Annotated in this window: 39 protein-coding genes (2 of these 39 cut by a window edge); 23 read left to right on the top strand and 16 right to left on the bottom strand. The window is 66.8% G+C overall.

Annotation, left to right across the window (positions count from 1 at the left end):
- Positions 1–957 carry the 5' portion of a GMC family oxidoreductase gene (locus JF515_RS12505; RefSeq protein ID WP_203104770.1) on the bottom strand. The gene continues 636 nt to the left of window position 1, outside the view, so only the first 957 of its 1,593 coding nucleotides appear in the window; the start codon lies at positions 955–957; its stop codon lies off the left edge, out of view.
- A 415-nt stretch (positions 958–1,372) separates the two neighbouring features.
- On the opposite strand from JF515_RS12505, the gene JF515_RS12500 reads away from it, so the two are divergent.
- The 13 genes from JF515_RS12500 (at position 1,373) to JF515_RS12440 (ending at position 24,134) form a co-directional block, all read left to right on the top strand.
- Positions 1,373–1,933, top strand: coding sequence for an HNH endonuclease (locus JF515_RS12500; protein WP_203104769.1), 561 nt, complete (start codon positions 1,373–1,375; stop codon positions 1,931–1,933).
- Between the two features lie 128 nt (positions 1,934–2,061).
- Positions 2,062–4,830 (top strand): bifunctional glycoside hydrolase 114/ polysaccharide deacetylase family protein, encoded by a 2,769-nt coding sequence (locus JF515_RS12495; protein WP_238401045.1) that lies wholly within the window; start codon positions 2,062–2,064, stop codon positions 4,828–4,830.
- Positions 4,793–5,689, top strand: a complete 897-nt coding sequence (locus JF515_RS12490) for a tetratricopeptide repeat protein (RefSeq protein WP_203104768.1) — start codon at positions 4,793–4,795, stop codon at positions 5,687–5,689. Before JF515_RS12495 ends, JF515_RS12490 begins: the two co-directional genes overlap by 38 nt.
- Positions 5,686–8,469 (top strand): tetratricopeptide repeat protein, encoded by a 2,784-nt coding sequence (locus JF515_RS12485; RefSeq protein ID WP_203104767.1) that lies wholly within the window; start codon positions 5,686–5,688, stop codon positions 8,467–8,469. The genes JF515_RS12490 and JF515_RS12485 overlap by 4 nt, the downstream gene beginning before the upstream one ends.
- Positions 8,470–8,489: 20 nt before the next feature.
- Positions 8,490–9,008, top strand: coding sequence for a hypothetical protein (locus JF515_RS12480; protein WP_203104766.1), 519 nt, complete (start codon positions 8,490–8,492; stop codon positions 9,006–9,008).
- Entirely contained in the window at positions 9,008–10,348 is a 1,341-nt protein-coding gene (locus JF515_RS12475; protein ID WP_203104765.1) for a PelD GGDEF domain-containing protein, read from the top strand. Before JF515_RS12480 ends, JF515_RS12475 begins: the two co-directional genes overlap by 1 nt.
- Positions 10,341–11,333: a tetratricopeptide repeat protein gene (locus JF515_RS12470; protein WP_203104764.1), complete on the top strand. Its 993-nt coding sequence runs from the start codon at positions 10,341–10,343 to the stop codon at positions 11,331–11,333. The genes JF515_RS12475 and JF515_RS12470 overlap by 8 nt, the downstream gene beginning before the upstream one ends.
- The gene (gene pelF / locus JF515_RS12465; protein ID WP_203104763.1) at positions 11,330–12,877 is read left to right on the top strand and encodes a GT4 family glycosyltransferase PelF; all 1,548 of its coding nucleotides are present in this window, start codon (positions 11,330–11,332) and stop codon (positions 12,875–12,877) included. Before JF515_RS12470 ends, pelF begins: the two co-directional genes overlap by 4 nt.
- Positions 12,877–14,247, top strand: a complete 1,371-nt coding sequence (pelG, locus tag JF515_RS12460) for an exopolysaccharide Pel transporter PelG (RefSeq protein ID WP_203104762.1) — start codon at positions 12,877–12,879, stop codon at positions 14,245–14,247. The genes pelF and pelG overlap by 1 nt, the downstream gene beginning before the upstream one ends.
- Before the next feature lie 390 nt (positions 14,248–14,637).
- Complete coding sequence (locus JF515_RS12455) at positions 14,638–20,235, top strand: alpha-2-macroglobulin family protein (protein ID WP_203104761.1); 5,598 nt, start codon at positions 14,638–14,640, stop codon at positions 20,233–20,235.
- A 10-nt stretch (positions 20,236–20,245) separates the two neighbouring features.
- Complete coding sequence (pbpC, locus tag JF515_RS12450) at positions 20,246–22,570, top strand: penicillin-binding protein 1C (RefSeq protein ID WP_338015215.1); 2,325 nt, start codon at positions 20,246–20,248, stop codon at positions 22,568–22,570.
- 172 nt (positions 22,571–22,742) lie between these two features.
- On the top strand, positions 22,743–23,264 hold the full coding sequence (locus JF515_RS12445) for a lipocalin family protein (protein WP_203104760.1): 522 nt from the start codon (positions 22,743–22,745) through the stop codon (positions 23,262–23,264).
- Positions 23,265–23,492: 228 nt separating this feature from the next.
- A complete protein-coding gene (locus JF515_RS12440) occupies positions 23,493–24,134 on the top strand; it encodes an SDR family oxidoreductase (RefSeq protein ID WP_203104759.1) in 642 nt (213 codons plus the stop codon).
- 117 nt (positions 24,135–24,251) lie between these two features.
- On the opposite strand, the gene JF515_RS12435 is transcribed toward JF515_RS12440, so the two are convergent.
- Positions 24,252–25,868 (bottom strand): BCCT family transporter, encoded by a 1,617-nt coding sequence (locus JF515_RS12435; RefSeq protein WP_203104758.1) that lies wholly within the window; start codon positions 25,866–25,868, stop codon positions 24,252–24,254.
- A gap of 209 nt (positions 25,869–26,077) precedes the next feature.
- Between JF515_RS12435 and JF515_RS12430 the strand changes: the two genes are divergently transcribed.
- Entirely contained in the window at positions 26,078–27,994 is a 1,917-nt protein-coding gene (locus tag JF515_RS12430) for an extracellular catalytic domain type 1 short-chain-length polyhydroxyalkanoate depolymerase (protein ID WP_203104757.1), read from the top strand.
- Positions 27,995–28,326: 332 nt separating this feature from the next.
- Positions 28,327–29,013 carry a TetR/AcrR family transcriptional regulator gene (locus tag JF515_RS12425; RefSeq protein WP_238401044.1) on the top strand — a complete coding sequence of 229 codons (687 nt, stop codon included), beginning with the start codon at positions 28,327–28,329 and terminating at the stop codon, positions 29,011–29,013.
- 98 nt (positions 29,014–29,111) lie between these two features.
- On the opposite strand, the gene JF515_RS12420 is transcribed toward JF515_RS12425, so the two are convergent.
- On the bottom strand, positions 29,112–30,455 hold the full coding sequence (locus JF515_RS12420) for a succinylglutamate desuccinylase/aspartoacylase family protein (protein WP_338015214.1): 1,344 nt from the start codon (positions 30,453–30,455) through the stop codon (positions 29,112–29,114).
- Positions 30,456–30,494: 39 nt separating this feature from the next.
- Positions 30,495–32,408, bottom strand: a complete 1,914-nt coding sequence (locus tag JF515_RS12415) for an ATP-binding cassette domain-containing protein (RefSeq protein ID WP_203104989.1) — start codon at positions 32,406–32,408, stop codon at positions 30,495–30,497.
- Between the two features lie 173 nt (positions 32,409–32,581).
- On the opposite strand from JF515_RS12415, the gene JF515_RS12410 reads away from it, so the two are divergent.
- The 4 genes from JF515_RS12410 (at position 32,582) to JF515_RS12395 (ending at position 37,595) form a co-directional block, all read left to right on the top strand.
- Positions 32,582–34,519 (top strand): purple acid phosphatase family protein, encoded by a 1,938-nt coding sequence (locus tag JF515_RS12410; protein ID WP_203104755.1) that lies wholly within the window; start codon positions 32,582–32,584, stop codon positions 34,517–34,519.
- 126 nt (positions 34,520–34,645) lie between these two features.
- A complete protein-coding gene (locus JF515_RS12405; protein WP_203104754.1) occupies positions 34,646–35,665 on the top strand; it encodes a phospholipase in 1,020 nt (339 codons plus the stop codon).
- Between the two features lie 8 nt (positions 35,666–35,673).
- Complete coding sequence (locus tag JF515_RS12400) at positions 35,674–37,005, top strand: peptidyl-prolyl cis-trans isomerase (protein WP_203104753.1); 1,332 nt, start codon at positions 35,674–35,676, stop codon at positions 37,003–37,005.
- Positions 37,002–37,595, top strand: coding sequence for a hypothetical protein (locus JF515_RS12395; protein ID WP_203104752.1), 594 nt, complete (start codon positions 37,002–37,004; stop codon positions 37,593–37,595). Before JF515_RS12400 ends, JF515_RS12395 begins: the two co-directional genes overlap by 4 nt.
- Before the next feature lie 113 nt (positions 37,596–37,708).
- Here JF515_RS12395 and mscK read toward each other — a convergent pair whose 3' ends face one another.
- From mscK to JF515_RS12345, 10 genes are all read right to left on the bottom strand, one after another.
- Complete coding sequence (mscK, locus tag JF515_RS12390) at positions 37,709–41,116, bottom strand: mechanosensitive channel MscK (RefSeq protein WP_338015213.1); 3,408 nt, start codon at positions 41,114–41,116, stop codon at positions 37,709–37,711.
- Between the two features lie 77 nt (positions 41,117–41,193).
- Positions 41,194–42,111 carry a PA2778 family cysteine peptidase gene (locus JF515_RS12385; protein ID WP_203104751.1) on the bottom strand — a complete coding sequence of 306 codons (918 nt, stop codon included), beginning with the start codon at positions 42,109–42,111 and terminating at the stop codon, positions 41,194–41,196.
- Positions 42,111–42,500 (bottom strand): PA2779 family protein, encoded by a 390-nt coding sequence (locus tag JF515_RS12380; RefSeq protein WP_203104750.1) that lies wholly within the window; start codon positions 42,498–42,500, stop codon positions 42,111–42,113. Before JF515_RS12380 ends, JF515_RS12385 begins: the two co-directional genes overlap by 1 nt.
- 33 nt (positions 42,501–42,533) lie before the next feature.
- Positions 42,534–44,741, bottom strand: a complete 2,208-nt coding sequence (selD, locus tag JF515_RS12375; RefSeq protein ID WP_203104749.1) for a selenide, water dikinase SelD — start codon at positions 44,739–44,741, stop codon at positions 42,534–42,536.
- 90 nt (positions 44,742–44,831) lie between these two features.
- The gene (locus JF515_RS12370) at positions 44,832–46,334 is read right to left on the bottom strand and encodes a PhnE/PtxC family ABC transporter permease (RefSeq protein ID WP_203104748.1); all 1,503 of its coding nucleotides are present in this window, start codon (positions 46,332–46,334) and stop codon (positions 44,832–44,834) included.
- A complete protein-coding gene (locus JF515_RS19620) occupies positions 46,331–46,993 on the bottom strand; it encodes an ATP-binding cassette domain-containing protein (RefSeq protein WP_338015212.1) in 663 nt (220 codons plus the stop codon). The genes JF515_RS12370 and JF515_RS19620 overlap by 4 nt, the downstream gene beginning before the upstream one ends.
- A 2-nt stretch (positions 46,994–46,995) precedes the next feature.
- Positions 46,996–47,898 (bottom strand): putative selenate ABC transporter substrate-binding protein, encoded by a 903-nt coding sequence (locus tag JF515_RS12360; protein WP_203104747.1) that lies wholly within the window; start codon positions 47,896–47,898, stop codon positions 46,996–46,998.
- Positions 47,899–48,019: 121 nt separating this feature from the next.
- Positions 48,020–49,105: a tRNA 2-selenouridine(34) synthase MnmH gene (gene mnmH / locus JF515_RS12355; protein ID WP_203104746.1), complete on the bottom strand. Its 1,086-nt coding sequence runs from the start codon at positions 49,103–49,105 to the stop codon at positions 48,020–48,022.
- Positions 49,106–49,163: 58 nt separating this feature from the next.
- Positions 49,164–50,039: a MaoC family dehydratase gene (locus tag JF515_RS12350; protein ID WP_203104745.1), complete on the bottom strand. Its 876-nt coding sequence runs from the start codon at positions 50,037–50,039 to the stop codon at positions 49,164–49,166.
- Positions 50,040–50,169: 130 nt separating this feature from the next.
- Positions 50,170–50,823: a TetR family transcriptional regulator gene (locus JF515_RS12345; RefSeq protein ID WP_203104744.1), complete on the bottom strand. Its 654-nt coding sequence runs from the start codon at positions 50,821–50,823 to the stop codon at positions 50,170–50,172.
- A 180-nt stretch (positions 50,824–51,003) separates the two neighbouring features.
- On the opposite strand from JF515_RS12345, the gene JF515_RS12340 reads away from it, so the two are divergent.
- The 3 genes from JF515_RS12340 (at position 51,004) to JF515_RS12330 (ending at position 54,330) form a co-directional block, all read left to right on the top strand.
- The gene (locus tag JF515_RS12340) at positions 51,004–52,089 is read left to right on the top strand and encodes a flavin reductase family protein (protein ID WP_203104743.1); all 1,086 of its coding nucleotides are present in this window, start codon (positions 51,004–51,006) and stop codon (positions 52,087–52,089) included.
- 18 nt (positions 52,090–52,107) lie between these two features.
- Entirely contained in the window at positions 52,108–53,229 is a 1,122-nt protein-coding gene (locus tag JF515_RS12335) for a fatty acid desaturase family protein (protein WP_203104742.1), read from the top strand.
- A gap of 72 nt (positions 53,230–53,301) precedes the next feature.
- Positions 53,302–54,330 (top strand): AraC family transcriptional regulator, encoded by a 1,029-nt coding sequence (locus JF515_RS12330; protein WP_203104741.1) that lies wholly within the window; start codon positions 53,302–53,304, stop codon positions 54,328–54,330.
- 3 nt (positions 54,331–54,333) lie between these two features.
- On the opposite strand, the gene JF515_RS12325 is transcribed toward JF515_RS12330, so the two are convergent.
- Both JF515_RS12325 and JF515_RS12320 read right to left on the bottom strand, forming a co-directional pair.
- Positions 54,334–54,888 (bottom strand): FxsA family protein, encoded by a 555-nt coding sequence (locus tag JF515_RS12325; protein ID WP_203104740.1) that lies wholly within the window; start codon positions 54,886–54,888, stop codon positions 54,334–54,336.
- A gap of 205 nt (positions 54,889–55,093) precedes the next feature.
- Positions 55,094–56,512, bottom strand: a complete 1,419-nt coding sequence (locus JF515_RS12320; RefSeq protein ID WP_203104739.1) for a 3-oxoacyl-ACP reductase — start codon at positions 56,510–56,512, stop codon at positions 55,094–55,096.
- Between the two features lie 191 nt (positions 56,513–56,703).
- On the opposite strand from JF515_RS12320, the gene JF515_RS12315 reads away from it, so the two are divergent.
- On the top strand, positions 56,704–57,671 hold the 5' portion of the coding sequence (locus JF515_RS12315; RefSeq protein WP_203104738.1) for an acetyl-CoA C-acetyltransferase. 319 nt of this gene lie beyond the right edge of the window; 968 of the gene's 1,287 nt are visible here — the first part of the coding sequence; its start codon is at positions 56,704–56,706; the stop codon falls past the right edge of the window.

Below are 57,671 nucleotides of genomic sequence, written 5' to 3'. Positions count from 1 at the left end.
CTTGGCGCCGGTGAACGGCAGCTCCCAGGAGCCCAGCGACAGGGTGTCGTGGCGGCGGTTGCGGTGCACCACCAGTACGTCCGGATGATCCTGCAGGTTCTCGCCCACGCCGGGCAGGTCATGGACCAGCGGGATGCCGTGTCGGGCCAGTTCGTCCCGCGGGCCGACGCCGGACAGCTTGAGCAATTGCGGTGAATTGATGGCGCCGCCGCAGACGATCACCTGGCCGCCCTCGATGGTCTGTTCTTTCCCCTTGCGCTCCAGGCGTACGCCGGTGGCCCGCTTGCCGTCGAACTCCACCCGGTGCACCAGGGCCTCGGTGAGCACGGTCAGGTTGTCGCGAGCCATGGCCGGGTGCAGGTAGCCCCGCGCCACGCCCCAGCGTTCGCCGTCCTTCTGATTGACCTTGTACAGCGCCACCCCTTCCTGGACGTCGTTGTTGAAGTCATCGGTGGCCGGATGCCCGGCCTGAATGCCCGCCTGCACGAAGGCCTCGCTGACCGGGTGGCGGAAGCGCAACTCGGCGATGTTCAGGTTGCCCTGGTCGCCGTGGAATTCATTGGCGCCGGGTTCGTAGCGCTCCGAGCGCTTGAACACCGGCAGCACGTCCTGGTAGCTCCAGCCCGGATTGCCCAGCTCCTGCCAGTGGTCGTAGTCCCACGGGTGGCCACGGGTGTAGCACATGGCATTGACCGCCGACGAGCCGCCCAGGGTCTTGCCCCTGGGAATATAGATCTGGCGGTTGTTGAGCGCTTTTTGTGGCACCGTGTAATAGCGCCAGTTGCGGGCGTTGGAGCGCATCAGCCAGATGATGCCGGCGGGAATGCGCACGAACAGATTATCGTCGTCCGGACCGGCCTCGATCAGGCACACCTTGTTGTTGGGATTTTCCGATAGGCGATTGGCCAGAACGCAGCCGGCGGAGCCGGCGCCCACGATCACATAGTCGAACGGCATGGCGCCCCCTGGAGAATAAAAGTGTCATTGAACAATGGCAGTATAACGGCGCCATCACAGCGATGTGATTGACCTTTTGTATCCGCGCCCCGGCCAATGCGTCGCCGGTAACGATGCGGCGCGGTTGCGGATTCGACGCCGTGCTGTTTATGATTTGTGCAATTCTGCTTTCTGATTAGCCGGTCGCGGTCGGTTAACCAGAGACCAGGGCAGGCCGCGCCGGACCGGAGCCGAACCCGGAGCCAGGGCGCGCCGCCGCGAAGCGCGGTCGAGTCGCCAAGAGCGGATCCCGCCTTCCCGTTCGCCCGCCACCGTATCGTCGTTATCCAGGGTGCCGCCCGCCGCGTGCGGACGCCGCCGTCAGGAAACTCCCGCCAGCGCGGGTTTGAAGTCGTCGGACGGGCGAGGTCGTCGAATGAGTGAACGAATACTGCGGTTGGACAAAGCCGGCACGCCGGTGGAGTGGCTTGATTGGCAGGCCGCGGCGGTGCTGTACGCCCGAGGGCTGGTGACCTGGACCCTGGGCGACGTGATCTATCAGCTGCGGGGCGGCGTCAGCCGCCTCACCGGCGACCGCTCCCGCTTGATGCTGCACTCCATCATCGCCTGTGACGGTCTCGCCAGTCCGCGCCGTCGCACCCGGCCGCCGCTCACCAACCGCGCCCTGTTTCGCCGCGATCAGCACCTTTGCCTGTACTGTGGCAAGCACTTCCCGGAAGCCCGTCTGACCCGCGATCACATCCGCCCCACCTCCCGGGGCGGTCGCGATAACTGGCTTAACGTGGTGGCCGCCTGCCGGCGTTGCAATCAGCACAAGGGCAACCGCCTGCCCGAGGAAATCGGCATGGAGCTGCTGGCGCTGCCCTATGTCCCGAACATGGCCGAGTATCTGGCGCTGATTAACAGCCACCGTATTCGTGGCGATCAGATGGAGTTCCTGCGCGGCCAGTTCGGCAAGGACAGTCGTCTGCTGTGAATAAAGCGTGAATTGTAAAAAAGAGGCGGATAACACATGGTTTCAGATAATTAGCACTTACTTGACGGCATCCTTCATGCTGTATTGCTATCCTGAGTCTTTGCATAACAAAAAGGATAGCCGACGCCTTGACCCGACTGTTCCTCTCCTTGCTGCTGCTTGCCCTGGCCGGGCTGACACGGGCCGATCCGCCGTCCGCGGCGTTCTATTACGGGCCCGATATTCCCTGGCGTGAACTGGCCCTGTTCGATCTGACCGTGATCGAGCCGGCCCAGGCCAAGGCGCCGCCGGCGGACCAGGTGGGTCGGGTATATGCCTATGTAAGCCTGGGCGAGGTGCTGCCCTCCCGGGATTACGCCGCTGGCATTCGCCCGGAGTGGGTGCTGGGCGACAATCCGGACTGGCAAACCCGGGTGCTGGATTTGTCCAAGCCGGCATTGCGCCGGTACCTGATTGAGCAGGTGGTGGCGCCGTTGTGGCGCCGTGGCTACCGACGTTTCTTCTTCGATACCCTGGACAGTTACCGCCTGGGCGTGGAAAGCGAGGCGGCCCTGGCCGAGCAACGTCAGGGACTGGAAACCCTGATCCAGAGCATCGCCGCCACCTTCCCCGGCGCCCGCTTCATTCTCAATCGCGGCTTCGAGCTGCTACCGGCGGTGCACGCGCACGTGGACGCGGTGGCGGCGGAATCCCTGTACCAGCGCTGGCGTCCGGATCTGCGCCGTTACCAGGCGGTCTCCGAGGAGGACCGCCAATGGCTGCTGGACCGGTTCGCCGAGGTGCGTCAGCGCTATCAATTACCCACCATCGCCATCGATTACGCGCCGCCGGAAGACCGTGACGGCGCCCGGGAACTGGCGCGGCGTATCGCTGGCCACGATGTGATTCCCTGGGTCAGCAACCCGGCGCTGGACATGCTCGGCGTGGGCCGTCGCGAGGTGATGCCCCGGCGGGTCCTGATGCTGCATGGCACGCCACCGGGCGGCCCCTGGGAGCAATCCGAGCTGGTGCGCTACGCACTGATGCCAGTGCAGCACCTGGGGCTGGTGCCGGACATTCGCTATCAGGGCGGGGTGATGCCGGCGGGCACCCTGCGCGGTCGCTACGCGGGCATCATTACCTGGCTCAATGAGCCGGAACAGGTAAGCCCGCGGTTAGGTGCCTGGCTGGCTCGGCAGGCCGAGGCCGGAGTGCCGGTGGTGATGCTGGGCCGGCTGCCGGTGGCCGCCGGCGAGCGTGCCGCCGGGGTGTTCGGGCTTCAGCCCCGTCCGCAGCCGGCGGCGCCACCCCGGGTGGCGCGCCAGGCGCCGGAAATGGGGTTCGAGGCACCGCTGCCCGGCCTGTTGCAGGTGGCCGACGCGGTGGCGCTGGATCAGGGGCGCGGCCAGCCCTGGCTGACTCTGTCAGCCGGTGACCAGGAATACACGGTGGCGGCGGTCACCGACTGGGGCGGCTTTGCCCTGAATCCGTTCGTGGTCAGTTCGTTGCTGCCCACCGTGCAAAGCGACGAAACCGCCGAGCGCTGGTTGCTTCAACCCCTCGTTTTTCTGCGTCAGGCGCTCAAGCTGCCGCCCATGCCGATCCCGGATGTGACCACCGAGAATGGCCGTCGGCTGCTGTTCGCGCACATGGACGGCGACGGCTTTCCCAGCCTGGCGGAGGTTCGCGGCTACCGCAATCAGGCCGCCGGCGAGGTGCTGCTACAGGAAATTCTCAAACGCTACCGGGTACCCACCACCCTCTCCGTGATCGAGGGCGAGGTGGCGGAAACCGGCCTCTACGCGGACCGTGCCGAGGAACTGGAGGACATCGCCCAGCGTATGTTTCTGCTCGATCACGTGGAAGCCGCCACCCATACCTATTCGCACCCGTTCTACTGGCGCGAGTCCCTGCGTCACCCCGATCAGGCCGCCAGCGCGGACGGCACCGCCCTGCGCCTGCCGATCGCCGACTACCGGCTGGATCTGGAACGGGAACTGGTGGGGTCGGCGGATTACATGAGGCGGCGCCTGCTGCCACCGGACAAGCCGGTGAAAATGGTGCTGTGGAGCGGTGACACCGTGGCCACGGAAGCGGCCCTGAAGATCGCCCGTGAGAACGGCCTGCTGAACATGAACGGCAGCGACACGGTGATTACCGAGAGTGCTCCCAGCTGGACCCTGATCAAAGGCATCGGTTTGCCCAAGGGCGATGAATACCAGGTGTTCGCCCCCAACCAGAACGAAAACCTCTATACCGGTCGTTGGCAGGGGCCCTTTTATGGTTATGAGCGGGTGATCGAAACCTTCCGGCTTACCGGCGAACCGATCCGTTTCAAGCCCATCGACATCTATTACCATACCTACATCGCCAGCAAGAACGCCTCCCTGACGTCCCTGAAAAAAGTCTACGACTGGGCCTTGGCCCAGCCGGTGAATCCGGTGTTCGCGTCCGAATACGTGGCCAAGGTGCTGGATTTCAACCGCATGGTGGTGGCCCGGGAAGGGGACAGCTGGTTGGTGCGCGGCGAGGGCGATCTGCGCACCCTGCGCCTGCCGGACGGCGTGGCGCCGCCGGCACTGGCCGATAGCCAGGGCGTGGCCGGCTACCGGGACCAGGCTCCCGGCCCCTATGTGCACCTGGCGGACGGGCAGGCCCGTTGGCGGCCGGGGCCGGACCACGCCCCGGGACTATGGGAGGCCAACGGTCGCCTGACCGGCTTCCTGCGCTTTGACGATGGTCTGACGTTCTCCCTGCGCGCTCATGTGCCGCTCACCTTTACCCTGATCCAGCCGGCGGGTTGCCGGCTGCGCCACCAGGGGCGCACCCTGAACCCGGTGGCCCGGGATGGCACGCATTACCGTTACAGGAGTGACCGGCGTGAGCTCGAAGAGCTACGGCTTCAGTGTGGCCCATGACCGCTGGCGGGTGATCGGTCCGCTGGAGTTGTTGGTATTGGCGCTCCTGGTGGTGCTGGTGTGCTGGCTGGTGTTTCCCCGCGATTTGTCCAGCATCCTGCGTAACGCGCGCATGGACGCGGTCACCTTGTCCTACGCGCGCACCTGGCTGCAGGCGCGACCGGACGATTATGAGCTGCGCCTGCTAATGGCCCGCGACCTGATCGAGCTGGGGCTGTTCGAGCAGGCCGAGGAACAACTGGACTACGTGGCCGGGCAATCCAATCAGCGCGAGCTGCTCAATTTGCAGGCTTGGTTGCGCGCGCGCCTGCCGTTCGTGGCGCTGATGGCGCTGCCCGCGGAGGAGCGCGCCGACAGCCCGATCTCGGTGGAGGCCGGTTTCGCCCTGCGCCGCGTCGATCCGACCGACCTGGGCGATGACGAGGTACGGCGCTACGCGGACATGGCCCTTCTGTTGGGCAATCTGGACGCGGCGGTGCGAGCCTACCATTTGCTGGCCGAGCGTCAGCCGTCGCCTTCCACCTGGTATCGCCAGGCGGCCACCGATCTGCTCGCCCATGGCCGCTACCGGGCCGCCGCCAATGAGTACCTGCTGGCGATGGAGAGCCAGACCGATCCGGCGCTACGCCGGGCCGATTTTCTACAGGCCCTGGCCACCTTGCAGGCCGGCGGGCTGCTGGATCAGGCGCTGGCGGTGGGTCGCCGCCAGGGGCCGGCGTTCGCGGATCAACCGGAGGTGCTGTACCGGCTGATGAACCTGGCGCGGGCCGCCGGCGACCACCGCCAGGCGCAGTTCTATGCCACCCGGCTGCTACGGCTGGACGCCGATCCGACGCCCGTGACGGGGGACGGTGCATGAGGCGGCTCGCAAGGCGGGTGCTGATGCCGGCGCTGCTGGGGCTGGCCGCCAACGCGGTGGCGGCGCCGGTGCCTTATGAGCAACGCTATTACGAGGATGGCTACCGGGTGTTCGTGGAGGCCGGCAATCTGCCGCGCGCCCGCCAGGTGGTGGAGAACGCTCTCTACTGGCGCCCGGACGATCCGGTCTGGATTGAACGCCTGGGCCGGGTGGCCGGCTGGCAGGGGGATCTGGAAATCGCCCTGGCCGCCTGGCGCAAGCGGGCGGAGACCGATAATGACGAGAACGCCTGGCAGCAGGTACTGATCCTGGCGCCGCTCACCTACAACGACGAACTGACCCTGCGTGCCCGGCGCCGGCTGCTGGCCCGCCACCCCCGTGATCCGGAGCTGGTGGCCCGGGTGGCCGACGAATACGAGCGCCTCGGGCGCCCGGAGGAAGGGCTTGCCTTTCTTGATGATTGGCGCCGCCGTCACCCCAGCCCCGCCCTCTATCGGGCGTTGCAACGGCTGGCGGAAAACAGTGGCCAGGATCGGCGCGCGGCGGGCTATTACCGGGCCGCCATGGAGCGCTATGGCGTGGAGCCGGAGGCCGCCATGCGTGCCGCCGATCTGACCTGGTTGCAGGGCGAGCGGGCGCTTGCCTATCGTCACCTGGTGGAGGACGCCGAGCGCCTGGACTACCACCCCGGCGTGACCCGTCGGCTGGCGGTGATGGCCTCGGAGCAGGGCGATCTGGACGCGGCCCTGGCGCACTATCAGCGGCTGGACCGGCGCGGCGATGCCGGCGTGGCGGATTATCAACGTTATCTGCAATTGGCCCGTTACGGTGCCCCGGACCGGTTGGCGCACATTTTTGACCGGCTTTGGCGGGCCACCGGCGACCCGGGGCTGGCCCTGGCCCGCCTGGCTCTGCTGCGCGAGCGCGGCGATCGCCAGGCGCTGAGCGCATTCCTGGAGGAGCTGGACGACGATCAGCGTCGCCTGTTCATGGCGCGCCCGGATTTTCTGCGCGCCTACGCCGATTACCTGCTCGGCCAGGGCGACCTGGCCGGTGCCGAGCGCTTGCTGCGGCGGGCGTTGTCGCTGGCGCCCCGCGATGGCGATACCCGGCTGGCCTGGCTGTGGTTCCTGATCGCCAGCGGTAACGACCGGGAGCTGGTAGTGACGCTGGCGGACGCGGAGCCGGGCTACCGCCAGCGTCCGGCTTACTGGGAGGCGCTGGCCGCCGCCAACCTGGCCCTGGACCGGCCGGAGGCGGCGTTGCGTTATCAGCGCGCCCTGCTGGCCCGCGACCCGTCCGACTGGCGCCGCCGCTGGGCCTATGCCCAGACCCTGCTGGCCGCCGGTCGTGACCGCCAGGCCTGGCCGGTGATGCGCGCCCTGTGGCGGGAGCCGCCCGCCGAGGCGGACATTGCCCCGGCCGCCCGTTCCCTTTACCGGGAAATGCGTTCCGCCCTGGCCAGCCGGTTCGAGGCGGGCGACGGTCAACTGCGTTTTCAGCAGCGCGCCTGGGCCGACACCACCGAGGCGGAGCGCGCCGACCGGGCCGAATGGCTGGCCCAGTGGGCCCTGGCCATCGGCGCTCCGGAGCTGGCCCGGCGCGCCTACCGGCTGCAGCGCCATCGGCGTGGCGGCACCCTGCCGGCGGGGTCGGCGTTGGCGCTGGCCAACCTGGAAAGCGACTATCAGCGTATCGGTGCCTTGCGCGCGGAGCGCGCCGGAGCGCTTACCGCCGGTGAGCGGCTCGACGCGGACACCACGCTGGGCCGTGAACGTCTGGCGGCGGCGGAGCTGGCCGAGCAGCAGCGTTGGGCTCCGGAGCGGGCGGATCGGCACCCCCAACAGGAGAGCCTGTTACTGCCGGCCTCAAAGCGTCTGGATCTGGCACTGGAGCGCCGGCGTCTGGGGCCCCTGGCGGTGGACGACGAAAGCCTCGGCCAGAACCTGCCCCTGGGGGATCGCTGGGCCTGGGGCTGGCGCGCCGAACAACGCCATTTCAGCAGTGAAGACGAGACCCGCCTGCGGGTGGACGAGACCGCCCGGCGCCTGGAATTGACGGCCGGGCGCCAGGGCACGGCGCTGGATGCCGGCGTGACGCTGGGCTGGGAGCAACGCTTCGACCGTGACGACGCCGATCTGCGGTTGACCCTGGAAGGAGACCCGACGGCCCGCTGGGACTGGCGCTTTCAATACCGGTGGCGGGCGGCGGCGGACGAAAGCTCCGAGTTGCTGTTGGCGGGCCGGCGCGATGGCCCGTCCCTGGACCTCACCTGGCGGCCCGGCAGCCATTGGAACAATGGCCTGTCCCTGGCTCATTATGATTACCATGACCTGGACGACGATGCCCTGGGTCAGGGCTGGCGGGCCAGCGCCCGGAGCACCTGGCGCCCGTGGCGCTCGCGCTGGTCGCCGGGGCTGCGCCTGCGCCATACCCGGGCGGGCTTCTCGGGGCAGCGGCCGCTGACCCTGGAGGCGGAGCTGGCGCGGCCCGACGCGGCGGATACGCCGGCGGTGCCGGAGAGTTATCACGAAACCGAGCTGGCGTTGTTGCTTGGCTCCCCGGACCTGCATGCGCGGCCCCATCGGCTGCAGGCCTGGGCGGAACTGGGCCTCACCGACAACAGCCGCTCCGGGCTCGGCTTCAACGGTCGACTGGGGGCCGAGGGGCCGTTACTGGGCCGCGACGCCTGGCGGCTGTACGCGGAGCGAGGGTTGAACACCGGTGGCGCCGAGGAGGACAGCCACCGGTTCGGCCTGGAATACGAATTTTATTACTAGCATCGCCAAGGAGAACCACCATGAAATTGCCATTGCTAGCCCTGTGCGCCGCCGCGCTGGCCCTGGGGGGCTGCGGCACCCATGCGCGCACCGCCCAGGATGTCCGGCTGGAGCGCGATGCTACCTGGCTGGTGCTGCCGCTGGTGAACCGCACCAGCACGCCCCAGGCCGGGCTGCGTGCCCAGGCCATCACCGAGGCGGTGTTGGCCCGGCACGGTGCCGCGCGGGTGGAAAGCTATCGCGATGACAGTGGTGACGGCGTGTTGTTCGAAGCCAGCTCACCGGAAAGCCGCCAGGCCATGCGCGACTGGGTGGCGGCCCGCCAGGGGCGCTACGTGGTTTCCGGCGTGGTGCACGAATGGCGCTACAAAACCGGCGTGGACGGCGAGCCGGCGGTGGGCGTGATGCTGGAGATCCGTGACCCCGCCGGTCAGCTTCTTTACACCGGCACCGCCGCCCGCGCCGGCTGGGCCCGCCAGTCGCTGAGCGAAACCGGCCAGCGGGTGATCGACAAGCTGGTCGCGCCGGTGCTGGATTAATGGCGCGAGTGTTTCGCAAGTACCGCCTGGCCAGGCTGCTGTCGCCGGAACGCATCGGTCCCATGGCCTGGCTGGAAGCGCCGCTACTGGTGGTGGCGGCGGTGGGCATCGGTTTCCTGGTGCGCCCGGATGACCCGCTGATCTTCACCGGCGGCATTCGCTGGAGCATCGTGGTGGTGCTGGTGGTGGCGTTGCGTTATGGCTCGCTGATCGGCTCCACCGGCATGTTCACCCTGGTGGCATTGTGGTTCGTGTGCCAGGCCTTGGGGCTCTATCCGGGCATGCCATTCCCTGAACTCACTTTCCTGGGCGGTTACATCATTGTCCTGATCACCGGCGAATTCGCGGACATGTGGCGGGTGCGCCTGATGCGCGCCGAAAGCCAGGCCGCCTACGCCGAGGAGCGGCTGCGCAACCTGACCCAGCGGCATGTGCTGTTGCGTTTGTCCCATGATCGGCTGGAGGAGAACCTGCTGGTCAAACCCTACACCGTGCGCGATGCGCTGCTGCGCCTGCGCGACGTGGTGATGGACGAAAGCCATCATGAGGCGCTGCCCGGCGGCGAGGAACTGCTGAACCTGCTGGCCGAGTACTGTCAGCTCCAGCGCGGTGGCCTGTACCGGGTCAAGAATGGCCGGGCGGTGCCCGAGCCGGTGGCGTTGCTAGGCAACAACAGCCCGCTGGATCAAGGCGATCAGATGTTGCGTCACGCCCTGGACTATCGTCTGCTTACCCATGTCCAGACCGGCGAAACCATGGAGGGCTACAAGGGCCATTACTGGGTATGCGCTCCGGTCATGAACAGCGGCGGCGAGCTGATTGGCGTGGTGGTGGTGGAGCGCATGCCGTTCCTCTCCATCCACCATGAGAATCTGCAGTTGTTTGGCCTTTTGCTTAACTTCTACGCCGATGTGGTGCACCACGGGCCGGTGGTCGATGAGCTGTGTGACATCTGGCCGGACCTGCCGCCGGTGTTCGGGCGTGAGTTCGAGGCGCTGCGCCGGCTGGCGGAGGCGCGCAAGGTCGACACCACGGTGTTGCTGCTGAGCCCCGACGAGTCGGAGCAGGCGCGCCAGATCGTCAGCGCCTTGAATCGCCATCGGCGTGCGATGGATGGGTACTGGTGGGTGGACTGGGACGGTTACGTGCTGATGCTGTTGATGCCCACCACCGGGGTGTACGGGTTCGAGAGTTATCTGCGCCGCATCGAGCAATGGCTCAAGGAAGATTTCGGCATGGACACCCTGGCCCAGGCCGGCATCCAATACACGCACCGTTTCCTGGATGAGCGCCCGGTCAAGGAGCAGCTTCGCGATCTGTTGGGGGAGGCCCATGTTTGACGTGCGCCTGCTGATCTATGCTCTCCTGGTGGAGCTTGCGGCCATCGTCACCCTGTTGGCGGGGCAGGTCGGGTTGCCGTATTTCATGGCCTACCTGGCGATCCATGGCTTCGCCGCCACGCTCATGGCCACGGGCATCTGGTTGAGATTTCCGCGCAGCTTCCGCGATCCACCGCTGCTGTCGTGGCTGCTGGTATTCTCCGTCGCGTTCTTTGTCCCGGTGCTGGGCGTGGTCGGCCTGATCGGCGGTGTGTTGCTGGGGTACATACTGCCCGCCCCGCGTCAAAAAACGCCGTTCGTGGAGGTGCCGCCGCCGGCGTTCACTCCGGTGCAGGCGTCGTCGAGCGGTAATTTCCGGCAAGGGGATCTGAAGACCCTGTTACTGGCCTCGGACGCTCCCACGGAGGTGCGATTACAGGGCATGCTGACGGTGCGCAACATGCCCACCCGGGTCACCGGCGGTGTGCTGCGCGAAACCCTGGGCGATCGTGTCGACGATGTGCGCCTGCTCGCTTACGGCATCCTCGACCAGAAGGAAAAGGCGCTCACCGGACAGATCGATCGCGCTCTGACCCTGCTGGAGAGCGCCGGTCCGGCCCGCCATTACCGGTTGTATCGGAGTCTGGCCGAGCTGTACTGGGAACTGCATTTCCAGGATCTGGTACAGGGCGATATCCGTGAGCTGGCGTTACGGCGGGCCCTGGAATTCACGGATCAGGCGCTGGCGGAAAACGATGCCGACGGCGGCCTGTGGCTGTTGCGCGGGCGCATCATGATGAGCCACGAACGGCTCGACGAAGCCGGTGAGAGTTTTCAGCGTGCCCTGGATGTGGGGCTGTCGCCGTCCCGGGTCAATCCCTGGCTGGCGGAGCTGGCCCTGTGGCGGGGACAATACGTCAAGGTACGCGCCTTGATGACGGTCATCGCCCAGGAAACCCAGTTCAACAATCTGAGTCCCTCGGCTCGCTACTGGAGCCTTTCATGATTCTGCGCCAGGCTGACAGCGCCGACATCTGCCTGCTGCTCGAAGGCACCTTCCCCTATGTCAGCGGTGGTGTGTCGAGCTGGGTGAACCAGATTATCCAGGGCTTCCCCGAATACCGGTTCGCCTGTTGTTTCGTCGGTAGCAAGCCCGAGGACTACGGCGAGATGAAGTACCGGCTGCCGGACAACGTGGTGCACCTGGAAACCCATTACCTGTATGACCCCGCCGCCGTGCCGGAGAGCAGGCCGATGCGCGGTAACCGCGAAGCGTTCCGAAAACTGACGCGGTTTCATACCCTGGTCCGGGAGGGTGTGGTCAGCGAGGAGCGCAACCGGCTGTTCACGGAACTGGTCTCGCAATTGGGGGACAAGGGCGACCTGTCCGAGCGCGCCTTTCTGCACAGCCGCGAAAGCTGGGAGATGATCGCCGACCAATACCGTGGCCATTCCCGCGACCCGTCCTTCGTCGATTACTTCTGGACCGTGCGCATCATGCACGCGCCGATCTGGGTGCTGCATCGCATCGCCGAGAACCTGATTCCCGCCCGGCTCTATCACAGTGTCTCCACCGGCTACGCCGGTTTTCTCGGCGCCTTGCTCAAGCGCCGCACCGGCCGTCCGTTGCTGCTGTCCGAGCACGGTATCTACACCAAGGAACGCAGGATCGACCTGTTCCAGAGTGAATGGATCAGCGACAACCGGGGTCTGGTGGAGAAGAACCATACCGAGATGGCCTACTTCCGGGAGAAGTGGATCAATTTTTTTCAGGAGCTGGGGCGCGAGTGTTATCAGGCCTCCGACCGGATCGTCGCGCTGTACGACATTAACCGGCAACGCCAAATTCTGGACGGCGCGCCACCGGAACGCACCCGTAACATACCCAATGGCATTAATCTGGCCGCCATGGAGCCGGTGCGCGCGGCGCGCTCCGAGGACATTCCACCGGTGGCCTGCTTGATCGGTCGGGTGGTACCGATCAAGGACATCAAGACCTTCCTGCGCGCCATGCGAACCCTGGCCAACCGCCTGCCCGAGGCCCAGGGCTGGATCGCCGGCCCCGAGGACGAGGACCCGGAATACGCCGCCGAGTGCCGCGCACTGGTGTCCAGCCTGGGCCTGGAAAAGCATGTGCGCTTCCTGGGCTTTCAGAAAATCGCCGAGCTGCTGCCCAAGGTGGGCGTGGTGGTGCTCAGCTCGATCAGCGAGGCGTTGCCGCTGGTGTTGCTGGAAGGGTTCGCCGCCGGTGTACCGGCGGTTTCCACCGACGTGGGTTCCTGCCGCCAGTTGATCGAGGGCCTGGATGAGGAGGACCGTGCCCTGGGCCGGGCCGGCGAGGTGGTGCGCATCGCCAGCCCGGAGGCGCTGGGCAACGCGGTGGCCGATCTGCTCACCGATCCGGTCCGTTGGCACGCCGCCCAGCAGGCCGGTATCCGGCGCGTGGAGCGCTACTACACCCAGGAGATGATGTTCGACGCCTACCGGGGCCTGTACCAGGGGCTGCTCGCCGCCGGTGATGAAGACGCCGCCGCGCGGGGAGGGCGCTGATGGCGGGCATCGGCTTCGAACTGCGCAAACTGATGCGCCAGGACAGCCTGCTGGGCATGTTGCGTGCCTACGCCTATGCCGGCGTGATCGGCTCCGGGCCCTGGGTGTTGTCGATCCTGGGCATTCTGGCCACCGGGCTGCTGACCTTTTCGGTGGTGACGCCGGCGGCGGCGGTGACCCAGTTCCAGGTCACCATCACCTACATCATCGCTTTCAGCCTGATTCTCACCGGCACCCTGCAGCTGGCGTTCACCCGTTTCTGCGCCGATCGCCTGTTCGAGAAGCGCAACGACCTGATCCTGTCCAATTTCGGTGGCGTCACCCTGCTGGTCACGGTGGTCGGCGGGGTGCTGGCCACCATCGCCGTGCTGTGGCTGTTTCCGGAGCAGAGCGTACTGTTCCGGGTGGTGCTGGTGGCGGCTTTCGTGGTGGTCAGTAACATCTGGATCGCCACCATCTTTCTCTCGGGGATGAAGCAGTACCGGGCCATCGTGCTGCTCTACGCCCTGGGTTACGGGCTGACCGTGGGCACCGCCTTTCTGCTGCGCGGCTATGATCTGGAAGGGCTGCTGCTCGGGTTTCTGATCGGCCAGGTGGCGCTACTGGGTGGCATGCTGGTGCTGATCACCCGGGCTTTTCCATCCCGCCGCTCGGTATCGTTCGAGTTGTTCCAGCGCGGCTGGCTGTACCCGAGCCTGATGTTGGTGGGGTTGCTGTTCAACGCCGGGGTGTGGGCGGACAAGTTGATGTTCTGGTTCGACCCGGCCACCGGCAGCCCGGTGATCGGCCCGCTGCGCGCCTCGCTGATCTACGACATTCCGGTTTTCCTGGCCTACCTGTCGCTGATCCCGGGCATGGCGATCTTCCTGGTGCGCATGGAAACCGACTTCGTCGAGTACTACACCAACTTCTACGATGCGGTGCGCCAGGGGGGCTCGCTGTCGTACATCGAGGACATGCGCAACCGCATGGTGGCCACCATCCGCGTGGGGGTGTTCCAGATCATCAAGATCCAGGCCATTGCCGCTCTGCTGATCATGGTGGTGGCTCCGGACATCTTCGCCGCCCTGGGTATCTCTACTCTCTACCTTCCCTTGCTCAAGGTGCAGCTGGTGGCCGCCGGATTGCAGGTGGTGTTCCTGGCCATCATCAATGTGTTCTGCTATCTGGATCAGCGCGCCATTCTGGTGGTTCTTACCGGCCTGTTCCTGGTGCTCAACATCCTGTTCACCGGCATCAGCCTGATGCTCGGGCCGCAATTCTTCGGCTACGGCTTTCTGATGGCGCTGGCGGTGTGCGTGATTCTGGGGCTGTGGCTGGTGGAGCGCAGCATGGGGCGCCTGGAATACCAGACCTTCATGCTCCAGTAGGGCCGGCCTGACCCTCTATCGGGGACCTCGGCGAGACGTTTCTTCCGCTAAAGCGCGATGAACCAAAAAAAACGGCGCCCAGAGGGCGCCGATGAATCGTTTGGCTCGGGAGAGCTATCACGGAGCCGAAACTCCGCCGTCGACGGATGGGACTTCGTCGACGGAAATCAGTATGTCCGTGACCGGGTTCAAAGACATTAGCTGTACAGCCGTTCACAAACGCTCCGTTGGTCAATAAGTGTCCGTCCCTATATCGCTGGCCGGCGATGAGCATTTTTTCCCGGGATGCTGTTTTTTAACAAAGGCGTCGCCGAATCGGCGTCGCCATTGTGCTAATTTTGCCGGTCCGACTCTCGGTCTTTCCAAATAACCACAAAGGCGGTCAAAGGAATGCGATTACATCATTGTGGCGTGCTGCTGTTTCTGGCTTTGTCCCTGCTGGCCTGCGATCCGGCGCCGGAGGCCCCGGACCAGCAGGCCGCCCAGCCGGTACCCGACGCGCCGGCGGATCAGGCCGCCGACACCGCGCCGGCCCCGGACCCGCGCTGGCGTGATCATCTGGACAGCTGGCCCCATGGCGCGGTCAGCGCCCGGGCGCCCCTGGTGGTGCGTTTCACCCACCCGGTGGTGGATGAAAGCGGCCTCGACAAGCCCGTCGACGGTGTCGCCCGGCTGGCCCCGGAGCAGTCCTTCGAGGCGGTGTTCACCGCCCGCGACCGCCTGGAAATCCGTCCGCGCCAGGCGCTGCCCGCCGGCCAGACCCTGCAACTGACCCTGTTCGCCCAGGGACTCTCCGGAGTGGATGATGGCCTGCCGCCACTGCGCGCCGACGTCACCGTGATGACCCAGCACCTCAGTCTGCGCGTGGATGCCCTGGCACCGGAACCCGGTGACGAAAGCGCCATGCGCATGAGCGGCGCCCTGCGCACCCGGGACCAGGCCGACCCGGCGCAGGCGCAGTCGGTGCTGACCGCCCGCCAGGGCGACCGGACCCTGGACATCGCCTGGCAGCATGACGCCGCCAGCCTCAACCATGAATTCGTGATCTCCGGCATCCAGCGCAGCGATGGCGCGGCGCCGGTGATTTTGCGCTGGGATGGCGCGTCCCTGGACGTGGACGACAGCGGCGAACGAAGCTACCCGGTGCCCGCTCCCGGAGAATTCCGTGTCACCACCGCGCGTACCCTGAGCTACCCGGAACCACAGATCCTCGTGCAGTTCTCCGAGGCACTGATGGGCACCCAGAACAGCGCCGGCCTGGTCACCCTGAACGGCAAGGAGGCCCGGGTGCGCATCGACGGCAGCCGCCTGCGCGTTTACCCGGAGGACCGCGACGACCTGGGCGACGGTCGTTTCCGGTTGCGCATCGAGCCGGGCCTGCGCAGCGCCAGCCGCGCGCGGCTGGACAGCGCCTTCGAGCAGGAGCTGACGCTGACCGTGGCCAAGCCCGGCGTGCGTTTCGTCGGCGAGGGCGTGATTTTGCCCAATGGCGAGACTCTGAGCGTGCCGTTCGAGGCGGTGGCCGCCAAGGCGGTGAAGGTGCAGGCCTTCGAGGTGTTCGAGGACAACATCGCCGCCTACCTGCAAAACAATGAACTGGACGCCGCCTACCAGGACAGCCGCGCCGGCCGCTACCTGTGGCAGAAGACCCTGTCCCTGCCGCCCGGCACCGGGGATGACTGGCAGCGCTATCGGCTCGATCTGTCCGAGCTGATGGCCGGTCATCCCAACGGCCTGATCATGCTCACCCTCAAACTGGATGGCGAGACCATCGACTACCTGTGCCAGGGTGACGGCCCGCGGCGGGTGGCCGAGCTGCCGGACAGCTACGAGGGCCCTGGCCAGGCGGTCGACGACCAGGACCGGTTGAGCCGCTACTACCGCGACGCCGGTTATTTGAGATGGAGCGAGCGCGATGACCCCTGTTCCGATGCCTACTACCGCTACAATGATCGCGCCGAATCCAGTCGCGCCTTCCTGGCATCGAACCTGGGCCTGATCGCCAAGCAGGGCGAAAGCGACCGCCTTACGGTGATCGCCACTCATCTGGACGACAATACCCCGGCCACCAAGGTGAGGGTCACCGTGCACAACTACCAGCACCAGGTGCTGGCCAGTGGCACCACCAACAACAAGGGCGAGGTGACCCTGGCCCTGGATGGCGCGCCGTTCTATCTGGTGGCCCGGGACAACAAGGATCGCGGTTACCTGAAACTGGCCCGCAACCGGGCGCTGCCCACCAACCAGTTCAATACCGGTGGCGAGCGGGTTCGCGATGGTCTCAAGGGCTTTTTCTATGGCGAACGGGACGTTTGGCGGCCCGGTGACGATATCCACCTGACCTTCATCCTGGCGGACCCGCACAACCGCCTGCCGGACGACCACCCGGTAACCCTGGATTGGTTCGACCCGCGTGGCGACAAGGTGGCCAGCTACAGCAGCGCCGAGCCGGTGGGCCAGTTCCATGCCTTTACCCTGAGCACCAGCGAGGACGCGCCCACCGGCAACTGGCGGGCGGTGGCGCGGGTCGGCGAGCGTTATTTCGACACGCCGCTGCGGGTGGAAGCGATCAAGCCCAACCGCCTGAAGATCGAACTGGATGCGCCGGAGCCGCTTAAAGTCGGCGGCGATAACCCGGTCACCCTGCACGGCCAATGGCTCAATGGCGCCCGCGCCGGCGGCCTGAAAGCCGACGTCAAGGCGCGCCTGGTCAATGCCGGCGCTCCCTTCAAAGGCTATGACGGCTTCACCTTCACCGACCCGACCCGGAATCTCGGCGCGAACGACTTCACCGCCTTCGAGGGCACCCTGGACGCCGCCGGTGACGCCCGCTTCCCGCTGCAGGTGCCGGACATCACGCCGCCGGGCATGGCGGCGGCCCTGCTTACCAGCCGGGTGTTCGAGCAAAGCGGCGATTACAGCACCCAGGTGAAACGGCTGCCGGTGTCTCCATACGCGCACTGGGTGGGCCTCCGGGTGCCGAAAGGCAGCGGCTGGGGCGATTCCCTGGGCCGCGACCGGGACCATGAAATCGGCCTGCTGGCCCTGGATCGGGACGGCAAGCCCGAAGCCGGCCGTGACCTCACCCTGAGCCTCTACCGCATCGACTGGCGTTGGTGGTGGGACCGGGGTGGCCGCGACCTGACCCACTTCATCAGTGACCCGCATACCGAGAAACTGCGCGAGGAAAGCCTCGTCAGCGATGCCCAGGGCCGCGCCCAGTGGACGCTGGCCGGCGCCGACTACGAATGGGGCCGCTATCTGCTGCGGGTGTGCCAGCAAGATGGCCGCCACTGCGCCTCGCAAAGCGTTTACCTGGGCTGGAGCGGCGAGCGCAATGCCCAGGGCGATGCCGCCACCCGCCTGGCCCTGTCCAGCGACAAGGACCAGTACCAGGTGGGCGAGACCGCCCGGGTACGGGTGCCCGCCAGCGGCCAGGGCCGCCTGCTGGTGAGCCTGGAAACCGGTGACCGGGTGCTCGACCACTACTGGGTGGACGATACCGGCAAGGAGGGCGAAAGCCTGACCCTGGACATCCCGGTCACCGCCGAGATGGCGCCCAATGTCTATGTACATGTGGCGTTGCTGCAGCCCCATCGCGGCCGCGACAACGATCGGCCGATCCGTCTCTACGGCATCGCGCCGCTGATGGTGGAGGACCCGGCCACCCGGCTGGTCCCGGAGATCCGGGCGCCCGAGGAAGTGAAGCCGGACGCCACCCTGAAGGTGGCGGTGTCGGAGGCCAAGGGCAGGGCCATGACCTACACCCTGGCGGTGGTGGATGAGGGTCTGCTGGGCATCACCGCTTTCGCCACGCCGCGTCCCCATGACGCTTTCTACCAGCGCGAGGCCCTGGGCGTGCTCACCTGGGACCTGTTCGATCAGGTGGTGGGTGCCTACGGCGGCGAACTCGACCAATTGCTGGCGTTGGGTGGCTCCGACGCCCTCCAGGACGGCGAGGAGCAACGCCGCCGCCGGTTCCCGCCGGTGGTGCGCTTCGCCGGTCCGTTCCAGCTCAAGAAAGGCGAGACCCGCGAGCACGACATCGACCTGCCGCCCTACATGGGCCAGGTGCGGGTGATGGTGGTGGCCGGCAATGAGCGGGCCTACGGCCACGCCGAGCAGGATGTCACCGTGACCCAGCCGCTGACCCTGCTGTCGACGCTGCCCCGGGTGCTTGGCCCCGGCGAGACCCTGGATCTGCCGGTGACGGTGTTCGCCGCCAAGGACGGGCTCGGGAAGGTGGCGGTCAGCGCCGAGGCCCAGGCACCGCTGACCCTGACCCGGGACAGCGCCAGCCTGAACTTCACCGAAAGCGGTGACCAGGTGGCGGCGCTGTCCCTCAAGGCCGGCGACGCCACCGGTATCGCCGACGTGACGGTGCGCGCCCGGGCCGGCGACCACCGCGCCGAGGAAACCGTGCACTTGCCGGTGCGCAGCGCCAACCCGCCCACGGTGCGTGACAGCGGCAAGCTGTTGGAGCCCGGCGCCAGCTGGAGCCTGACGCACACCCCCCATGGCCTGCCGGGCACCAATGAAAGCCTGCTCACGGTGAGCAGCCTGCCGGACATGGGCCTGGAACGGCGCCTGGAATACCTGATCGAATACCCCCACGGCTGCATCGAGCAGACCGTGTCGGGGGTGCTGCCGCAGCTCTATCTGTCGCGGCTCACCACTCTCAGCGCGGAGCAGCAGGCCGCCGTGCAGGAAAACGTGGACGCGGCCATCCAGCGGCTGCGGCGCTTTCAGCGGGGTGGCGGTTTCAGCTACTGGCCCGGAGGCGACAGCGTCACCGACTGGGGCACCACCTACGCCGGCCACTTCCTGCTGGAAGCCCGGCGCCAGGGTTATGCGGTGCCCGCCGACATGCTCGATGCCTGGCGGGCCTACCAGAGCCGGGTAGGGCAGAGCCCCGGTCGTTTCCCCTGGCAGTGGGCGGCCCAGGCCTACCGCCTGTACACCCTGGCCCTGGCCGGTGAGCCGGAGGTGGGTGCCATGAATCGCCTGCGCGAGGCCTATCAGGCCCGTGCCGGCGAGCAGAGCCACGGCCAGGCCAGTTACCGCGCCGGTCGCTGGCTGCTGGCGGCGGCCTACCAGCAGATGGGGCTCACCGAGGTGGCCGGCGAATTGCTGGCCGCCGCCCGCGATGACGCCGGCGACTACCTCAGCCCCGGGCCCACCTACGGCTCACGGTTGCGTGACCAGGCCATCGCGTTGATGGTGCTGGACGCCCGTGGCGACAGCGAGGCCGCCTGGGAGCAGGCCCGTGTCATCGCCAGCCAGTTGGCATCCCGGAACTGGTACTCCACGCAGAGCACCGCCTGGGCGCTGATGGCCATGGCCCGCTTCGCCGGCAGTGCCGGCGGCCAGGGCTATGATTTCGCCTGGCGGCGCGACGACGGCGACTGGCAGGCCATCAGCAGCCAGTCACCGGTGTTCCGCCAGGCCCTGGCGTTGGGCGATCACAGCGCCGAGCTGGCGATTCGCAACGACAGCGAACGGCGCCTGTTCGTGTCGGTAAGCACCCGCGGCACGCCGGCCGCCGGCCAGGAACGGGCGGAGAGCCATGGCCTCAATCTGAGTGCCCGCTTCCGCACCCTGGATGGCCGCGAGCTGAACCCGGCATCCCTGGCCCAGGGCACCGACTTCCGCGCCACGGTGACGATCACCAACCACAGTGGTCAGCACCTGGACAACGTGGCGCTCACCCAGGTGATCCCGTCCGGCTGGCAGATCACCGACAGCCGGCTGGCCGGGGATGAGCAGGCCGAGCCGGTGGATTACCGGGACCAGCGCGACGACCGGGTGCTCAGCTACTTCTCGTTGCCCGCCGGCAAGAGCCGCACCTACCACCTGGGGCTCAACGCCACTTTCGCCGGCCGTTTCTATCTGCCCGGCTGGCAGGTGGAGGCCATGTACCGGGGGGATATCCGTGCCCGGGACCAGGGCCGCTGGGTGGAAGTAACCCGCCCGGCCGGCGCCGATTGAGGGACCGCCCGTGAAGCGTCGGCGTCGCCTTCGGCGGGCCGGCGCGGCGTTGCTGCTGGCGGCCCTGGTGGTGCTGGGGTGGCTGCAGTTCACGCCGTTGCCGGCGACCCTGGACGGGGAGGACTACGCCACCCTGATGCTGGACCGCCATGGCCGGCCCCTGGCGGCGCGCATCGCCGCTGACCAGCAGTGGCGATTCGCCCCGGTCACCGCCTTGCCGGACAAATACCGGCGCGCGCTGCTCACCTTCGAGGACCGGCGCTTCGACCAGCACCCCGGCGTGGACCCTCTGGCCATCGGCCGGGCGGCGCTGGCCAACGTCCGTGCCGGTCGGGTGGTCAGCGGTGGTTCCACCCTGACCATGCAACTGGCCCGCTTGCTGCACCACGACCCGCCTCGCACCCTGGCCGAGAAATTCCGCGAGGCACGGCTGGCGCTGCGTCTGGAATGGCACCTCAGCAAGGACCGGATTCTGATCGAGTACGCCAGCCGGGCCCCTTTCGGTGGCAACACCGTGGGCCTGCGCGCCGCCGCCTGGCGTTACTTCCGGCGCCCGCCGGAGTCCTTGAGCTGGGCCGAGGCGGCGCTGCTGGCGGTGCTGCCCAACAGCCCGGCGCTGATCCACCCGGGTCGCGACCGGGGCCGGCTGCGGGCCAAGCGCGACCGGCTGCTGGCCCGTTTGCACCAGCAGGGCGACCTGGACGCCGACGACCTGGCCCTGGCCAGGTTGGAACCCTTGCCCCGGGTCCATGCGCTGCCGTCCCTGGCGCCGCGCCTGCTGGACACGCTCAGCGCCAACGGCGGCGGGCCACTGCTGCGCACCACCCTGGACGCCAACCTGCAGCGCCGGGTGCGCGAGCTGGCGGAGCGTCATGGCCGGCGCCTGGGCCGCCAGGGCGTGCACAACCTGGCGGTGGTGGTGATCGACCACCGCGATCTGGAAACCCGTGCCTACCTGGGCAATGTGCAGCACGGCGATACCGACACCTACGGCGCCGCCGTGGACATCGCCAACCGCCCGCGCTCCACCGGCAGCGTGCTCAAGCCGCTGCTCTACGGCCTGATGCTCGATGCCGGCCTGATCCTGCCGGACACGCTGATCCCGGACCTGCCCACCAACTATGGCGGCTACAGCCCGGAGAACTTCGATCGGCAATACCGTGGCGCGGTGCCCGCCCACGAGGCCCTGGCGCGTTCGTTGAACGTGCCGGCGGTGCGCCTGCTGCGCCGCTACGGCGTGGGGCGCTTCCACGATCAATTACGCGAGCTGGGCATGACCACCCTGTTCCGCTCCGCCGACGACTACGGCCTGACCCTGGTGCTGGGCGGCGCCGAGGGCACCCTGGAGCAGCTCACCGCTATTTATGCGCGTCTGATCGCCACCGCCCGGGACGGCCAGGCGGCGCCGGTGACCCGCCTGGCCGGCATCACGCCGGTGGCGGAGCCGTTCGCGCTCAGCCCCGGCGCCGCCTGGCTGACCCTGGACGCGCTGCGCGACGTGGCCCGGCCCGGCACCGCCCGCCAGTGGCGGCTGTACCAGTCCAGCCAGCCGATCGCCTGGAAAACCGGCACCAGCTATGGCCTGCGCGATGCCTGGGCAATCGGCAGCAACGGTCGCTACACGGTGGGGGTATGGGCGGGCAACGGTAATGGCGAGCCGGCGCCGCGCCTGGGCGGCGCCGACAGCGCCGCGCCGCTGATGCTGGATGTGTTCAGCCTGCTGGGCCCGGCGCCGTTCCCGGAACCGCCACTCAACGATCTCAAGCAGGTGCGGGTGTGCGCCGACGACGGTTACCTGGCCGGTGGGCGCTGTCCGGCGAAGACCGCGTTGGCGCCCTTGCACAGCCACTTTCAAACGGTGACACCGCACCATCGCCGGGTGCATGTGGACGTTAACGGTCAGCGGGTGCACGGTGGCTGCGAAGCGGTGGCCGCGATGCAAAGCCGCGACTGGTTCGTGCTGCCGCCGGCCCAGGCCTGGTTCTACCGTCAGCACCACCCGGATTACCGACCGCTACCGGCCTGGCGCTCGGACTGTCTGGCCGGGGCCCGGAAGCTGGACCATAGCCCGCCCATGGCGATTCTCTATCCCCACGCCGGCGCCGGCCTCTTCATTCCCCGGGAACTGGGCGGGCAGCGCGGGCAGGCGGTGTTCCGGGTGGTCCACGAGCGCGCCGGCGCGAGGCTGTTCTGGCACCTGGACGATCACTACCTGGGCGTGACCGAACACTTCCATGAATGGGCCCTGCGCGCCGACCCGGGCTGGCACATCCTCACCCTGGTGGACGACCAGGGCTTCCGCCTGCGGCGTCGCTTCAAGGTGCTCGGCGACTGACGCTGGGGCCCACACCGCGATGCTTCGAGGTAGCGTCCCGCGTGACTTTGTAGTGGGCTCCAGCGCTGCTTGTGGGTGAAGCGGTCGCGGGAAAGGGGAGGGCGTTTTCACGCGCTCTTGGCCGGGGGGCGGGCAGGCTTTGGGCACTGTCTTATCGATTTGGAGAACCCCCATGCGCCTTGCCCTGATCGGAGTGTTCGCCCTGTTGCTGGCCGCCTGCCTGAGCCAGCCGGAGCGGCCGCCGATTCCGCTGGCGAAGAACCTGGATCTGGACCGTTTCATGGGCGACTGGTACGTGATCGCCAACATTCCCACGCCGCCGGAGAAGGGCGCCCACAACGCCGTGGAAAGCTACCAGCGGCTGGGGCCGGACAAGATCGGCGTGACCTTCAGTTTCAACCAGGACGGCTTCGACGGCGAGCGCAAGACCATGACCCCCACCGGTTTCGTCAGCGAGACGGATAACTCGGTTTGGAAGATGCAGTTCATCTGGCCGTTGCGGGCGGATTTCCGGGTGGTGTACGTGGACAATGCCTACCAGACCACCATCATCGGCCGGCAAAAACGGGACTATCTGTGGATCATGGCCCGGCAGCCGAACCCGGACGAGGCCACCCTGGAACGGCTCTATCGGATCGCCGCCGACGCGGGCTACGACACCGACAGTATCCAGCGTGTGCCTCAGCGCTGGTAAGGGAAAACGCCAGCCACAAGATACCGTGCCGGCGGACGGACCTTGCCATCTCGCCGGACGATCATGCGATTTCAACTGGCAACTTGTAACTTGTAACTTGCGACGGTCTCTCGATAGGCACGGCCCATCCGCCATCATCATCGGCTTGCGGCTTGCGGCTTGCGGCTTGCGGCTTGCGGGCCTAGGGTTGAGGCCGTGTTCCAAGTCGAGCTGTGAGGAGACCTCCCCATGCGTGTTCTGATTGCCGGGGCCAACGGCAAGATTGGCCGTCGTCTGGTGAAGCTGTTGGGCGACAGCGACCATGTGTGCCGCGCCATGGTGCGCGACCCGTCCCAGGAATGGGAACTGCGCCAGCTGGGCGCCGACGAGGTGGTGGTGGCGGATCTGGAAGGCGATTGCCGGGCGGCGCTGATCACCTGCGACGCGGTGGTGTTCACCGCCGGTTCCGGGGCGCACACCGGGCCGGAGAAGACCGTGGACGTGGACCAGAACGGTGCCATCAACCTGATCGACCTGGCCCAGGAAATGGGCGTGCCCCGTTTCGTGATCGTCAGTTCCATGCGCGCCGACGATCCGGACAGCGGGCCGGAAAGCATGCGCCATTACTTCGTCGCCAAGCAGAAGGCGGACAACCATCTGCGCGCCAGCCATCTCAACTACACCATCGTGCGTCCGGGTCGGCTTACCGAGGAAGAGGGCACCGGCAAGGTTCGCCTGGCCGAGCGCATCGATGCGTTCGGCGAGATCCCCCGCCAGGATGTGGCGGCGGTGATCCGGGCGGTGCTCGACCACCCGGGCAGCAGCAAGCGGGAGTTCGACCTGATCAGCGGCGACACCGCCATCGATCAGGCGGTGACCTCACTGGAGTAGGCCGCCTTGCGTGGAGTGTTGTGGGAGCGACTTTAGTCGCGATGAAGTTGGCACCGTCGGTGAATCGCGACTGAAGTCGCTCCTACAAAACAAAACGCCGAATCGCGCTCCCCTGGCTTACGGTTTGCGATTGAAGTTGAGCCGGCGGCGGATGCGTTGCTCGGGAACCAGATCGGTGAAGTCGTCCGCCTCGAACACATCGGCGCCCACCGGAGTTTCCGCGTTGCGTTGATACAGCTCCACCAGCATGGCGCGGCGGTCGGCGCGCAGCTGCGAGATCAGCACCCCCATCATCAGGAACAACACCACCGCGAACGGTAGCGCCGCCAGAAGACTGGCGGATTGCAGCCCCTTCAGGCCGCTCGCCACGATCAGGGTCAAGCAGATCGCCGAAATCAGCACGCCCCAGGTCAGGCGTTTGTAGAGCGGCGGGTCGAGAGAGCCGTGGTCGGTCATCTGCGAGACGATGTAGGAGGCGGAGTCCGCCGAGGTGACCAGGAACACGAACAGGATCAGCATGGTGATGCCGGAAAGGAAGGTGCTGAACGGCAGCGCCTGATACATCTGGAACAGGGCGTTGGCCACGTCGTCGGCCACCGGCCCGGCCAGGTCCACGCCGCCGCTGAGCTGCAGGTCCAGGGCGGTGGTGCCGAACACGGCGATCCAGGCGCAGGCCAGCAGCGGCGGCACCAGCAGCACGCCGAGCACGTACTCGGTGATGGTGCGCCCCTTGGAGATGCGTGCCACGAAGGTACCCACGAACGGTGACCAGGCGATCACCCAGGCCCAGTAGAACAGGGTGAAGCGGTTCATCCAGTCCCGGTCCTCCATGGGCGGGATGGTGAGCGCCATCTCGATGTAGTTGCCCAGGTAGGCGCCCAGGCCGTTCACGAAATTATCCAGGATCAGCACCGTCGGGCCAGTGAACAGCATGTAGCCCATGAAGCCCAGGCACAGGGCCATGTTCAGGTTGCTGAGCAGGCGGATGCCTTTGTCCAGGCCACTGTAGGACGAGGCCGTGTAGCACACGAACATCGCCCCCAGAATCGCCGCCTTGGTCCAGAAGTTGTCCGCCCAGCCGAACACCGTATGCAAACCGCCGTTCATCTGCAGGATGCCCAGCCCCAGGGAGGTGGCGACCCCCATTACCGTGGCCACCACCGCCAGCACGTCCAGGGAATCGGACAGACCCTGGCGGCCCGGCAGGTTCACCGTGGCCGGCTCCACCATGGTGGACACCAGGCCGGGGCGTTCCTTGCGGAACTGAAAGAAGGCGATGATCAGCCCCACCAGGGTGAACGCCGCCCACTGGTTCATGCCCCAGTGGAAAAAACTGTACTGCATGGCCAGGGTAGCGGCCTCGGCGCCGCCGGGTTCGACCAGGCCGTGGGGCGGCTCGGTGAGGTGCTGGATCGGTTCGGCCATGCCATAGAACACCAGGCCGACGCCGAAGCCGGCGGACAACAGCATGCTCAACCAGGAAAACACCCCGTACTCGGGCCCGGAGTTTTGCGGCCCCAGACGGATCTTGCCATAGCGGCTCATGGCCAGCCCCAGCAGGAAGACCACGAACACGAAGGTGCTGATCAAATAGAACCAGCCGAAGTAGTGCCCCAGGGTATTGAGCACCGTCTCGGAGACACTCTGAAAGGAATGGGGAGCGGCCACGCCGAGGGCCACGAGGAGGGCCATCAAACTGGCGGATATGAAATACACGCGGTGTCGTTTCAGCATCCGGCAAGGTTACCAGCGGAGAACCACAGCGCTACCCCGTTTGTGCGTTTGTTCAAAGATTATACATTTTTACCCCTCGCCATGACTGGACCCCGGTTATTCATCGGTTGTAGAGTTTTTATTCATCGGTCGATGAATAATGAAAAAACGATCACAACAACCCATCACGCAACCGACTACAACAACAACGCAAAAAACGGGAGAACATCATGATCAAGAAGGCCCTGACCGCCCTCGCGGCGGCACTGTTCCTGGTCGCGGCGCCGGTTCACGCCGGTAGCTGGCAGGACAATCTGTCCCTGGGCGGCTTCAACAATGTCCATCTCTACACCCCCGACACCGACTCACCGGTGGGCGCTGGCAAGGCGCTGCTGATCGTGCTGCACGGCTGTACCCAGTCGATCAACGCCTACAAGACCGCCAACCTGGAAGTAGCCGCCGAGGAATACGGCATGGTGGTGGCGGTGCCGGACGCCATGAACAAAGCCGGTTTCAGTTGCTGGTCCTACTGGCAGGGCAGCAAATCGCGCAGCGCCGGCGACTATAAAAACCTGATCGACCTGGCCAATGAACTGTCCGGCGACGGCGCCCGCGACATCGACCCCAACCAGGTCTATATCGCCGGCCTGTCGTCCGGCGCCAGCTTCGCCAACACCACCGCCTGCCTGGCCCCGGACGTGTTCGCCGGTGTCGGCGTCAGCGCCGGCCCCAGCGTGGGCACCAGCTCCAGCGGTGCCATCGGCGTTTGCGAACAGGCCAACGTGGAAAGCCGCTGCCGCAACCTGGGCGGCGCCTACCAGAGCGCCTTCGACACCCAGGTGGCGTCCATCGCCCACGGCGACGCGGATACCACCGTGGACACCTGCTACAACCGCCAGAACGCGGAAGGCATGGCCGGCCTGTACGGCGTCAGCGAACTGTCCGGCAGCACCGTGATCAGCCAGGACGGCGGCACCGCCGAGGAATACCTGTGGCAGGATGGCCGCGTCTCCATGCTCTGGCTCAACGGTCTGGACCACTCCTGGTCCGGCGGCCAGGGCGCCAGCGGCAACTACATCGGCAGCGCCAGCATCAACTACGCTCGCTACCTGGGCGAATTCTTCAGCCAGAACAACGCCAGGGTGAATCGCAACCTGGCGCCCAGCATCGACGGCCTGACCCTGGCCGCCAACGGCGACGCCATCCAGATCGGCGGCCAGGCCGATGACGAAGACGGTACCGTCACCGCCATCACCATTGTCATTGAAGGGCTGGCCGGCGGCGGCGAGACCCTCACCACCACCGTGGACGGTGGCGGCGCCTTCCAGGCCACCAGCGGTAGCCTGGTGGACGATCTCTACACCGTGGCGGTCACCGCCGAGGACAACGACGGCGGCGAAAGCGACCCGGCCATCGACACCGTGCGGGTGGGCCCGGCGCCGCCGCCCAGCGCCCCGGTACTCAGCGACATCGCGGTGAGCGTGGACGGCCAGTGCGCCACGGTCAGCGGTCAGGTAGTGGACGAAAATCAGGATCTCGCCTCGGTGACGGTGACCTTCGCCAGTGGCGCGGTCAGTGCTGAACTGGACGGCGTGCACTACAGCGCCCGCGCCTGCGACCTGCCCGGCGGCGCCAACAGCGCCAGCGTGGAAGCCCTGGACCAGGGCGGTCTCGCCGACAACGATCAGATCGACTTCCAGATCGACGCCGGCCAGGTGGCCACCCTGGACCAGCACATCAGCGCCGGTCGCCTGGACTACACCAACTACGCCAACTGCTACCTGGAATACGGCACCGCCACCTTCAAACTCACCGAGCAGCCCAATGGCGACCAATGCCAATGGCAGGACGACGACGCCAGTTGCAGCGGTCCGGTCCAGGCCTGTGCCGGTGATGATGGCGGTGACGATGGTGGCGACAACGGTGGCGACAACGGCGGCGGCGACCCGCAACCGGGCTGCCAGCAGGAAAGCGCCTACAACTACTACCACAAGACCGCCGGCCGCGCGTACAGCACCGGCAATTACCTGACCCCGGACTACTTCGCCCAGGGCAGCGACCAGCCCATGGCCGGCTCCACCTGGGGCAACACCACCCTGTACAGCAGCGACGGCGGCGCCACCTGGCAGGTCGGCACCTGCCCCTGACCGTTCCTGCCGGGGTCGTCCGTAGGAGCGACCGGGCGGTGCTCCGCTTGAGTCGCGATCAAAGGGGGGCATCGGCATCGCGACTGAAGTCGCTCCTACAACTTCCATCCTGGCGCCGGGATAAACCCCGTTACGTGGAACATCACTGCTAAGCGGTTCCGGGCCAGGCCCTTCCGGGACCCTTGAGAACAGGACGTTCGAAAGGGAGCCTACAGGGACGTACTCGCGGCGTTCCCGGAAGGGCCTGGCCCGGAACCGCGCCCCGGCTGGAGGGTGACGCGCATAGGACCGGGTTGCTTGTTGTCCAAGCGGCGCTTGCGTACTATCCGCGCATGACGAAAAAGACCGTGGGTCGCCCCCGGGCCCGGGACGGCGCCGGCGACCGTGGCGCCACCATCCTCGATGTCTCCGAACGCCTGTTCGCCCGCCACGGCTACGACGGCGTGACCCTGCGCACCATCGCCCGCGAAGCCGGCGTGGACGTGGCCCTGATCAACTACTACTTCGGCCCCAAGCAACAGCTCTTCGACACCGTCTTCCAACGCCGTGCCCGCATCCTCAACGACGACCGCCTGGAAGAACTCCACCGTGCCCGCGCCGAAGCCGAGCCGGCCCCGGTGCCGCTGGAACGCATCATCGAGGCCTATCTGCGACCGCTGGAAATGGCCCAGGAAAGCGAGGACCAGGGCTGGCGTAACTACTGCGCGCTGCTCGCCTACGTGAACACCTCGCCGGTGTGGGGCCCGGTGCTCATGAGCCGCCACTTCGATGCCCCCATGGAAGCCTTCGTGGAAGCCCTGGCGCGGGTGCTGCCCAAGGCCGAGCGCGCCGACCTTTACTGGTGCTACCACTTCATGTCCGGCTCCATGACCCTGACCTTCGCCAACACCGGGCGCATCAACGCCATGTCCGGCGGCCTGTGCCGTTCCGACGACTTCCAGACCGCCTACGACCGCATGATTCCGTTCGTGGTGGCCGGCTTCGAGCGTGTTTGCGGGCCCCTGGCGGATCGTGGCTGAAAGCCATCGCGGCTGAAGCCGCTCCTACAGCAGTGTTAGACGTACCGTAGGAGCGCCCGGGCGGCTTACCGCTTGAGCCGCGATCCGCACCCAGGCTGCTATTCGGTATCGCCGTCGGGCCGGTCCGATTCCTCGGCGGATGCGCCGGCACCGGTGTTCTCGTCGTCGCCATCCGCATCGCCCTGTTCCTGGGCCTGCTCCGCTTTGGCTTCCACTTCCTCGGCGCTCTTCTCCTCGCCGATGCGGTAGGCGGCGAAGCCGGCGTGCACCACCTGGTTCACCGCCATGCCCAGCACGCGCCCGTCGTAGGGGGCGATGATGGCGCTGCCGGTATTGCTGATCGGGTCGGTGACGGTGCCCAGGATCTGGCCCTTCTTGACCTGATCGTTGAGTTCCACCTCGGAGAGCAGAATGCCGCCCTGGCCGGCCCGAATCCATTCAGACTCATAGAACACCGGCTGCGGCGCGCCCCAGAAGCGGCTCGCCTTGCGCATGTCCAGGTTCTCCAGCAGCGTTTCCAGGGCCTGCACGCCGTAGTCCACGGCGTCGTCCTCGAGACGATTGGGGCCGCCGGCTTCCATGGTCACCGCGACGATGCCCTGGTCCACGGCGGCGGCGCGCAGCATGCCGCTGGAGGAGGGGCTGTGCAGCACCGTCATGCCACCGAAATGCTTGGCGAACGCCACCACCTGGGGATTTTCCAGGTCGGCGCGCAGCTGCGGCTGGTTGACCCGCTTCTGGGAACCGGTGTGCAAGTCCACCAGGTAGTCGCAATGGCGCACGATGTTCTCGAACAGGGAATACGCCACCCGGCTGGCGGCGCTGCCGTTCTTGCGGCCGGGGAAATAGCGGTTCAGGTCGCGGCGGTCGCTCAGGTAGCGCGAGCCGTTGCGGAAGCCGTCCAGGTTGACGATCGGCACGCCCACCACGGTGCCCGCCAGTTCGTCGGGTTCGAGCTCGTACATCAGGCGGCGCACCATTTCGATGCCGTTCAACTCGTCGCCATGCACGGCGGCGGTCAGGCACAGGTGCGGGCCGGGCCGGGTGCCGTGGGCCACCAGCACCGGCACCGGCGTGGCGATGGAGCGGAAGGACTGGTCCGGAGTCCAGTAGAGGGTGTCGAAGGTGCCCACCGGCACGCTCTGGCCGAGCAGTTCCAGCGGTGCCACCGGGTCCGGCGCCGGCGGCGTGGCCGGCTCGGCGCCAGTCTCGCCGGTGGCGGCCGGGTGGCTTTCGGCGCCGTCACGGTTGTCGTCGGCGCGATGGTCATCACGGCGCGCCGGCGGGCCATCCGGGTCCTCGGCGGGCGGTGCCGCCTGGTCGGCGCTGGCGGGGGCCACGTGGCGGCCATCCTCATCCTCACTCTCATTGGCCGCCAGTGGCGCGGCCAGAGCCAGCAGGGAGAGGGTGATGGCGATGTTCTTGAGCGGTTGCCTGGGCACGAAACACATCCTCCTCGCGGCCCGGGATCACCGGGCCTGCTATGACGGTCGCTGGTCCAGTTCCTCCCAGCGGCCGTAGTGGTCGTTGAGCGCCTGCTCCAGCGTCTGCAACTGGCGCTGGGCGGCGGCGATGTCCTGCGCCGGCCCCTTGTAGAAGTCCGGGTCGGCAAGCCGCGCCTGGGCGGCGTCAAGCTCGGCCTCCAGGGCTTCGATCTTCTCGGGTAGCGCCTTCAGCTCGAGCTGTTCCTTGTAGGTCAGCTTACGGGCTCCGGCCTGTTCCGGCGCGGGCGCCAGCGTGTTTTTTACCTTGCTTTCCGTTTGCGGCGCGGCGGCGGGTTTGACGTTTTCCGTCGGCGCCGGTTCCGGACGCTGCCGTAGCCAGTCCTGGTAGCCGCCCACATAGACGCGGGGGTCACCGTCGCCCTCGAACACCAGGGTGGAGGTAACCACATTGTCGATGAATTCCCGGTCATGGCTGACCAGCAGCAGGGTGCCCTGGTAGTTCACCAGCTGTTCTTCCAGCAGCTCCAGGGTTTCCACGTCCAGGTCGTTGGTCGGTTCGTCCAGCACCAGCAGGTTGAATGGCCGGGTGAACAGCTTGGCCAGCAGCAGCCGGTTGCGCTCGCCGCCGGACAGCGAGCGCACCGGCTGGCGGGCCCGGGCCGGCTCGAACAGGAAATCCTGCAGGTAGCCCATGACGTGCTTCTTGCGACCGTTGATCTCCACCACGTCGGAGCCTTCCGCCAGGTTGTCGAGCACGCTCTTGTCGCCGTCCAGGGTGTCGCGCAGTTGGTCGAAGTAAGCCACCTGAAGCTGGGTGCCCGACTTTACCGTGCCCCGTTCCGGCTCGAGCCGGCCCAGCAGCAGGCGGATCAACGTGGACTTGCCACAGCCATTGGGGCCCAGCACACCGATGCGGTCGCCGCGCATCACGGTCAACGAGAAATCCTCCAGGATACGCTTGCCGCCCAGTTCGCAGGCCAGGTGCTCGGCCTCGATCACCACCTTGCCGGAGCTGTCGCCCTGCTGGATTTCCAGGCCCGCGGTGCCTTGGCGGTTGCGGCGCTGGGCGAACTGCTCGCGCAGGCTCTTGAGGGCGCGCACGCGGCCTTCGTTGCGGGTGCGCCGGGCCTTGATGCCCTGGCGTATCCAGCGCTCCTCCTGGCTCAGCTTCTTGTCGAACTCGGCGTTGGCGCGTTCCTCGTTGTCCAGCGCCGCCTGTTTGCCGGCCAGGTACTTGTCGTAGTCCCCGGGCCAGCTGGTCAGATGGCCCCGGTCCAGCTCGATGATGCGGGTCGCCAGCGCGCGGATGAAGGCGCGGTCGTGGGAGATGAACACCAGGGTCGCCGGGTAGCTTTTCAGGAAGCTCTCCAGCCAGCGGATGCTGTCCAGATCCAGGTGGTTGGTGGGCTCGTCGAGCAGCAGGATGTCCGGCTCGCGCACCAGGGCCCGGGCCAGCAGCACGCGGCGCTTCATGCCCCCGGAGAGGCCGGCGAAGGCCACCTCGCCGTCCAGCTTGAGCTTGGAGAGCACCGTCTCCACACGCTGGAACAGCTGCCAGGCGCCGCGTGCCTCGATCTGGTCGTTGAGCGATTCGAAGCGCGCCATGGCGTCTTCGTCGCCGTTGGCCAGGGCGCGGCTCAGGCGGTCGTGCTCGTTGAGCAGCTCGCCCAGCTCGCCGAGGCCACCGGCCACCATGTCATGGACGCTGTGATCCTGATCGTCCGGGACTTCCTGTTCCAGGCGCGCCACGGTCAGTTCGCGGGCGGTCTCAATCTGGCCGTCGTCGGCCTGCTGCTCGCCGGTGAGCACCTTGAACAGGGTCGACTTGCCGGTGCCGTTGCGGCCCACCAGACACAGCCGCTCGCCGGGTTCGATGGCCAGGTTCACCTTGTCGAGCAAGGGTTGCTCGCCGTAATGGAGGTCGAGATCACGAAGGGTAATAAGAGGCATGTAATGGGCGCGATTCGCGGTCATTGGGAAAGCCGCCAGTGTAACACCTTGCGGGCCTTGAAGTGGTGCTGTGAACCGGCGCACGGAATCGCGGGGGCGTCATCGAATCTCAACGGTTCTGTCATGTGTCGCCTTCAGCATGTCCCGGTCTTTTATTTCCAGGAGAATGGATAATGCGCGGGTCGTTCTTGCCGGTTCTGATGGCGCTTTCGGGCGCCCTGGCTCTGTCTGGTTGCTCCGATGATGAGGAGCGCGTGGAGGTAATCACCGAGGTGCCGGTGGAGGTGAATCAGGAAAACCGCTTCATCACCGATCCTTTCCTGCAAATGCCCGATGCCGATTCCGTCCACGTGGTCTGGTTCACCAGCTTCGCCGGCAAGGCGCACACGCTTCATTATGGCGATGGCCGTAGCGCGGAGGCGGACACCTTCAAGATGTCGCGCATGATGGAGGACGCCTCCTCCAAGCAGTTCGGCAAGAGCTACGAAGGCATCACGGAGCGACCGGTGTACCGCCATGAAGCCATCGCCGCCGGGCTGGCGCCGGGGGAGCGCCTGGAATACCACGTATCCAGTACCGACGAAAACGGCCATACCCTTACCAGCGATAGCTTCTCGCTGGCGCCGGCGCCGGGGAAAAACCAGCCCTTGAAGATTCTGCTCACCTCCGATCTGCAACTGAAAAAGAACGCCGCCGCCAATTATCAGAAAGTGGTGGAGACCGTGGGCCGACCGGACGCGGTGTTCTTCGCCGGGGATCTGGTCAACGTGCCCGACCGTGCCTCCGAGTGGTTCGATCAGGCCTCCGACAACGCGCCCGCCTTCTTCCCAACCCTGCAGGGGCGCTATCAGGAATTCCTGCCCGGCTACCCCTACACCGGTGGTGAGATTCTGCAGCACGTTCCGCTGTTCGCCACCATTGGCAACCATGAGGTGATGGGCCGCTATACCCATGACGGTAGCGCCGACAGCGATTACACCCTCGGCGGCGCGTTCGGTGACCCGCAGCCGCGCTGGTACGCCGGCATCGCCTATGAGCAGCTCAAGGACGAGGTCAATCCCAGCGGCGACGCGGACATCAAAGCCCGCTGGATCGCAGACCATTCCCACAATCATGAAAGCTACCGGGAAATGTTCAGCTTCCCCGACGACGGTCCCGCCGGCGAGGATTATTACGCGGTGGCGTTCGGCGATGTGTTCCTGATCTCCATGAATGTCTCGCGGATCTGGCGATCCTGGAGCGTCAGCGGCACCGGCAATAGCAAGTTCGTGGAAACCCTGAGTGAACTGGAAAATCCGGAAGCCTGGGGGTTTGGCGAGTTCATCTTCGAGCGTTTCGACAAGGAGTCGGAACAGTACCGTTGGCTGCAAGAGGTGCTGCAAAGCGATGCCTTCAAGCAGGCCCGCTACAAGGTGGTCATGGCGCACCAGGGCGTATTCGGCCTCGGCGACAACACCGTGCCGGTGCTCGCCGAGCCGGTGATGCAGCTGGTGGAAGTCGAAAACGGCGAGGAAGTCATCACCGAACTGCCGTTCCCGATCAGCGCGGAGCAGTGGCAGCAGCAGGTGCGCCCGCGTCTGGATTCCGCCGCTCTCAGCGAAGTCCGTTATCAGTACCCCCTGGAAGAAGACGTCTGGTACCGCGACATCGAGCCACTGCTGATCGAAAACGGCGTCGATCTGGTACACATCGGCCACTCCCATCTTTGGAATCGCGCCGAGGTGGAAGGCATGCACTATCTGGAAAGCTCCAACGTGGGCAATAGCTACGGGGCCTACTACCAGGACAACACCGGCAACTACACCAAGGATGTGCGTTCCAGCGGCGCCGATTTCTGGGACGACGTGAAGGGTCCGAACCCGCGCTGGAGCATCGACGACTATGCTCCCAATGGCGATCCCCAGGGACGTGTCATGGCCCTGCCCAGTGAGTTCAGTCCGATGAGCTGGGAGAACGACAGCTATCCGGATTTGCCGTTCGTGGCCAGCAACGACCTTAGCGTGTTTTCCATTCTCGAAACCGACACCGGGCTGGTGAAAAGTTATGTGTTCGACCCCGCCGACCTGAACGGTGAGGTGCAATTGTTCGACCAGTTCTCGATCGTCAACTGAGGTGGCCGTCGCGCGGCCCGGAAGGGCCGCGTGAAGGCGGTTGTCGCGGATGAACAATTGAAGCGTGGACCGAATTACGCCTGTATAGGACGGGCATACCAAAAACAACATCCCAGGGAGGGAGTCATGAAACGGATGCTCATCGGTTTGCTGGCCGTGGCCTGTGTTTGCCCCACCGCCCAAGCCTTCAAGCAAGAGACCCATCGCCGTCTGGTGGAAGACGCGGTGGCCTACATGCAGGCCCATCCGCAGACCACCGGCTACGCCGACCTGCAGGCGGTGGCCAGCGCCGCCGGCTATACCGTGGCCCAGTTCGCCCAGGTGCTTGGTCAGAGCGCCTACGACGTGGACGATTTCCAGGACACCTATTTCTGCGGCGCCATCACCGGCGATTGCGTCTACGCACCGGTGTTCAACGCCGGCAGCTCGCTGGTCAACTACACCTCCTACTGGCACTTCCAGAATCACACCCGCGGGCCGGACGTGCACGGCAACGACCTGGGCGGTTACAACTACGACAAGCTCACCGTGTCCGGCGACATCGACAATCTGGCCGCCGCCTGGCTGGTGGGGGACTACATGGACGATGGCCCCGGCGGCATGACGGGCTGGTGGTCCAACGACGACTCCGAATACAACACCTACGGCATCACCGAGGCCAATTACCGGCAGGGCACCACCTCCTCGAAATCCATGTACGATGACTTCGAGGAAATGCCTTTCCAGCCGCTGGATAACCTGGCCCAGTACTGGTACGACCAGTTCCTGGCCAATCCCACCGCGCAGAGCCTGGGTTATGCGCTGCACGCCACCGACGTGGTGCAGCCGCACCATGTGTGGACCACCTCGGCGCTTAACCACAGCGGTTGGGAAGGCTGGGTGGCCGATTATTACGACAGCGAGGACCTTAACGACGAAACCCTGGTGACCCAGGCGCTGTCCAGCTTCACCGCCCCCGGCAGCGGTACCACGGATATCCGCCCGCTGCTCACCCAGGGCGGTGATATCGCCTACGCCAACGGAAGCCTGGTGCTGTCCAGCACCGACCATACCGATCGGGTACAGGTGGGCCGGGTGGTGGTGCCCCACGCCATCGCCATGGTGGTACACCTGCTGGGCCATGCCTCCGCGCAGTTGACCCAGTGACCGGGTGCTTGCGACACGCGCGCCGCCGGGGCCGGTTTCTGGCGGCGCTGTCGATGACCGCGCTGTCGATGGCCGCGTTGCTGATGGCGGCGCTGGCGAGCGCCACGCCAAGGGACGCGCGGGTGGTGGCGGAAGTGGACGGCGTCGCGCTGACCCGCCCGGTGCTGGACGTGTTTCTGGCGTCGGCGCGGATGCACGACCCCGCCGTGGAGCCGCTGCAGGTGCTGGAAAACCTGGTGGACATTCATCTGATGGGCGAGTGGTACCGGCAGAACCATGCCGCCGGAGCGGAGCCGGCCCGGGTGGGCTACAACCGCGCCACCCGCGTCGACCGGGATACCGCCGCCTTGATCCGGGTCGCCTATCGCGATGAGCTGGCGGCGGCGCTGACCGCCAGTGGCTGGGCCTCGCCACTGGACGCCCTGCAAGGGGAGCTGAACCTGGACCGCAAGGCCCTGAGGCCGATTCTCAGCGCCGATTCCGGGCTGCGCCAGACCCTCAACCCGGCCCAGCGCCGGGCGGCCCGGGCCTGGGTGGTGGCGGAATATCGCTTCCCCGCCGCCGGGCCCCGGCAACTGACCCTGGCCGATCTCTACGATGCCCAGAACATCGCCCTGAAAACCCGCTTCCATAACCTGGACACCCTGGCCATGGCGAATGCCGCCGATGACTGGGTGCGCCGCGCCTTCGTGCTGGACTGGTTCGAGCGGCGCTCGCCGCTGGAGGAGGAGGAACGGGCCTGGGTGCGGCAATTGGTGCTTGACCGCCTGGACCAGCGTGCCCTGATTCGCACCCTGGGGCTCAGCGACGACCCCCACGACGACAACACCCGGCTGCGGGAAGTGGCCGACGGCATTTCCGACAAGGAAATCCGCCGTTACTACCAACTGCACCGGGATCATTTCCGGCGCGTGGAGAAGGTGCGCGCGGCGCGTCTGTATCTTCCCACCCAGGCGCTCGCCGACGAAGCGCGGGCCCGCCTTGATGGCGGCGCCAGCCTGCCGGAACTGGCGGAGGCTTACGCGGACCAGGAAGGCGTGGTCTACCGGAAGCCGGCCTGGCTGGAGCGCGGTGACGGCGAGGATGCCTGGCTGGTCGGCTTCGCGTTCACGTTGCAACAGGGCGCGGTGTCGCCGCCGGCCCGGGTGCCGGGGCAGGCGCGTTGGGTGATCCTTCGGGTGGACCGGCGCCAGGAGGGCTTCCAGGCCGCCGACAGCGAGGCGGTGCGTTATCAGGCATCACGGGTGCTGGCCCGGGAGCGCCTTCAGGAGCGGTTACGCACCGGCCTGGCGCGGCGCCATGCGTCCGCTGGCGTGCGCTTTCACGCGGAGGCGCTGTGATACGCCTGGCGGTAGCGATGGCGGCGGCGCTGGCGGTGCTGGCGGCGGCGGCGATGTGGTGGCCCGGCGATCCGGCGCCGCCGCCGGCGGTGGCCGCGCCGGTCGCCGCCGACACGGCGGAGGGGCCGCCGCCCGTGTTGGCCCCGGCGGCGCCGGTGTTGGTCTCCGAAGTGCCTCCGGCGCCGTCGCCGGCGCCCTCCGATGCCAGGCAGGCGCCAGGGGTGGACGCGGTGATCGCGCCCCGGGTGCGGCCGGCGGCGGCGGAGTCGCTGCGGCGAGCACGTCGCGATGGCGATTCGCGTACTCCGCCGGTGGCTCCCCGGGAACCCCGGGTGCCGCCGCCCCAGGAGGTGCTCGACGACCCGGAGCTTTACAGCCGCTATGAGCAGGGGGAAAGAATGGCGGTGTACGCGTCCTTCATGGCCGCTTCCCAGCGGCGCATTGGCGAGCTGGAGGCACTGGTGGCCCAGGGGGAGCGGGACGGGCTGCCGCCGGAGCAACTGGCGGAGGGGCGGCGCAAGCTGGAAGGCTTGAAAGCCCGCCGTCAGGAATTGCTGTCCCGGTTCCCCGGGCTGGCGCCGACGGACTAATCCGCCTGGCCGGAGGGTTGCTTCAGTCGCGATCAACGGTGGTGCCAGCAGCCATCGCGACTGAAGTCGCTCCTACAACAGCACCATCCAGGCTACGGAGCGGCGCTGGCGGCCTATTCCTCACCCTCGTCGCCGACGCCCTTGGGCGGCTCATCGCCGTCGTGGTAATGGCTCCGGGTGTTGCCGTAATGGCCACGGGTGTCGCCGCCCCGGCGCTGTTCGGCGTCGGCGGGTTCGCCGCCGGCTTCCAGTATCTTGACGTCGTCGGTGGTGGAGCGCAGGTGCACATCGATCTGGTTGAAGGCGATCTCCACGCCATGCTCCCGGCAGGCCGCGTCGATGGCCTTGTTGATCTCATCGGTGGCGAACAGGATGTCGCCGATTTCTCCCAGATAGACCCGCAACTCATGATCCAGGGTGCTGGCGCCGAAGGCCATGAACAGGATCAGAGGCTCTGGATCACTCAGCACCCGGGTGTTGTCCCTGGCCACCTTCTCAAGCAGGTCGTGGCAGACCGTGAGATCCGAGCCGTAGGCGAACCCCACTTTGATGGTAAGGCGGGTAATCGTGTCCGAGAGCGTCCAGTTGATCAGCCGCTCGGTGACGAACACCTTGTTGGGAATGACGATCTCCTTGCGGTCGAAGTCGATGATGGTGGTGGCGCGAATGCGGATGCGGCTCACCGTGCCGGACAGATTCTCGATGGTGATCACGTCGCCGATGCGGATCGGCCGTTCGAACAGGATAATGATGCCGGAAATGAAGTTGGCGAAAATCTCCTGCAGGCCGAAGCCCAGGCCCACGCCGAGGGCCGCCACCAGCCACTGCATCTTGCTCCAGGACAGCCCCAGTGAACCCAGGGCGACGATCACGCCGAGCACGATCACCAGATAGGAGAGCAGGGTGGTGACCGCGTAGCTGGACCCCTGGCGCAGGTTGAGCCGTGACAGCAGCAGCACTTCCAGCAGGCCGGGCAGGTTGGCCACCAGCATGAAGGTGCCGGCGCCGATGGCCAGCGAGGTGATCACGTCGCCCAGGCTGATCGGCGTGTTGGTGGCGTTCAGGCCGCTGCCCTCGGTGCTCTGCCAGAGCACGATGGTGTCGGTGTAGGAGAAGGCGTTGATGACATCCGCCCACACCCAGTACAGCAGCAGCCCGAACAGACCCAGCAGGGCCAGCCGGATCAGGCGCAGGGATTGCTGGTTGATCTGCTGCAGGTCGAGCTGGGGCTCCTCGACTTCCACGCCTTCCACGTTTTCCTTGGGCTCGGCGTCCCGCTCCGCCACGGCCCGTTTGTAGGCCAGGCGCTGGGCGGCCACCGCCAGGCCCCGCACGGCGGTAGCGTCGAGCAGAATCCACAGCAGGGACAGATAGAAAGTGTCGATCATGCGTCCGGACAGACGCACGGCGGTGAAGTAATAGCCGGCCACGATCAGGGCCACCAGTATCAACGGCACGCCGGCGCACAGCACCACGGCGGCGCCGCGCAGGGTGCGGGAGTAGCGCCGGGCGCGGTAGGCCAGGGCGGCCCGGGACAGGGTCACACTGATCACCAGCAGACAGGCGACCATGGTCACCAGGCCAATGCGGTCGTTGCTGAGCTGGGCCGGCCATTCCTCGCCGAAGGCGATCACCAGGGTCATCGGTACCATGGTCAGGCCCACCACCAGCAGCCGCCGGCGCAGTACCAGGTTGCCTTCCGCCTGCCAGCGGAAATGGCGCTGGGCGATGCCCTTGGGCGCCAGCAGGCGGTAACAGAGCTCGAACACCATCCATAGCAGGGCGATCTTGGCCAGAGCCGCGCCCAGCACCGTGCTCAAGGTGCCCGGTTGCGTCCACAACCCCCACGCCAGAAGACCGATGGCCAGCGGTACCGGCGCGCTCACCAGGGTGGTGATCACGATGGCCGCTGGCGTGTGCCGCTGGCTGTCCCGTTTCAGAAAGCCGATGTCGCCATTGAGCGCGCGCAGACGGGCGCGCAGGCGCCGCCGCCACAGCCACAGCAGCCCGGCCAGCAGCAGGGGAAGGAACAGCCACGGCCACTTGTTCTTCATCAGTTCGGCGGCGTCGTCACCCAGCCGCGCCCAGGGAATGTCATGGACCTGATCGCGCACCTGAGTCGGGAAATCGCGTATCCAGGCGGGCAACGGCTGGGTGCTGGGCATCCAGAAGGTCTGCTCGGAAATGGTGTCGTGCAGATTTTCGGTGATCTTGCGTAGCTGCTCCTGGGACAGATTCAGCCGCACCAGAATGTTGAGCTTGCGGCCCAGCTCCTGGTCGAGCTGGTTGAGCAGTTCCAGGCGGCTGTCCGCCAGCCGGCGCAGGGCGTCGTCCAGTTGTTGCCGCTCGGCGGGCGGCAACTCATCCGTGTTCTCCACTTCCAGGGGCCGGCTTTCCAGTTCCTGCATGGCCTGGCGCAGGTCGAACTGGGCCAGGCGGGTATCGCTGATCAGTTTGTCCAGGCCTTCCTGGGGGTGATATTCCGGCAGGCTCTTCTGCTGCTCGTAGAGAATGCGCGAGAGCAGCAGGCTGCCGTCGAGCATGCGAATCTGATCGTTCACCGTGCTCGACAGCGAGCGCGCCCGGTCGAGCCGGGTCTCGGCGCTGATCACTTCGCGAATCAGGTCGTTGACGTCGTTGCTGGTCTGTTTGAGCTGGTCGCGCAGCTCGTCGTTGCGCTCGCGGGCCTGCTTGAGCCGGGGATGGTCGGCCAGCGCGGCGGGCAGGTCGGTCTCGTCGTCGCCGATTTCATTGCTGAGGCTTTGTTCGCGGCGCTCGTTGATCATCGGCTGCAGCACGTCCAGGCGCTTTTGAATCACCGCTTCCTGGGCTTCCAGCACCCGCTTGTTGAGCCGCGACAGTTCTTCCAGGGTGCTGGCCACGGACAATTCCTGGTTGCGCAGTTGAATGCGTGTTTCCAGGGTGGTCAGTTCGGTTTGCAGGCGGGTCTTCTCGGCGTCGTCCAGGTTTTCTTCCTGGCGGTTCAGTCGCTGGCGGATCTCATCCATGCGCGACAGGCTGTCGCTGATGGTGGTCTGTGCCCGTTCGGGCAGGGTCTGGGCGCGGGTCAGCTCGCTGCTGACCCGCGCCAGCGTTTGCTGATTCTGTTCCAGGGCGTCGAGCTGGTCGCTGAGTTCCTTGGCCAGGGCCGCCAGGGACAGGGATTGATAGCGCTGACGCCAGTCCTGCTGACGCTCGCGGCGGGCTTCGTCCAGGTCGTTGCCGAGGCGGGCGCGGCGGCGTGGCGCTTCGGCCTGCTGTTTCTTGAGCGCGTCGATCCGTTCCCGGTTGGCGTCGATTTCGCGGCGCAGTTCCAGGGTCTTTTCCAGGGTTTCCCGGTGTTCCGGATTATCCTGGCCGCTCTCGCCGTTCTGGCCGCCACCGTTGTTGTCGCCGCCGCCGTCGCCGGCCAGCTGTTTCTCCAGGTCGGCGATCCCGGGCAGGGTGAAATCAGCGGGGCTTTGCGCCAGAGCCGGGGTCGCCGCGTACAGCAGCCCCAGCAACAAGAGTCGAATCCACACAGGCGTTGTCTTCCGTCGTTTTTGCGCAGCTTAGGCGTTGTTCGCCTCAAATACGATAGCCGCCGACGGCGTCCGGGTCAGCATCCCGCGTCGCCGGTGATCTCCTTGACGCTGTCGGCGATGTTGTCGCTGTCCGGCGCCAGGGCCCGGGCCCGACATACCGCCTCGCGGGCGCCGGCCTGGTCGCCGGCGTCACGGCGCGCGTAGGCCAGGTTGTTCCAGGCCGGCGCCAGCTCCGGGGCCAGGGTCACGGTGCGTTCGTAGGCATCCAGCGCCTGATCCTGCTTTTGTGCCGCCCACAGGGCATTGGCCAGGCCAAAACGCAGGCGGCCATTGTCCGGGAAGCGGGCCACCGCCGCCCGCCAGTGCGCCAGGGCGTCCTGTTGCATTGGCGCCAGGGCGCGCAGCAGGGGTTCGGGCTTCACGCTGGCGGGCATTTCGCCGGGGGGCAACAACACGAAACCCCAGTACTCCGCCCGCGCCCAGGTGCGCAGGAAGCGGTTCCAATGGCTGCTGGTGGCTTCCTTGGTGCCACTGTGCAGCACGATGCGCTCGCCGCCATCGCGGTAGCCGATCACCACCGCGTAGTGCCACATGGGCCATTGCGGCAGGGCCAGGTTCTGCAGTACCAGCACCGGGTGGCCGGCCTGCACTTCCGCGAACAGGGCATCCGGGGATTGCACCGGGTAGGCGAGCAGGCCGCGGGCGCGACCGGCGGCCTTCAGTTCAATGCCCAGGGCGCCTTTGCGTTCCGGCAACCAGACCTCGTCCACCAGGGCCTCCTTGTCACCGGGCAGCCGATTCCATTGCAGCATCATGCCGAGGGCTGCGGGGCCGCACTGATAGGCGTCCTGGGCAATGAAAGGCACGTCCAGGTATTGCTGGGGAGGGTGTTCCGCCTCCTGGGGCGGGGGGACGGTCTGACAGGCCGCGAGCAGCAGGCCCAGCAGCAAGGCGGCGACCGGACGGCCGCCGCGCTTCAGGGGCAGGGGCATCACCCGATCGGATCGATGACCGGGAACACGTCGGTGGCGCCGAGCAGATCAAGCAGCACCAGGATCAGGATCACCGCCAGGATCACGCCCACCACGCCGCTGCCGGCGGGCATCTGGTCGGCCTTGGTGGCCAGTTGCTGCAGTTCGGAGTCGCTCAGGCGGCTCAGGCGCTGCTGCACGTCGTCGCGGGTAACGCCGTTTTCGGCGAGTACCTTGGCGGCGGCGTCCCGTTCCATGAAACGCATGACTTTCTGTTCCATGGCGGCGCGCTGTTCATTGGCGACCATGCCATCGGTGGTCACCATGGCGGCCTGGGCGGCGGGGACGAACAAGCCTTGGGTAATCAGCATGACGAGGGCGGTCAAGGCGCCCGTGATGGACTTCTTCATTGGCATCGCTCCACTTGAAATGATGGCCAAACACTAGCATGGGCCGTCGCCGTGCAACGTCAGGGTGGCGAAAGCTTTGTGATTTTTTACAGTCAGCTCACCGACTTGCGTGGCGTGCAGGCCATGGCGGCGCAGCGCGGCCAGTGCCGCCGCGGCGCGTTCCCGGTCGATGCTGAACAACAGTCCGCCACCGGTCTGAGGGTCGGTGAGCGCGGCCAGGCGCGGGTCGTCCTCGGCCACGCCCCGGTGCTCGCAGCGGGCCAGCACCTGATCGTTGGCCGGCTTCAGGGTGCTGACCACACCCGCCTCCACCAGCGCCAGGGTGCCGGGCAGCAGCGGGATCGCATCCAGGTCCAGGCGCGCGTCCACGGCGCTTTGCTCGCAGATCTCCAGCAAATGGCCGAGCAGTCCGAAGCCGGTCACGTCGGTGCAGGCGCCGGGGCGGGTATCGGTCAGCCCGGCCAGGGCGTCCCGCGCCGGGCCGTTGCCGGCCAGCATGGTGTCCAGGGTGGTATCCAGCCAGGGGCCATGGGCCTGGCCGCGCATCAGGCTGGCCAGTTGAATGCCGATGCCCAGCGGGCGGGTCAGGATCAGCGTCTGGCCGGCTTGGCCTCCGCTTTTGTGCCACAGCGCCGTTGGCGCGGCGGCGCCATTCACGGTGAAGCCGGCGGCCAGCTCCGGGCCCTCGATGGTATGGCCGCCCACCAGGGTGCAGCGGGCCCGGTTGAGTTCCGCCACGGCGCCGGCCATCAGCCGTTGCAGGTCACGGCCCTGCAGGCGCGGGTGATGACGTGGCAGGCTCACGGTGGCCAGGGCGGAATGGGGCGTGGCGTTCATGGCGTAGAGGTCGCTGAGGCTGTGCAGGGCGGCCACGCGACCGAACAGATAGGGCTCGTCGAGGAAGGCCGGCAAATAGTCCAGGGTCTGCACCAGCCGTTGCCCCGCCGGCCAGTTCAGTACGGCCGCGTCGTCGGCCTGGTGCAGGCCGGCTTCCACGCCTTCACGGGCGAACGGGCGCAGCGGCGCCAGGGCTTCGCTCAGGGCGCCGGCGCCAACCTTGGCGCCGCAACCGGCGCAGTACGGCGCGGAGTCCGCCGGCGCCGCCGTCATCGCCGGTAGCGGCTCATCGAAGCGGGCCATGAAGCGGCGGTCGATGCGGTCCTTCCAGCGCCACACCCAGGGGCCGGCCACGCCCGGTCCGACGCCCCGGCTGCCCACCGCGTCCTGGTCGCCGGCGGACAGCAAGGACAGGAAACGCTTCTGCGGGCGGTAGGTCCGCAACCGGCGGCCAGCGACGGCGGCGGCCAGGTTATGGGCCAGTGCACGGGCCTGGCGCACCGCGTACACCCCGGCCTTGGGCAGATCGCCGGGGAAGGCGGCGCAGTCGCCGGCGGCGAACACCCGCTCGTCGGCGGGGCTGCGCAGGTGTTCATTCACCCGCACGAAGCCGGAGCCGTCGCAGGGCAGGCCGCTGGCCGCCAGCCAGGGGGCGGCCTTGACCCCGGTGCACCAGAGCAGAAAGTCGTAATCCAGCGTGTCGTCGCCGAGGGTCAGGCGCCCCGCGTCCACCCGCTGTACCCGGGCATGGGTGCGCAGCCGCACGCCGGCGTCCGCCAGCCGCCGCGCCATGCGCAGCCGCACGCCGCGCGGGTAGCCGGGCAGCAGATCGCCGGCGGTAACCAGGCTGAGGCGCGCCGCCAGGCCGTGTTCGATCAGCGCCCGGGCCACCGCCAGCACCATCTCGGTGCCGCCGGCGCCGCCCCCCACCACGGTGATCGCCAGCTCGTCGGTGCGGTGGTCCAGATCGGCCAGCAGGGCCCGCCAGCGGCGATGAAAATCGCTGACCGGCTTCACCGGCACGGCGTGCTCGGCGGCGCCGGGCACCGTCTCCAGGTCCGGGGTGGCGCCCACGTCCAGGCTTAGCCAGTCGTATTCCAGGGTGCTGCCATCGTCCAGGGTCAGCCGCCGTGCCGCCGGGTCCAGCGCGGTGACCCGGGCGCGCACGAAGCGGGTGCCGGATGCCTGGCACAGCCGCCGCAGGTCCACGTGGGTTTCCTCCAACCGGTAGTGGCCGGCCACCAGGCCCGGCAGCATGCCGGAATAGGCCGCCAGGCTGTCCGGTGACACCAGCGTCAGGCGCAGCCCGGGTTCCGGCTTCATGGCCAGCATGCGCAGAGCCAGGGCATGACTGTGACCGCCGCCTACCATGACCAGATCCTGGTTCGCCACGGATGCCCTCATGATCGGGGGACTCCTCGGGGGCGGCGGGTAAGGCGGCGGACGGCAGGCTTCATGCGGGGTCCTTCAGCGTTTCGCAATGGTGGCATGGGTTCAACACAGCCTCCCTTCGCGGGCCAGGCGCAGGCGCGCCCGCAGGCGGCGGGAAAAGGCGTCCACGGCGAGGTTCAGGCACACCGTGGCGAGGATCAATACCAGGGTGCGGTCGAAACGGAACTCCGCCACGCTGGAGTCGATGTAGAACCCCAGGGTATGAATACCAAGAATACCCAGCACGGCGGTTTCGCGCATGATGATTTCCCAGCGGTACAGCAACAGCGCCAGGAAGGTGGGCGACAGCCGGGGCAGTACTTCGTAGGCATAGCGGTTGATGCCCCGGGCGCTATCGGCGCGCAGCCGCAGCCCCTCGCTGAAGCGGCCGGTGAGATGGCCGATGATGGCGCCGGTGTGCAGCGCCAGGGCGAGAATGCCGGGCAGCATGGACGGCCCCAGGATGATCAGCAGGAAGAACGCCAGGAAGAACTCCGGGGTGGTGCGCAGCACCACCAGCAGGCCGTGGCCCAGCCACCGGGTCAGCCGGTTACCGAACAGCGGCGAGCGCAGCGGAAACAACAGCAGCGCCAGCAGCGCGGTGAGCAGCAGCGCCGCCATGCCCAGCACCAGCGTGTTCCACAGGCCGGGGCCGACCTGCTCGCGCCACAGCATCCAGCCCCAGTCGCCCAGGGCCGCCCAGCCCTGATCCCGGGCCAGGGGTGCCGGCACCAGATCCTGGGTGACGAAGCGCACCAGGGTGGCCCAGTCGCCCTGGCCCAGCGGCGGCGCCCACAGCAGCGCGGCCAGCAGATAAACCGGCACCAGCCGGGCGCGCAACCACAGGCGCTGGGTCAGGATCAGGGCGAACAGCAGATACAGCAGGCCGGCGCCCTGGCTGTAATGGCCCTCCCGGAACGCGGTCTCCAGATGAAAGCCCAGGGTCGGCAGCCCGATGAAACCGAGAATCGCCGAGGCACGCAGTGCGCATTCCAGCCGGTAGGCGGTGTAGGCGCGGGCGTCGGCGGCGATCAGCGGCAAGCGGGCATAGAAGAAGGTGCTCAAACGCTGGCGCGCGCGGGGCAGGCTGGCCACCGGCGCCGGGTCCGCCTCCTCGAGCATTTCACCGAACACCTTGGCGAAGATGCCGGCGTAGGGCAGGGCGATGGCCAGCACCCCGGTGAGCGGCGACAGCCCCGCCACCTGCATCAGCAGCAATCCCCAGAACAGCTCATGAACGGCGCGCACCGAAGCGGCGGCGGCGCGCACCGCGCGCCGGTGCCAGAACAGCGCCAGCAGGAAGCCGGCGGCGGCGCCGAAGGCCACGCCCTGGAAGGCGAACGCCAGCGTGTTGGCCAGGGCGCGGCCCAGCTCGCCGGCGCCCAGGCCATGCTCGCCCAGCAGGCGTGGCGCCAGGAAGCCCTGAGCGACGCGCAGCAGCTCGGCCCCCGGGGCGGTACGGGTCACCGCCAGATCGGCGCAGGCGAAGGCCACCAGGCCGGCCAGCAGCAGCCAGCCACTGGCGCGGCGCCAGCCGGCGGCGGTGGTGGCGGGGCGCTCGTTCATGGTCGGTACAGGGCGTCCAGGTCGGCCAGGGTGAGGCTGGCCGCCGGGGCGTCCAGTACCAGCTCGCCGTGGCGCAGGCCCAGCACGCGCTGGAAGCAGGCCAGGGCCAGGGCGCGATCGTGCATCGCCACCACGGCGGTGTCATGGGCGGCCAGGGCGTGTCGCATCAGCGCCAGCCCCTGGTGCTCATCCAGGTTGGAGACCGGCTCGTCGCCAAGCAGCACCGGCCTTTGAGTGTAGAGGGCGCGGCCCAGGGCGGTGCGCTGGGCCTGGCCGCCGGACAGCCGGTCGACGCTGGTGAACAGCTTGTCGGTAAGGCCCAGGCGCGCCGCCAGGGCGCCCACCTCGGCGCGGTCGGCGGCGCCGGGGCGCAGCAGGGTGCGCAGGTTGTGCCAGGTGCCGTGGCGGTGCAGGCCACCCATGTAGATGTTGTGGAACACGCTCAACATGGGCACCAGGGCCTGCTCCTGGGGGCACCAGGCGCACAGCGCCTCATGCTGGGCGCGCAGTGCCGCCAGCAGGGTGGATTTGCCGCTGCCGGAGGCGCCCAGCAGCGCCACGGTTTCGCCGCGCTGGATACTCAGGTCCAGGGCCGCGAACACGGTGGCGTCGCCGTGGCCCAGACGCGCGCCGTGGAACCGGAACAGGGCGTCGCTCACCGTCAGTCCAACAGGCCAATGGCCTCGGCGGTGTCCTCGATGGCCTGGTAGTCGTCGTTGGACGCCGGCACGAAACGCTGGCGCGGGAATGCCTCCAGCAGGGCCGGGTCGTCGATCGCCAGCAACGCCTCGGTGACCCGGTCGGTGAAGCCGTCACCGAAACGCTCGTCGAGGTCGCCGCGCACGGTCCAGTGGTAGTCCGGGTAGGGCGGTGTTTCCCAGATCACGCGTACCTGGTCGGTATCCACCTGGCCGTCCTTCAGTGCCCGCTCCCAGACCTTGTAGTTAAGCGCGCCGGTGGCGTAGGCGCCGCTCTGCACCAGGGCCAGGGTGCGGTTGTGATCGCCGCTGAAGCCGACCTTGCCGATCAACTCCTGGGGTGCCGCGCCGAACCGTTCGCGGAAGAAGTATTCCGGCATCAGGCGCCCGGAGGTGCTGCCCTTGGAGCCGAACGTGAACGACGGCTGCTCGGCGAAGGCGTCCGGCAGGGTATCGCCGGGTTCCAGGCCGGTGGCGGCATTGGCGATGAAGTAGGACTTGAAAGCGGTGTCCTCCTGGCCCTGGGCGATGGCCCGGGAGCCGGGCACCAGGCGCCGGGCCTGGACACCGGACAGGCCGCCGAACCAGGCCATTTGCACCTGGTCGTTGCGGAACGCGGTGACCGCCGCCGGGTAGGATTTCACCGGTACGTAGGTCACCGGTACCCCCAGGGTTTCTTCCAGGTAGTCGGCCACCTGGCCGAAGCGCTTCTCGAGCTGGGATTCATCCTGGTCGGGAATCGCCGTGAAGGTGAAGGTGGGGGCCTGCTCGGCGGGGCCGCAGGCGGTGAGCAGCAAGGTCGCGCCGGCGGCGGCCACCAGGGTGCGGACAGCCCGCGCGGCGCGGGTTGCAATCAGCAAGGGCATGATCGTCTCCGTTCAATGGGGAGTCGGGCCGGACCGTTATCAATGCCCGCCGCTGGTCCGGTCAGCGCGGCGGGCAATGTCGCTATCGTGGCTGAAGCGGCTCCTGCCGCGTTCGCGGGTGTCAGCGCAGGAACGCCAACACTTCCTCCCGCGTGCCCCGGAACAGGATTTCGCCATCCCGGTGCTTGCTCATCATGTAGTCATACATGGGATCGTAGTAGCCCGCCAGCAGCTCGCGAATCCAGTCCCGGTGGGCGTCGTTGTCGCCGTGCCGGCGCTGCCGCTCCAGGGCGCGCGCCAGCTGGCCGCGCAGTTGCCGGTGGCGGTCGCCACCCAGGCGGCTCTGGATGCGATCCATGGCCGCCAGCAACTCCTCGGCGAGCCGCTCGAAGCCATGGGCCGGGCCGTAATGGCGGCGGTATTCATCCAGCGGGCCGATCACGTAATCCTCCAGGGTCACCTGGACGCGGGCCTCCAGGGGCTCCTCGATCAGCACCCGGGGCGCCGTCTTCAGGCGGGCCTGCAGGGCCAGCGGCAAAAAGCAACGACCGATCAGCTTGCTTTCGTCCTCGACCACCACCCTGGGCACGCCCCGTTCCGCCAGGCCGAGCAGGTCGATGGCGAGGCGGTTCTCGAAGTCGATCTGTGAAGGCTGCCCACCCGGACGGCGGCCGAAGGCGGAGCCGCGATGGTGGGCCAGACCCTCCAGGTCCAGGGCGTTGCCCAACCGACCAATAACCCGGGTCTTGGCGCAGCCGGTGCGCCCGCCCAACACCCACAGCGGCAGGCGTTGCAGATTGGCATCCAGGCTTTCGAGCAGGAACCGGCGCATGGCTTTGTAGCCGCCCACCACCAGGGGGACCGTCACCCCTTCGGTGGCGAGCCAGGCCTGGGTGGTGTGGCTGCGCAGGCCGCCGCGGAAACAATACAGGTAGCCGTTCGGATGCGCCGCGTGCCACTGGCGCCAGGCTTTCAGCCGGTCGCGTTTGACGCGACCGCTGACCAGTTCGTTGCCGAGATCGATGGCGGCCTGCTGGCCGGCCTGTTTGTAGCGAATGCCGACCCGGTGGCGTTCCCGGTCGTCAAGGAGGGGCAGATTGGTGGCGCCGGGAAAGGCGCCCTTGGTGAATTCCACCGGCGCGCGCACGTCCAGCAAAGGCGTGCGGGCCAGGAAAAGGGCGCGGTAGTCTCGGGTGTCGTCGGCCATGACGCCAGGTTCCTGCAACACCGGCGCGGGGCGGGAAGCCGGCGCGCCGGGGTGCCGGTCAGTCGCCCAGCAGGCGCAACTGGCCGGTCAGGTGGGGTTTGATCCCGTCCCGGGCCAGTACCCGGAAATCCAGGCCGCCGTCCACGTCCCGTTGCTCGAACTTGACGGTGGCGGGGATGAACATGGGCAGCTTGAACTGCACGTCCACGCGGAACGCCTCCTCCGGCAGTTGCCGCTGGAGCTGGCCCAGGGCGCGGGCCTTGGACCACATGCCGTGGGCGATCTGGCGCTTGAAGCCGAACAGCCGGGCGGTCAGCGGGTACAGATGGATCGGATTGCGGTCGCCGGACACGGCGCCGTAGCGGCGGCCGGTGTTGCCAGGCACCTTCCACTCGATGGTGTCGGTGGCCGGCGCCGGTTCGCCGGAGCCTTTCTTCTCTTCCTTGCGACCGTGGCCGCCGCCACGGAAGAAGTTGATCGATTCGCTGGACCAGACCCGCTCGCCGGCGGTGCTCACCACGGTGAAGATGGAAAACTCCCAGCCTTTTTCCACCTGATTGAGGTTGCCCAGGGAGCATTTGATATTGAGCTGTTCGCGTTCCGCGATGGGGCGGTACTGGGTGATGCGGTTGCGTACATGCACCAGCCCCATGGCCGGGAACGGGAACCCTTGTTCCATCATCAGCGCCATGTGCAGCGGGAAGGCGTGGATGTGCGGGTAGGTCACCGGCAGACGGCCATCGGCGCTGAAACCGCACACCTTGCGGTAGGCCTTCAGGTGCTTGCTGTCCAGGCCCACGTCGTTGAGACGCAGCCCCACGTTCGGCAGGGTCGGGCTGCTGCCCGGCTTGACCCCGGCGCGCAGCACCGCCTTGGCGAAATTCACCGGCATCGCCGGCGCGTGGCGCAGTTCGCGGAAGTGGACTTCACTCATAGCAGCGTCCTTGATCCTGTACAAAAAACGGTCCGTAAAGAGTGGGGACAGTATAGGGAGGGCGCCGAAGTGCCTGATTGGCCGTTCCGCCTGAAAGGTTGCTGGAAGAGCCTATTTGCGCGGCCCCGGTTCAGGCCGGCGCGCCGGCCTCCGAACGCCACTGGGCAACGCCAAAATAGATCAGGCGCACCTGCTTTTCCGCCAGGATCAGCATTTCCTGCTGGCCGGCTTCGTCGTCTTCGTCCAGTTCCAGCATCTCCTGGGTCAAGGCCACCACGCTGTTGACCACCAGCGAGGCCATCATTTGCAGGTCCTCGGCATTCACCTGCACCAGGAACGGGAACCGCGCCATGTCCATGGCCAGCTCGCTGACGAACAGGCGGATTTCCCGGCGAATCGCCTGGCGCATGGTGGCGGAGCCGCCATACAGCTCCTTGGACACGAACAGAAAGTGGGTGCGGTTATTACGCACGTAGGTGAAGAAGGTCTCCATGGAGCCGCGAATCATGCGCTCATTGGGCAGTTCCTGCTGGCGCACCTCGCGCATCATCTGGCGCAGGGTACGGAACGATTCATCGAGCAGGGTCAGGCCGAGGGCGCTCATGTCCGGGAAATGCCGGTAGAAGGCGGTGGGCACCACGCCGGCGCGCTTGGTTACCTCGCGCAGGCTCAGCGACGAAAAAGGCGCCTTCTTCGCCACCAGGTCCAGGGCCGCGTCCATGAGCGCCTGACGCGTACGTCCCCGCTTGGGCCGTCGCCCGCGGGCCGGCGTTTCTCTGCTCATGGTTTTGCTCCCCGTTGGTGATTTGTTATCGCTGATTGCTTAGCCATGTTATTCAAGTTTCTCTCCCGGATACATACAACTACTTGATTTTCCTGTGTAAAAAAATATTTGTGAACATGTGTTGACTGAAAAAGCGGGTCGCGGTACAAAGTGCACAACTGTAAACATCCGGAGTTGGTCATGCACCTGGAGACCCGTTTCGACACCACCGGCTGGATGCGTCGCCTGGGCAAGGCCCTGGCCACGCCGTTCGACCCGGAGGACTACCTGGCACTGTTCGATGCCCGCTATTCGGCCCGGGAAATCCGTGCCCGGGTGCACCGCGTGCGTCGCGAAAGCGACCGGGCGGTGACCCTGGAACTGGCACCCAACCGGCTCTGGAAACCCCATAAAGCGGGTCAGCACGTGCTGGTCGGCGTGGATATGGGCGGCGTGCGTCGGCAACGCTGTTTTTCCCTGTCCTCGGCGCCGACCGACCCGCGCCCGACGATCACCGTGAAACAGCACGGTACCGGCGGCGTCAGTGATCACCTGGTGAACCACTGCCGGGAAGGCGACCTGCTCACCCTGTCGCCGGCCAGCGGTGACTTCGTGATGCCCGAACCCGCACCGGAGCGCATTCTGTTCCTTACCGCCGGCTCAGGGGTAACACCTGTTCACAGTATCGTGAAGTCCCTGCTCGCGTCCAACTATGGGGGACACCTGATCTGGGCCCACTTCGAGCGTTCCTATGATCAATGGTTGCTCGGTGAAGGCCTGCGTGGCCTGGCCTTGGACGAACGTCTCGATTTCCGGCTGGTGCTGACCGGCGATACCCCCCGGCCCGGTGACCTGGCCGGTCGCCTCGATGAACACTGGCTCACCGAGCAGGTCCCGGACGGCGCCAGCCGGACACTGTTCACCTGCGGCCCGCAAGGCTTTCTGGACACCGTAATCGACTGGCACCAGCGGTGTGGCCGCGCGCCCCTGTTCCATGAGCGTTTCCAGAGCACGCCGGTCAGCGGCGGTGACGGTGGCACGGTGCGTTTCGCGCGCAGCGGCGGCGACATCCAGGCGCAAGGCACCCAGTCGCTGCTGGAGGCGGCGGAAGCCGCCGGCCTGCGACCCCAACACGGTTGCCGGATGGGGATTTGCCATACCTGCAAATGTCGCGTGACCCGGGGCCGGGTGCGAGACCTGCGCAGTGGCGCCAGCCTCGAGCTGGCCAATCAGGAAATCCGAATTTGCATGCACGGCGCCGACGGCGACGTGGAACTGGATATTTGAGGCTCCAAGGAGGTTTGTATGAACGCCAAGGTGGAAGAACTGGACCCGATTGTCTTTGAACGGGGCGGCACCCGTCTGACCCGGTCCCAGGTCGAGGCGTTCGGTCGCGAGATCGACGCCCTCCGCGAGGAGATCATGAACGACCTGGGTGAAGAGGACGCACGCTACATCCGGCGTCTGGTGAAAACCCAGAAAGGCATGGAGCTGGCCGGGCGCGGCCTGCTGTTCCTGGGCATCCTGCCGCCGGCCTGGCTGGCCGGCACCGCGCTGCTTTCGGTGTCCAAGATCCTGGAGAACATGGAGATCGGGCACAACGTGATGCATGCCCAGTGGGACTGGCTCAACGACCCGGCGCTGGATTCATCCACCTACGACTGGGACAACACCTGCCCGGCGGAGCAGTGGAAGCACTCACACAATTACATGCACCACACCTTCACCAACGTGGTGGGCAAGGATCGGGACGTGGGCTACGGCATCATGCGGCTATCCGATGACCAGCCCTGGAATCCCCTGTATCTGGCGCAACCGGTTTACAACTGGGTGCTGGCGGCTCTGTTCCAGTGGGGCGTGGCGTTCCACGACCTGGAGTACGAAAAGCTGCTCAAGGGCGAGAAAAGCCGGGCCGAGTACCGGACGCAACGGCGCAAAATCATGAAGAAGGTGCGCAAACAGGTGCTCAAGGATTACCTGCTGTTCCCGGCTCTGGCCGGCCCTTTCTTCCCATTGGTGTTCGCCGGCAACCTGAGCGCCAACCTGGTTCGCAACCTGTGGGCCTACATGATCATCTTCTGCGGCCATTTCACCGAGCACGCGGAGATGTTCACCGAGCAGGACATCATCGATGAGAGCCGTGGCCAGTGGTACCTGCGGCAGTTGCTGGGGTCGTCCAACCTGGAGGGAGGGCCGCTGTTCCATATCATGAGCGGCAATCTCAGCCACCAGATCGAGCACCACCTGTTTCCCGACATGCCGTCCAACCGCTACGCCCAGGCGGCGCCCCGGGTACGCGCCATCGCCGAGCGCTACGGGCTGCACTACAACACCGGCCGGTTGGGGCGCCAGTTCGGCACCGTGCTCAAGCGTATTCACCGTTTGGCATTGCCCGGTCGGCGGCGTGCGAATTCCGCACCAATGTGATGTGGTTCCGGCTCCCAAGACGGTATGCTAGTCTCCGGATTTGGTGTTTACCGTTGGGGAAGTTGCAAAAGGATGGCAGAACTTACCGATTCCGGCGTACTCCTGCGAATGGCCTACCGGGCCATGCTGAACGCGGATATTGACGCCGACGCGGTGCTGGCCGAGCTGGGCCTGGACCGTTCGATACTGGATGTACCGGACCTGCGCACGCCCCATGATGGCCAGGAGTGGTTCTGGGAGGCGCTGGAGAAGGTGTCCGGCGACGCCCATGTGGGCCTGCATCTGGGCAAGCACATCCCGGTGTACAAGGGGCAGGTGCTGGAGTACCTGTTCCTGTCCAGCCCCAACTTCGGCGAGGGCCTGGACCGGGCCCTGAGCTATCAGCGGTTGCTGTCCGATGCCGCCAGCGCCGAGATGTTCCGCGAGGGTGACCGGGTGTTTCTGCGTCAGCCTTTCTGGGGGCGCCGCCTGTCGCACCTCAACGAATGCGTGATGATGGGGTTGATCAAATTCTTCCGCTTCGTCACCGACGACGCCTTCGAGCCCCTGGAAGTGCACTTCGGTCACGCCCTCCAGGGAGACCTGCTGGAATACGAACGGGCCTTCGATTGCCCGGTGAAATTCGACATGCCTTCCGTGGGCGTCTACTTCGACGCCGCGCTGCTGTCGCTGCCCTCGGCCCACCACGAGCCGGAGCTGCTGCGCCTGCATGAGCAGCTCGCCAGCGAGCAGGTGGCACGGCTGGAAAAGCAGGATCTGGTGGCCCAGGTGAACCGGCTGATCGCCGAGTTGCTGGAATCCGGCCACGCCAATCTGGAAGAAGTGGCGGAGCGGCTTGGCATCAAGGCGCGCCAGTTGCGCACCCGCCTCGCGGACGCCGGCACCAACTTCAACCAGTTGGTGGCGGATTACCGTTGCAAACTGGCCAAGCGCTTGCTCGCCGGCACCGATGAGTCCATTGACGAGATCGTTTACCTCACCGGTTTCTCCGAGCCGTCCACCTTCTACCGGGCGTTCAAGCGCTGGGTGGGGATGACGCCCATCGAGTATCGGCGCATGAAAGCCGAAGAGGACGCCGCCGCGGCCCGCGGCGAAGTCTGATCATCAGCGCCGGCCTTCGGGGCCGTCGTCCTCGTCCAGGGTCAGTGGCCGGCGCTGGTGGTCGCCATCGTTGGCCGGCTCCCGATCCGCGCCGGCCTCGCCTTCATAGACATTGCCGCCGCCGAAACCGCCCGGTCCGCGCCGCCACTGGGTGCTCTGGTAAAAGAACGCCCCGTTACCACCCCGGGTGGCGAAGGCCTGCACCGTGCCCCGCCGGATCAGGCGTTCCGCCAGGGCACGGCGGGTAAACGGCAGCAGCAGCACGAAGCCCAGGGCGTCGGTAATAAAGCCCGGAGTGATCAGGAAAGCGCCGCCCAGCAGCAGCATCATCCCCTCCACCAGTTCCCGGCCCGGCATCTCGCCCCGGTTCATGCGCTCATTGAGTCGCACCCAGGTATCCAGCCCCTGGCGCCGGAACAACGCACTGCCGATCAATGCCGTGGCCACCACCGCGATGATGGTGACCGGCCAGCCGATCATGTCCGCCACGGCGGCAAGCACCATCACCTCCACCAGGGCGAAGATCAGGATGGTCAGAAAAACACGGCCGAAGCCCATGGGCACCTCTAAAACATTACGGTTTCCCAGGAGATGGCGGCGAAGCGGAGGGATTCAAGGGGGAGCGGGCGGAGGGAAAGGCCGGTTGGGGCAGTTGTAGGAGCGGCTTCAGCCGCGATCGCCGTTGGAAGCCTGGCGGCGCGGCTTTTCGCGACTGAAGTCGCTCCTACAGGGGCGCCCGCCAGGGACGCCCGCCGATCCAGTGTCAGGCGCCCAGCATCATCTGGCCGCAGACGCGCACCACATTGCCGCTCAGACCCTGTGACGCGGGGCTGGCGAAGAAGGCGATGGTTTCCGCCACGTCCACCGGCTGGCCGCCCTGGTTCATGGCGTTCATGCGCCGGCCGGCCTCGCGGATGGTGAACGGAATGGCGGCGGTCATCTGCGTCTCGATGAAGCCCGGCGCCACCGCGTTCACGGTGATGCCCTGGTCCGCGTACTCCTCGGAATAGGTATCGATCATGCCGATCACCGCGGCCTTGGAGGTGCCGTAGTTGGTCTGGCCCAGGTTGCCGGCGATGCCGGCGATGGAGCTGATCGAGATAATACGGCCGCCTTCGCCCATGGCACCGTCGGCCACCAGTTGTTCGTTGATGCGCAACTGGCTGGCGATGTTGATGTTCAGCACCATGTCCCAGAAGTTCTCCGGCATGTTGCCGAGCATCTTGTCACGGGTGACACCGGCGTTGTGCACCAGGATGTCCAGGCCGCCCATCTTGCGCGCCGCCTCGGCGATCACGCGTGGCGCCTCGTCGCTGGTGATGTCCAGCTCCAGGGTCTGGCCCTGGATTTCCTCGGCCACCTTGTTCAGGTCCTCGGCCATGGGCGGAATATCCAGCACCGTGACCTCGGCGCCGTCACGGGCCAGCACCCGGGCGATGGCCGCGCCGATGCCCCGGGAGCCGCCGGTGACCAGGGCTTTCTTGCCGGCCAGGGGCTTGTCCCAATCGAAGGCGCTGGCGTCGAAGCCGGACGCCGCCACCCGCACCACCTGGGCGGACACATAGGCGGACTTCGGCGACAGGAAGAAATGCAGCGGCGAAGCCAGCTGGCTTTCGGCGCCGGCGTCGCAGTACACCAGCTGCACCGTGGAGCCCTTCTTGATTTCCTTGCCCACGGAACGGGTGAAGCCTTCCAGGCCACGCTGGCTGACCCGGGCCGCGCCGCCCAGGGTTTCCGGGGTACGACCGATCACCAGCACCCGCGCGCATTTGTCCAGTTTCTTGATCACCGGGTGGAAGAATTCCCACAGCGCCTTGAGCTGCTCCGGGGTCTCGATGCCGGTGGCGTCGAACACCAGCGCCTTGAAGCGGGTCTCGTCTTCCTTGGTGGCGGTGTAGTTGTCGGCGCTGACGCCGGCGGCCGCCGCCTGCTTTTGCAGATCGCTGGCGTTGCCGGTGTTGGCGAGCACCGCCGCTTGTGCGTCCGGCGCCTCCTTGAGGGTGGCGAAAACGGTATCCACGGCGGTGGAACCGGGGGCGGCACCCACCAGCACCCGGCCGCTGATAAAGGAGGCCTGGCCGGGCTGCCAGCGTTCGAGAATCACCGGGATGGGCAGATTGATGGCGTTGAAGAGGGCCTTGCCCATGGGAGAATTGGCAATCGTCTGATAGGTATCGCTCATGATCCTGTCCTTTGCCGTGCGATGTGTAGTGAGGCCGCGTATTGAAGCACCCGCCTGTAAAAGGTGTATTGACCGGTCGGAAAAGCCGGTAGGCGCCCAAGCCAATGAGGCCGGGCGGTGGGGAGATAGACTGCGCTCATCTGTTAACCTGGGCGAACCGACCGGAAACGCCCCTGTGGAGGATTTCAACTATGCTGGCAGGCGATAAAGTACGCAAGGTGGCCATCGTCGGTGGCAACCGCATCCCCTTTGCCCGCTCCAACACCGCCTATTTCGAGGTGGGCAACCAGGAAATGCTCACCGCCGCCCTGAACGGCCTGGTGGATCGTTTCAAACTCCACGGCGAGCGCATGGGCGAGGTGGCCGCCGGCGCGGTGATGAAGCACGCCAAGGACTTCAACCTGGTGCGCGAATGCGTGCTGGGCTCCAAGCTGGCCCCGGAAACCCCGGCCTACGATCTGCAGCAGGCCTGCGGCACCGGCCTGGAAGCGGCCATCCTGGTGGCCAACAAGATCGCCCTGGGGCAGATCGACAGCGCCGTGGCCGGCGGCGTGGACACCACCTCCGACGCGCCCCTGGGCGTCAACGAGCAGGCGCGCAAGATCTTCATGGAGATCAACCGTGCCAAGAGCACCGGTGACAAGCTCAAGCAGGCGGTCAAGCTGATCAATCCCAAGCTGATGATTCCGGACATCCCCAAGAACGGCGAGCCGCGCACCGGCCTGTCCATGGGCGAGCACCAGGCGATCACCGCCGCCGAGTGGGGCATCGCCCGGGAAGCCCAGGACGAGCTGGCGTGGCGTTCCCACCAGAATCTGGCCAAGTCCTACGAGGAAGGCTGGCAGCAGGACCTGATGAGCCCGTTCCATGGCCTGGAGCGCGACAACAACATGCGCCCGGATTCCACCGTGGAGAAGCTGAGCACCCTGAAGCCGGTGTTCGGCGGCCCGGAGGGCACCATGACCGCGGCCAACTCCACGCCGCTGACCGATGGCGCCTCCGCGGTGTTGCTGGCCAGCGAGGAGTGGGCCGAGCAGCGCGGTTTGCCGGTACAGGCTTATATGACCCACTGCGAAGTGGCGGCGGTGGATTTCGTCGGCAAGAAGGAAGGGTTGCTGATGGCGCCGGCCTACGCGGTGCCGCGCATGCTTGAGAAAGC

It is taken from the genome of Alloalcanivorax marinus (assembly GCF_016785095.1).
GTDB lineage: Bacteria > Pseudomonadota > Gammaproteobacteria > Pseudomonadales > Alcanivoracaceae > Alloalcanivorax > Alloalcanivorax marinus_A.
This window is presented reverse-complemented; position numbering and strand designations above follow the sequence as displayed.

Bases quoted from the DNA above. Each gene is read 5' to 3' on its own strand.
- JF515_RS12385 (WP_203104751.1), bottom strand. From the start codon at position 42,111: ATGCCCCTGCCCCTGAAGCGCGGCGGCCGTCCGGTCGCCGCCTTGCTG.
- pelF (WP_203104763.1), top strand. From the start codon at position 11,330: ATGATTCTGCGCCAGGCTGACAGCGCCGACATCTGCCTGCTGCTCGAA.
- JF515_RS12320 (WP_203104739.1), bottom strand. From the start codon at position 56,512: ATGAGCGATACCTATCAGACGATTGCCAATTCTCCCATGGGCAAGGCC.
- JF515_RS12345 (WP_203104744.1), bottom strand. From the start codon at position 50,823: ATGAGCAGAGAAACGCCGGCCCGCGGGCGACGGCCCAAGCGGGGACGT.
- JF515_RS12440 (WP_203104759.1), top strand. From the start codon at position 23,493: ATGCGTGTTCTGATTGCCGGGGCCAACGGCAAGATTGGCCGTCGTCTG.
- JF515_RS12415 (WP_203104989.1), bottom strand. From the start codon at position 32,408: ATGCCTCTTATTACCCTTCGTGATCTCGACCTCCATTACGGCGAGCAA.
- JF515_RS12480 (WP_203104766.1), top strand. From the start codon at position 8,490: ATGAAATTGCCATTGCTAGCCCTGTGCGCCGCCGCGCTGGCCCTGGGG.
- JF515_RS12405 (WP_203104754.1), top strand. From the start codon at position 34,646: ATGAAACGGATGCTCATCGGTTTGCTGGCCGTGGCCTGTGTTTGCCCC.
- JF515_RS12380 (WP_203104750.1), bottom strand. From the start codon at position 42,500: ATGAAGAAGTCCATCACGGGCGCCTTGACCGCCCTCGTCATGCTGATT.
- JF515_RS12485 (WP_203104767.1), top strand. From the start codon at position 5,686: ATGAGGCGGCTCGCAAGGCGGGTGCTGATGCCGGCGCTGCTGGGGCTG.
- JF515_RS12445 (WP_203104760.1), top strand. From the start codon at position 22,743: ATGCGCCTTGCCCTGATCGGAGTGTTCGCCCTGTTGCTGGCCGCCTGC.
- mnmH (WP_203104746.1), bottom strand. From the start codon at position 49,105: ATGGCCGACGACACCCGAGACTACCGCGCCCTTTTCCTGGCCCGCACG.
- JF515_RS12360 (WP_203104747.1), bottom strand. From the start codon at position 47,898: ATGCCCTTGCTGATTGCAACCCGCGCCGCGCGGGCTGTCCGCACCCTG.
- JF515_RS12455 (WP_203104761.1), top strand. From the start codon at position 14,638: ATGCGATTACATCATTGTGGCGTGCTGCTGTTTCTGGCTTTGTCCCTG.
- pelG (WP_203104762.1), top strand. From the start codon at position 12,877: ATGGCGGGCATCGGCTTCGAACTGCGCAAACTGATGCGCCAGGACAGC.
- JF515_RS12335 (WP_203104742.1), top strand. From the start codon at position 52,108: ATGAACGCCAAGGTGGAAGAACTGGACCCGATTGTCTTTGAACGGGGC.
- JF515_RS12500 (WP_203104769.1), top strand. From the start codon at position 1,373: ATGAGTGAACGAATACTGCGGTTGGACAAAGCCGGCACGCCGGTGGAG.
- JF515_RS12340 (WP_203104743.1), top strand. From the start codon at position 51,004: ATGCACCTGGAGACCCGTTTCGACACCACCGGCTGGATGCGTCGCCTG.
- JF515_RS12435 (WP_203104758.1), bottom strand. From the start codon at position 25,868: ATGCTGAAACGACACCGCGTGTATTTCATATCCGCCAGTTTGATGGCC.
- JF515_RS12325 (WP_203104740.1), bottom strand. From the start codon at position 54,888: ATGGGCTTCGGCCGTGTTTTTCTGACCATCCTGATCTTCGCCCTGGTG.
- JF515_RS12370 (WP_203104748.1), bottom strand. From the start codon at position 46,334: ATGAACGAGCGCCCCGCCACCACCGCCGCCGGCTGGCGCCGCGCCAGT.
- JF515_RS12475 (WP_203104765.1), top strand. From the start codon at position 9,008: ATGGCGCGAGTGTTTCGCAAGTACCGCCTGGCCAGGCTGCTGTCGCCG.
- JF515_RS12410 (WP_203104755.1), top strand. From the start codon at position 32,582: ATGCGCGGGTCGTTCTTGCCGGTTCTGATGGCGCTTTCGGGCGCCCTG.
- JF515_RS12350 (WP_203104745.1), bottom strand. From the start codon at position 50,039: ATGAGTGAAGTCCACTTCCGCGAACTGCGCCACGCGCCGGCGATGCCG.
- JF515_RS12330 (WP_203104741.1), top strand. From the start codon at position 53,302: ATGGCAGAACTTACCGATTCCGGCGTACTCCTGCGAATGGCCTACCGG.
- JF515_RS12430 (WP_203104757.1), top strand. From the start codon at position 26,078: ATGATCAAGAAGGCCCTGACCGCCCTCGCGGCGGCACTGTTCCTGGTC.
- JF515_RS12425 (WP_238401044.1), top strand. From the start codon at position 28,327: ATGACGAAAAAGACCGTGGGTCGCCCCCGGGCCCGGGACGGCGCCGGC.
- JF515_RS12470 (WP_203104764.1), top strand. From the start codon at position 10,341: ATGTTTGACGTGCGCCTGCTGATCTATGCTCTCCTGGTGGAGCTTGCG.
- selD (WP_203104749.1), bottom strand. From the start codon at position 44,741: ATGAGGGCATCCGTGGCGAACCAGGATCTGGTCATGGTAGGCGGCGGT.